The organism is Pseudomonas reidholzensis (assembly GCF_900536025.1).
Lineage (GTDB): Bacteria > Pseudomonadota > Gammaproteobacteria > Pseudomonadales > Pseudomonadaceae > Aquipseudomonas > Aquipseudomonas reidholzensis.
Map to the genome: position 1 here is coordinate 56471 of NZ_UNOZ01000019.1, position 56104 is coordinate 112574.

Annotated in this window: 55 protein-coding genes (2 of these 55 cut by a window edge); 30 read left to right on the top strand and 25 right to left on the bottom strand. The window is 62.0% G+C overall.

The features are described 5' to 3' along the window. Window positions 1–958 carry the 5' portion of an AraC family transcriptional regulator gene (locus tag CCOS865_RS14020; RefSeq protein WP_119141773.1) on the bottom strand. Its footprint begins 68 nt before the window's first position, so only the first 958 of its 1026 coding nucleotides appear in the window; the start codon lies at window positions 956–958; the stop codon falls past the left edge of the window. A gap of 110 nt (window positions 959–1068) precedes the next feature. Next, on the bottom strand, window positions 1069–2487 hold the full coding sequence (locus CCOS865_RS14025; RefSeq protein WP_119141775.1) for an amino acid permease: 1419 nt from the start codon (window positions 2485–2487) through the stop codon (window positions 1069–1071). A gap of 200 nt (window positions 2488–2687) precedes the next feature. Here CCOS865_RS14025 and CCOS865_RS14030 point away from each other — a divergent pair, with 200 nt between their 5' ends. After that, window positions 2688–3149: an Lrp/AsnC family transcriptional regulator gene (locus tag CCOS865_RS14030; RefSeq protein ID WP_119141777.1), complete on the top strand. Its 462-nt coding sequence runs from the start codon at window positions 2688–2690 to the stop codon at window positions 3147–3149. Between the two features lie 115 nt (window positions 3150–3264). Here CCOS865_RS14030 and CCOS865_RS14035 read toward each other — a convergent pair whose 3' ends face one another. From CCOS865_RS14035 to CCOS865_RS14055, 5 genes are all read right to left on the bottom strand, one after another. Beyond that, window positions 3265–3972 carry an RraA family protein gene (locus tag CCOS865_RS14035; protein ID WP_119141778.1) on the bottom strand — a complete coding sequence of 236 codons (708 nt, stop codon included), beginning with the start codon at window positions 3970–3972 and terminating at the stop codon, window positions 3265–3267. Window positions 3973–3989: 17 nt separating this feature from the next. Further along, on the bottom strand, window positions 3990–4826 hold the full coding sequence (locus CCOS865_RS14040; RefSeq protein WP_119141780.1) for an acetoacetate decarboxylase family protein: 837 nt from the start codon (window positions 4824–4826) through the stop codon (window positions 3990–3992). Between the two features lie 20 nt (window positions 4827–4846). Next, complete coding sequence (locus CCOS865_RS14045) at window positions 4847–5944, bottom strand: branched-chain amino acid aminotransferase (RefSeq protein ID WP_244216111.1); 1098 nt, start codon at window positions 5942–5944, stop codon at window positions 4847–4849. Window positions 5945–6214: 270 nt separating this feature from the next. Continuing rightward, window positions 6215–7048 (bottom strand): 3-methyl-2-oxobutanoate hydroxymethyltransferase, encoded by an 834-nt coding sequence (panB, locus tag CCOS865_RS14050; protein ID WP_119141784.1) that lies wholly within the window; start codon window positions 7046–7048, stop codon window positions 6215–6217. A 63-nt stretch (window positions 7049–7111) separates the two neighbouring features. Beyond that, a complete protein-coding gene (locus CCOS865_RS14055) occupies window positions 7112–7729 on the bottom strand; it encodes a LysE family translocator (protein ID WP_119141786.1) in 618 nt (205 codons plus the stop codon). Window positions 7730–7917: 188 nt separating this feature from the next. Between CCOS865_RS14055 and CCOS865_RS14060 the strand changes: the two genes are divergently transcribed. Continuing rightward, window positions 7918–8370 carry an Lrp/AsnC family transcriptional regulator gene (locus tag CCOS865_RS14060; RefSeq protein ID WP_119141788.1) on the top strand — a complete coding sequence of 151 codons (453 nt, stop codon included), beginning with the start codon at window positions 7918–7920 and terminating at the stop codon, window positions 8368–8370. A 45-nt stretch (window positions 8371–8415) separates the two neighbouring features. Here the strand turns inward: CCOS865_RS14060 and actP are convergent, their stop codons facing one another. The 9 genes from actP to CCOS865_RS14105 form a co-directional block, all read right to left on the bottom strand. Next, window positions 8416–10080 carry a cation/acetate symporter ActP gene (gene actP / locus CCOS865_RS14065; RefSeq protein WP_119141790.1) on the bottom strand — a complete coding sequence of 555 codons (1665 nt, stop codon included), beginning with the start codon at window positions 10078–10080 and terminating at the stop codon, window positions 8416–8418. Further along, complete coding sequence (locus tag CCOS865_RS14070; RefSeq protein WP_119141792.1) at window positions 10077–10388, bottom strand: DUF485 domain-containing protein; 312 nt, start codon at window positions 10386–10388, stop codon at window positions 10077–10079. The genes actP and CCOS865_RS14070 overlap by 4 nt, the downstream gene beginning before the upstream one ends. Before the next feature lie 228 nt (window positions 10389–10616). Next, on the bottom strand, window positions 10617–11426 hold the full coding sequence (locus tag CCOS865_RS14075; RefSeq protein WP_119141794.1) for an AraC family transcriptional regulator: 810 nt from the start codon (window positions 11424–11426) through the stop codon (window positions 10617–10619). 129 nt (window positions 11427–11555) lie between these two features. After that, window positions 11556–12734, bottom strand: a complete 1179-nt coding sequence (locus CCOS865_RS14080; RefSeq protein WP_415842598.1) for an acetyl-CoA C-acyltransferase family protein — start codon at window positions 12732–12734, stop codon at window positions 11556–11558. 50 nt (window positions 12735–12784) lie between these two features. Then, a complete protein-coding gene (locus CCOS865_RS14085) occupies window positions 12785–13936 on the bottom strand; it encodes an acyl-CoA dehydrogenase family protein (protein ID WP_119141798.1) in 1152 nt (383 codons plus the stop codon). A gap of 17 nt (window positions 13937–13953) precedes the next feature. Beyond that, window positions 13954–15039: an enoyl-CoA hydratase/isomerase family protein gene (locus CCOS865_RS14090; RefSeq protein ID WP_119141800.1), complete on the bottom strand. Its 1086-nt coding sequence runs from the start codon at window positions 15037–15039 to the stop codon at window positions 13954–13956. Then, the gene (gene mmsB / locus CCOS865_RS14095; protein WP_119141802.1) at window positions 15036–15932 is read right to left on the bottom strand and encodes a 3-hydroxyisobutyrate dehydrogenase; all 897 of its coding nucleotides are present in this window, start codon (window positions 15930–15932) and stop codon (window positions 15036–15038) included. The genes CCOS865_RS14090 and mmsB overlap by 4 nt, the downstream gene beginning before the upstream one ends. Before the next feature lie 25 nt (window positions 15933–15957). Next, window positions 15958–16731 carry an enoyl-CoA hydratase gene (locus CCOS865_RS14100; RefSeq protein WP_119141804.1) on the bottom strand — a complete coding sequence of 258 codons (774 nt, stop codon included), beginning with the start codon at window positions 16729–16731 and terminating at the stop codon, window positions 15958–15960. Between the two features lie 55 nt (window positions 16732–16786). Next, window positions 16787–18295, bottom strand: a complete 1509-nt coding sequence (locus CCOS865_RS14105; RefSeq protein WP_119141806.1) for a CoA-acylating methylmalonate-semialdehyde dehydrogenase — start codon at window positions 18293–18295, stop codon at window positions 16787–16789. Between the two features lie 310 nt (window positions 18296–18605). On the opposite strand from CCOS865_RS14105, the gene CCOS865_RS14110 reads away from it, so the two are divergent. The 6 genes from CCOS865_RS14110 (at window position 18606) to CCOS865_RS14135 (ending at window position 26297) form a co-directional block, all read left to right on the top strand. Continuing rightward, window positions 18606–19619 carry an AraC family transcriptional regulator gene (locus tag CCOS865_RS14110; RefSeq protein WP_244216112.1) on the top strand — a complete coding sequence of 338 codons (1014 nt, stop codon included), beginning with the start codon at window positions 18606–18608 and terminating at the stop codon, window positions 19617–19619. 108 nt (window positions 19620–19727) lie between these two features. Beyond that, complete coding sequence (locus CCOS865_RS14115) at window positions 19728–19922, top strand: hypothetical protein (RefSeq protein WP_119141809.1); 195 nt, start codon at window positions 19728–19730, stop codon at window positions 19920–19922. 316 nt (window positions 19923–20238) lie between these two features. After that, complete coding sequence (locus tag CCOS865_RS14120; protein WP_119142055.1) at window positions 20239–21765, top strand: FAD-dependent oxidoreductase; 1527 nt, start codon at window positions 20239–20241, stop codon at window positions 21763–21765. Window positions 21766–21779: 14 nt separating this feature from the next. Then, complete coding sequence (locus tag CCOS865_RS14125; RefSeq protein WP_119141811.1) at window positions 21780–22172, top strand: c-type cytochrome; 393 nt, start codon at window positions 21780–21782, stop codon at window positions 22170–22172. A gap of 72 nt (window positions 22173–22244) precedes the next feature. Further along, window positions 22245–22721 (top strand): RidA family protein, encoded by a 477-nt coding sequence (locus CCOS865_RS14130; protein ID WP_415842600.1) that lies wholly within the window; start codon window positions 22245–22247, stop codon window positions 22719–22721. Between the two features lie 90 nt (window positions 22722–22811). Continuing rightward, entirely contained in the window at window positions 22812–26297 is a 3486-nt protein-coding gene (locus CCOS865_RS14135; protein WP_119141814.1) for an indolepyruvate ferredoxin oxidoreductase family protein, read from the top strand. A gap of 65 nt (window positions 26298–26362) precedes the next feature. Here the strand turns inward: CCOS865_RS14135 and CCOS865_RS14140 are convergent, their stop codons facing one another. After that, a complete protein-coding gene (locus tag CCOS865_RS14140) occupies window positions 26363–27379 on the bottom strand; it encodes a GlxA family transcriptional regulator (RefSeq protein ID WP_119141816.1) in 1017 nt (338 codons plus the stop codon). Between the two features lie 95 nt (window positions 27380–27474). Between CCOS865_RS14140 and CCOS865_RS14145 the strand changes: the two genes are divergently transcribed. The 12 genes from CCOS865_RS14145 to CCOS865_RS14200 all read left to right on the top strand — a co-directional run bounded on the left by CCOS865_RS14145 (window position 27475) and on the right by CCOS865_RS14200 (window position 39523). Continuing rightward, window positions 27475–28191 carry an NAD(P)H-dependent oxidoreductase gene (locus CCOS865_RS14145; protein WP_119141818.1) on the top strand — a complete coding sequence of 239 codons (717 nt, stop codon included), beginning with the start codon at window positions 27475–27477 and terminating at the stop codon, window positions 28189–28191. Between the two features lie 48 nt (window positions 28192–28239). Further along, entirely contained in the window at window positions 28240–28923 is a 684-nt protein-coding gene (locus CCOS865_RS14150; protein ID WP_119141820.1) for a glutathione S-transferase N-terminal domain-containing protein, read from the top strand. Between the two features lie 3 nt (window positions 28924–28926). Then, a complete protein-coding gene (locus CCOS865_RS14155; protein WP_119141822.1) occupies window positions 28927–29556 on the top strand; it encodes a DsbA family protein in 630 nt (209 codons plus the stop codon). Continuing rightward, the gene (locus tag CCOS865_RS14160; protein ID WP_119141824.1) at window positions 29553–30377 is read left to right on the top strand and encodes an enoyl-CoA hydratase/isomerase family protein; all 825 of its coding nucleotides are present in this window, start codon (window positions 29553–29555) and stop codon (window positions 30375–30377) included. The genes CCOS865_RS14155 and CCOS865_RS14160 overlap by 4 nt, the downstream gene beginning before the upstream one ends. Window positions 30378–30395: 18 nt before the next feature. After that, the gene (locus tag CCOS865_RS14165; RefSeq protein ID WP_119141826.1) at window positions 30396–31163 is read left to right on the top strand and encodes a 3-hydroxyacyl-CoA dehydrogenase; all 768 of its coding nucleotides are present in this window, start codon (window positions 30396–30398) and stop codon (window positions 31161–31163) included. A 149-nt stretch (window positions 31164–31312) separates the two neighbouring features. Beyond that, a complete protein-coding gene (locus CCOS865_RS14170) occupies window positions 31313–32578 on the top strand; it encodes an OprD family porin (RefSeq protein WP_119141828.1) in 1266 nt (421 codons plus the stop codon). Window positions 32579–32831: 253 nt separating this feature from the next. Next, the gene (locus tag CCOS865_RS14175; RefSeq protein ID WP_119141830.1) at window positions 32832–34517 is read left to right on the top strand and encodes an AMP-binding protein; all 1686 of its coding nucleotides are present in this window, start codon (window positions 32832–32834) and stop codon (window positions 34515–34517) included. A gap of 60 nt (window positions 34518–34577) precedes the next feature. After that, the gene (locus CCOS865_RS14180) at window positions 34578–35348 is read left to right on the top strand and encodes an enoyl-CoA hydratase/isomerase family protein (RefSeq protein ID WP_119141832.1); all 771 of its coding nucleotides are present in this window, start codon (window positions 34578–34580) and stop codon (window positions 35346–35348) included. A 60-nt stretch (window positions 35349–35408) separates the two neighbouring features. Next, window positions 35409–36242 (top strand): amidohydrolase family protein, encoded by an 834-nt coding sequence (locus CCOS865_RS14185; protein ID WP_119141834.1) that lies wholly within the window; start codon window positions 35409–35411, stop codon window positions 36240–36242. Window positions 36243–36489: 247 nt separating this feature from the next. Continuing rightward, window positions 36490–37329, top strand: a complete 840-nt coding sequence (locus CCOS865_RS14190) for an amidohydrolase family protein (protein ID WP_119142057.1) — start codon at window positions 36490–36492, stop codon at window positions 37327–37329. Between the two features lies 1 nt (window position 37330). After that, on the top strand, window positions 37331–38134 hold the full coding sequence (locus CCOS865_RS14195; protein WP_119141836.1) for an enoyl-CoA hydratase-related protein: 804 nt from the start codon (window positions 37331–37333) through the stop codon (window positions 38132–38134). 84 nt (window positions 38135–38218) lie between these two features. Then, complete coding sequence (locus tag CCOS865_RS14200) at window positions 38219–39523, top strand: MFS transporter (RefSeq protein WP_119141838.1); 1305 nt, start codon at window positions 38219–38221, stop codon at window positions 39521–39523. Here the strand turns inward: CCOS865_RS14200 and CCOS865_RS14205 are convergent. Continuing rightward, a complete protein-coding gene (locus tag CCOS865_RS14205) occupies window positions 39468–40097 on the bottom strand; it encodes a TetR/AcrR family transcriptional regulator (RefSeq protein WP_119141840.1) in 630 nt (209 codons plus the stop codon). The genes CCOS865_RS14200 and CCOS865_RS14205 overlap by 56 nt on opposite strands. Window positions 40098–40230: 133 nt before the next feature. Between CCOS865_RS14205 and CCOS865_RS14210 the strand changes: the two genes are divergently transcribed. The 7 genes from CCOS865_RS14210 to CCOS865_RS14240 all read left to right on the top strand — a co-directional run bounded on the left by CCOS865_RS14210 (window position 40231) and on the right by CCOS865_RS14240 (window position 47508). Then, window positions 40231–40995, top strand: coding sequence for an SDR family NAD(P)-dependent oxidoreductase (locus tag CCOS865_RS14210; RefSeq protein ID WP_119141842.1), 765 nt, complete (start codon window positions 40231–40233; stop codon window positions 40993–40995). An 89-nt stretch (window positions 40996–41084) separates the two neighbouring features. After that, complete coding sequence (locus CCOS865_RS14215) at window positions 41085–42734, top strand: (2,3-dihydroxybenzoyl)adenylate synthase (protein WP_119141844.1); 1650 nt, start codon at window positions 41085–41087, stop codon at window positions 42732–42734. 1 nt (window position 42735) lies between these two features. Beyond that, window positions 42736–43506, top strand: coding sequence for a crotonase/enoyl-CoA hydratase family protein (locus tag CCOS865_RS14220; protein WP_119141846.1), 771 nt, complete (start codon window positions 42736–42738; stop codon window positions 43504–43506). 42 nt (window positions 43507–43548) lie between these two features. Beyond that, on the top strand, window positions 43549–44742 hold the full coding sequence (locus CCOS865_RS14225) for an acetyl-CoA C-acyltransferase (protein ID WP_119141847.1): 1194 nt from the start codon (window positions 43549–43551) through the stop codon (window positions 44740–44742). 62 nt (window positions 44743–44804) lie between these two features. After that, a complete protein-coding gene (locus CCOS865_RS14230; protein WP_119141849.1) occupies window positions 44805–45743 on the top strand; it encodes a SphA family protein in 939 nt (312 codons plus the stop codon). Window positions 45744–46062: 319 nt separating this feature from the next. Further along, window positions 46063–46371 carry a hypothetical protein gene (locus CCOS865_RS14235; protein ID WP_119141851.1) on the top strand — a complete coding sequence of 103 codons (309 nt, stop codon included), beginning with the start codon at window positions 46063–46065 and terminating at the stop codon, window positions 46369–46371. Window positions 46372–46488: 117 nt separating this feature from the next. Further along, entirely contained in the window at window positions 46489–47508 is a 1020-nt protein-coding gene (locus CCOS865_RS14240; RefSeq protein ID WP_119141853.1) for a hypothetical protein, read from the top strand. A gap of 40 nt (window positions 47509–47548) precedes the next feature. On the opposite strand, the gene CCOS865_RS14245 is transcribed toward CCOS865_RS14240, so the two are convergent. Together CCOS865_RS14245 and CCOS865_RS14250 are read right to left on the bottom strand one after the other, a co-directional pair. Further along, a complete protein-coding gene (locus CCOS865_RS14245) occupies window positions 47549–48931 on the bottom strand; it encodes an MATE family efflux transporter (RefSeq protein ID WP_119141855.1) in 1383 nt (460 codons plus the stop codon). 237 nt (window positions 48932–49168) lie between these two features. Further along, window positions 49169–49966, bottom strand: coding sequence for a hypothetical protein (locus CCOS865_RS14250; protein WP_119141857.1), 798 nt, complete (start codon window positions 49964–49966; stop codon window positions 49169–49171). A 170-nt stretch (window positions 49967–50136) separates the two neighbouring features. On the opposite strand from CCOS865_RS14250, the gene CCOS865_RS14255 reads away from it, so the two are divergent. Continuing rightward, on the top strand, window positions 50137–50679 hold the full coding sequence (locus CCOS865_RS14255) for a cupin domain-containing protein (protein ID WP_119141859.1): 543 nt from the start codon (window positions 50137–50139) through the stop codon (window positions 50677–50679). A gap of 27 nt (window positions 50680–50706) precedes the next feature. Here the strand turns inward: CCOS865_RS14255 and CCOS865_RS14260 are convergent, their stop codons facing one another. Together CCOS865_RS14260 and CCOS865_RS14265 are read right to left on the bottom strand one after the other, a co-directional pair. Then, window positions 50707–51060 carry a hypothetical protein gene (locus tag CCOS865_RS14260; protein ID WP_119141861.1) on the bottom strand — a complete coding sequence of 118 codons (354 nt, stop codon included), beginning with the start codon at window positions 51058–51060 and terminating at the stop codon, window positions 50707–50709. Window positions 51061–51322: 262 nt separating this feature from the next. Next, window positions 51323–52084, bottom strand: a complete 762-nt coding sequence (locus CCOS865_RS14265) for an SDR family oxidoreductase (protein ID WP_119141863.1) — start codon at window positions 52082–52084, stop codon at window positions 51323–51325. A 118-nt stretch (window positions 52085–52202) separates the two neighbouring features. Between CCOS865_RS14265 and CCOS865_RS14270 the strand changes: the two genes are divergently transcribed. Beyond that, on the top strand, window positions 52203–53156 hold the full coding sequence (locus CCOS865_RS14270) for a LysR family transcriptional regulator (RefSeq protein ID WP_119141865.1): 954 nt from the start codon (window positions 52203–52205) through the stop codon (window positions 53154–53156). Here CCOS865_RS14270 and CCOS865_RS14275 read toward each other — a convergent pair. Together CCOS865_RS14275 and CCOS865_RS14280 are read right to left on the bottom strand one after the other, a co-directional pair. Then, window positions 53123–53485: a hypothetical protein gene (locus tag CCOS865_RS14275; RefSeq protein ID WP_119141867.1), complete on the bottom strand. Its 363-nt coding sequence runs from the start codon at window positions 53483–53485 to the stop codon at window positions 53123–53125. The two genes, CCOS865_RS14270 and CCOS865_RS14275, sit on opposite strands and share 34 nt — an antisense overlap. 180 nt (window positions 53486–53665) lie before the next feature. After that, on the bottom strand, window positions 53666–54148 hold the full coding sequence (locus tag CCOS865_RS14280; protein WP_119141868.1) for an Lrp/AsnC family transcriptional regulator: 483 nt from the start codon (window positions 54146–54148) through the stop codon (window positions 53666–53668). Between the two features lie 123 nt (window positions 54149–54271). On the opposite strand from CCOS865_RS14280, the gene CCOS865_RS14285 reads away from it, so the two are divergent. Then, window positions 54272–55306 carry a histone deacetylase family protein gene (locus CCOS865_RS14285; protein WP_119141870.1) on the top strand — a complete coding sequence of 345 codons (1035 nt, stop codon included), beginning with the start codon at window positions 54272–54274 and terminating at the stop codon, window positions 55304–55306. Window positions 55307–55367: 61 nt separating this feature from the next. On the opposite strand, the gene ctlX is transcribed toward CCOS865_RS14285, so the two are convergent. After that, window positions 55368–56104, bottom strand: partial view of a citrulline utilization hydrolase CtlX gene (gene ctlX, locus CCOS865_RS14290; RefSeq protein WP_415842599.1) — the 3' portion only. Its footprint extends 202 nt past the window's final position; the window shows 737 of its 939 coding nt (coding positions 203–939); the start codon falls outside the window, past its right edge; its stop codon occupies window positions 55368–55370.

The following is a 56104-nucleotide window of genomic DNA, read 5'->3' on the forward strand; positions in this document are numbered from 1 at the left end:
AGGCACGGTGAAACGCGCTGGTCTCCTGGAAGCCCGTCTGGGCCGCTACGTCGGTGACCGTCAGGCCGGGCTGGCTGAGCAGGTTGATGGCGATATCGCGACGCAGGTTGTCTTTGAGGCGCTGGTAGCTGAGGCCTTCGGCCTGCAGACGGCGTTGCAGGGTCGAGTACGACATGCGCAGCGCTGTTGCCAGCGTCTCGAGCTCTGGCCAGGCTTCCGGGCTTTGCCCGCGCAGGCGCTGGCGGATCCTGGCGCTGATGCTCTCGTCGTTGCGGTACTTGACGAGGATGCTCGCCGGCGACTCTTTCAGGAACGCCGCCAGGGCAAGGGGCGTCTGGGCCACTTTCAGCTGAAGCACATCACGTGTGAAAAACACCTGCGACAGCGGAGCGTCAAAGCGGATGTTTTCACAAAAGCGCATGCGGTAGTCGCTGTCATCGTCGGGCTGTGGCGCACGCAGGTCGAGCCGTTGAATCGGGATGCGCCGATTGCCCAGCCAGCACAGCAGGCCATGCACCAGGATCAGCCAGGTGCCGTAGCAGAACAGCCGGCGCTGCACGCCATGATCATGCAGGACGATGACCGCCGAATCAGCGTCGACCACCAGTTCACCGTAGACGTCATCCAGCGTGCTGCGAAGAAACGCCAGCATGCGCCGCAGGGCGTGCTCGAGGGTGTCGCAGCCGATCGTCAGCTGGCACATCAGCTTGAAGCTGCCGCGCCGCATCGGGTGGCTGTCGATGGCAAAGAACTCGTCGTCGAGGGCGTCCGACAGGGCGACCCACAAGCGCGAAAACCCCGCCGCCGACACCCGTGCCTGCGGTGACGCCAACAGCGCCGGGTCGATGCGCGCCTGGCGCAGTGCCGATGACACATCGACGCCCTTGTGCCGCGCACCCAGCAACGCCTCATGGACCAGCCCGATCGAAGTGGTGCCCTTGTCTGGTGGCAGTGCCATGCATGCTCCATCTTCTGCCTGGGCCCTACGGCACTGGCAACACCAGTGGATTGCGACGGGTGATGCAACAGCCGACCCGCTGGATCCAGATCGGCTGGTAGTCGACGGCCCTAGGCGATCTCATTCGCTTTTAATTTGCTGGAATGTCGACGGTAGGTAAATCCTAACAGGATAAACCAGATCGGCATGACCAGAAGTCCGTTGCGCGTGTCGGCCTCAAGCGACAAAAGTACGATCGCAAAGGCGAAAAATGCAAGCGTCGCTAAAACGAGGGGAGTACCACCTGACATCTTGTACCGCGAAGCTGCATGAAGGTGTGGGGCCCGCGTCCTGTAAGACAGGTAGGAAAGCAGGATCATGGCCCAAACAAAAATGAACAGAATCGCTGACATCGTCGAGACCAGGATGAATGCAGTCATGACGTCGGGCACAACAAACAGTGTTGCAAGCCCCAGGCTGATGCACAGCACCGTGAAGGCCAGGCTCCTCATAGGAGTTGAGCGTTTACTGAGCTGGGTAAAATAAACCGGGGCATTCTTGTCAGTGGCCAGGCCGTACAGGATTCTGCTCGTGCAGAACAAACCACTGTTGGCGGAGGACATGGCGGCCACCAGCACAATCAGGTTGATCACACCGGCCGCCATGGGTAAGCCCGCGAGGACAAAAAACTGAACAAACGGGCTGGAATCCGGGGTGATTTGCGACCACGACGATACGGCGACAATGCAACTCAAGGACAGCAGGTAGAAGACCATAATGCGAACCGGCACGGCGTTAATCGCTTTGGGCAGATTCTTCTCCGGGTCTTTGGTCTCAGCAGCCGTGGTACCGATCAGTTCAATGCCCGCAAATGAAAACACGGCAATCTGGAAACCAGCGAAAAATCCCATCAGCCCGTGCGGCATGAAGACTTCAGTGTCAGTGATGTTACTGAGTGCAGCGGTTACGCCGGTAGAGGATACGTAGGCGATCGAAATCAGGTAAACGCCTACGGCCAGCAGGGCGACAATCGCCAGAATTTTAGTGAGTGCAAACCAGAACTCCATCTCACCGAATATTTTTACCGAGACGGCGTTCATCAGAAACAGCAGCCCCAGCATGCCAAAGGCTGGAAGCCAGGGAGAAAGCCCAGGAAACCAGAACTTGGCATACCCGGCCACGACAATACATTCACCGACGACCACCACCACCCAGGCGAGCCAGTACGACCAGCCGACGTAGTAACCCGCCACCGGGCCAAGGTAATAAGAGCAAAAGTCGGCAAACGATTTATAGTTTAGATTCGAGAGCAGCAGTTCACCCATCGCCCTCATTGTAACGAAAACAAAGAAGCCGATAATGGCATACACCAAAATGATCGAGGTGCCTGCGGCGCTCAAGGTTTTACCGCTTCCCATGAACAGGCCTACACCAATGGCACCGCCGATCGATATGAGCTGAATGTGCCGGTTGCTGAGTGTTCTCTGGAGGTTTTTTTCTCCTCCAATGTGTGTATTTTTCCCGTCGGTAATGTCTGGTTCTTTTATCATTTTTGGACACCTTTAACCATGTGGTGGAACACCGTCCCTGGCTGAAAATCCATCGCGGGTGGCTGTTTGGCCAGTGGCTAAGGTACGTCGCAATGCGTGGTATGGGATTGCGTATCGGTTTCAAAATCGAACGCGTATGGTATGGATGTCCAAGAATCAGGGTATTGTTGGTATTGCAAACTACTACTTGTGGAGTGGCTATGAAGGCGCTTGACCAGATTGATCGCAGAATATTGCGAGTATTACAACGCGATGGACGCATCCAGAATGTTGAGTTGGCGGAAATGGTCGGGCTGTCAAATTCCCCGTGCTTGCGCCGTGTCAAACTTCTGGAGGATGCGGGGGTCATCGAAAAATACGTCGCGCTGCTGGATCCGCAAAAGTTGGGCGTGGGATTTACCGTATTTGTGCGAATCTGGCTGACCAGTCAAGATGCCGATACGGTGGACAACTTCACCGCGGCAATCCAGAATCTACCGGAAGTGGTGGAGTGTCATTTGATGGCGGGAGACTGCGATTTTATTCTGAGGGTAGTGGTTGCTGATCTTGCCAGCTACCGAAAGTTCCAAGGCGTGCATTTAGCACGCATCAAGGGCGTGCAGAGCGTGAAGACTGAAATTCCCATGCAAAAGATAAAATTGACGTCTGAGTTGCCCATTTGAGTTTACGTGTCTGTGAACGCAAGCGCTTCCTGTGATGGGGAAGCACTTGCGTGAACAACGCATCAGCGTGGGTGATTACACGTCAGGCTTGAGAAACCCGGTTACGGCGTTGGAATTACTCTTCGATCTCTGCGCCGAACTGTCGCAAGTGCTGGCGGAATGAAAGCTCAGGGTCCTGCTCCCTGGCAGACAAGAAGCTGTCAAATCCTGCTTGCTGCCTGAATGACTGACCCAGCAGCATACGCGACGCTTGATACCGCTCGGTATCACGTATCTTGGTCGCGACCTCCGCAACCTCCTGGGCGCGTTCGAACGGGATGAAGATCACGCCGTCGTCATCTGCCAGAACGAAATCAGCCGCTGTCACGGTGATATCGCCACACGACGCGCTCAGCAGTGCATCTTCATCCCTGCGTTTCAGTTGCTGGGGCCCGACGGGCAGGCTGCCCAGGCTGAAAACAGGCAATCGAATCGTTCGCAATTCTCGGGTATCCCGGTGTAGGCCCCAGATCACAATTCCGGCAATACCCGCCAGCTTTGCTTCGAGCGTGACCAGGTCGCCAATACAGGCTTCGTCCAGGCGGCCCTCATTGTCGACGATCAGCACATCACCTTTTTCACTCTCAGCGATGGCTTCAAGGAAAACGTCAACGCTGCCAGAGTGGCGGACAGGGCGAACGCGCCCGACAAAGTGGGTTTCGCTCCACAGCGAACGTAGCTCAGTCGGGGCAAGGCGCACTGGGAGGCCCAGGCGCATGATCGCGTCGGCGACATGCGGCGTCGTCAAGTCCAGGTACGTGCGTTTAAGCGTGAGGGTATTCATAGAGGCTCCGCAACGTTTTACTGGGCTGCGTCGAGATTTCGAAGATCACGAAGCAGATAATTGTTCTTGTTCGTCATGGCCAGCGAGTAGCGCCAGCCGCGTCCAACACGCTGGGGTTTAAGGTGGCTCAGCACCTCGGTGGCGGAGTCAAAGATTTCAAGGTGTCCATCGCCTTGCCACACCGGACTGGCGGTTACGTTTTCGCCTTGTAGGCGCACAAGCTCATAGACTGCGGGCTTGTCCTCTTCCCCCTCGAACATCGACGGGAAGTGGCGAAGGGCGACAATCGGCTTGCTGCCGAAGGTCACAGCCGAAGCGTCAGCCGGCCCAGTGATCTTGACGTGGCCGTCCGCCAGACGCCGATCTTTTACTGACACCGTCCCGGCAAATACGGAGCCGGCCTCGAGCAGGGGCGAAGCGATCGAACTGACACCCAGGGTCCGCGTGACCCACACAGAACCGATTTTTTTCGGGTAGCCAAGCGCCCAACCACGGGCCAACGAAGTATCTTGGTCGACGATGATGTAGGGGCAGTAGTGCATCGGCGTGCCCTCAAACAGAACGCTGGCGAGGATGATGCACTCTCTGTACTGAGCTCGGATCGGATCCAGCAACTCTTCGGCGCCGTTGGTGCAGGCTTGCCAATCCACGAATGAAACCGATACCACGCCACGCTCTTGCGGATTCAGGGTCAGGCCGGGCGGTAACAGTTTTTCCAGTGTCTCTGGATCAACCGTGCACTCGACAGTGATGAAGTCGGCGGCGTAGTGCCACGGCGGCGAGGGCGCGATACTGGATTTGCCATCGAACGAAAAAGGCCCCATGAAGGCTTCAGCGGATTTTATTTTAGTCATGATCAGTTCCTCAGGAGGGTTCAGTTAATCGGCTCTACCCAGCCGAACGGGTCGGGACGACGCCCGTTTTGCATCTGAGTCAGTTTTTCTTTCAGCATCAATGTGGTCGAGCCGGGTCGCCCATCGCCAATGACGAACTCATGCTGGCGTCCTTTAACGTTGCCGATGGGTGTAATCACCGCAGCTGTTCCACACGCAAAGGCCTCCACCCCCTCTCCGCTGAGTGCATCCTGCTGCCAGGCATCAATGGAATAAGGTTCTTCTCGAACGCTAATGCCTTCTCTTGTGGCGAGCTCGATCAGTGAGGCGCGGGTAATGCCTGGCAGAATGGTGCCGGTCAACGGCGGGGTCTGAATGGAACCGTCTTTGAAGACGAAGAAGATATTCATCGCGCCCAGCTCTTCAATCCAGGTCCGCTCGACGGCGTCAAGAAATACCACTTGATCGCAGTTATGCTGGGTCGCTTCCGCATGAGCGGCCAGGCTGGCGGCATAGTTGCCGCCGCATTTGGCGTCGCCGGTGCCCCCTACGGCAGCGCGAATGTAGGTGTCGGAGACCCACACGGAAACGCCATCGTCGCCCCCTTTGAAGTAGGAGCCGACCGGGTTCGCGATGACGCAGAACAAGTATTCAGTCGAGGGTTTTACACCCAGAACTGCCTCGGTTGCGATCATGAAAGGACGCAGGTAAAGCGCGCTCCCTTCTTCTGTTGGGATCCACTTGTCTTCCTGTTTGACCAGGCGACGAACGGCTTCTGTGAAGAACGCTTCCGGGAGCTCTGGCATCGCCAGGCGCCTTGCTGAATTGCGAAAGCGTTTGGCATTTTCATTCGGCCGGAATAGCGCCGCGCGCCCATCAGGCAGCCGGTAGGCTTTCATGCCCTCGAAAATCTCCTGGGCGTAATGCAAGACCAGTGTGGCGGGATCCAGGCTGAGCGCTGTTCGAGGTTCGATTTTTGCGTCATGCCAGCCGGCGTCCGGTGAATACTTGATGGTCGCCATGTAGTCGGTAAACACCCGACCAAAGCCAGGTGCTTGCAGCCTCTGCGAGCGCTGCGCGTCGTTGAGCGCTGCGGGGTTCTTTATATACTGGAAAGAAATAGCGGTTGTTGTGTTCACCTGAGTCTCCATCAACTGAGCCAATGATGCTTAGCACTGAGGAGATAAATTAATCGCTGTTCGCTGGTACAGGATTGCTTATGCTGATAGGCGAACGACGGACGTTGGTACGCAGTGCCACAAAGGCCTGAGTCTTGCGTCCAGGTGACCCCGAGTTGCTGAGTGGATGATCACCTAGCCGCGTGGTGCGGGCGGCCAGCACATCGGTGAATGCTTTTATTGCAGAAACCGCCAGGGTCCCTGACAGTGGCATGCCCCGTGCGCTTAGCGTTAGAAGGTGTGCTCCGGCCCTGGGAAGGTTCCCTCCGCGACGTCTGCCGCAAACGCCTGTGCCGCGTCGCCAAGCACCTTGCGCAGGTCGGCGTACTGTTTGACGAACCTTGGCAGCGGGCCGCTGCGCAGCCCCGCCATGTCCTGCCAGACCAGCACCTGGGCATCGCACGCGTTGCCGGCGCCGATCCCTACGGTGGGGATCGAGACCGCCTCGGTGATGCGCCCAGCCACTTCCCCCGGGACCATTTCGATCAACAAGGCGAAGGCGCCGGCGCCTTCGAAGGCCTTGGCCACCTCCACCAGGCGATCGCCGTCGTCGCCCTTGCCCTGGACCCGGTATCCGCCCAACTGGTGTTCGGCCTGGGGGGTGAAACCGATATGCGCCATGACCGGTATGCCCGCCGCGACGAGTTTTTCGACCTGTGCCAGCATCTCGATGCCGCCTTCCAGCTTCACCGCGTGCGCACCACCTTCCTTCATGAAGCGCACGGCAGTGTGGAAGCACTGCTCGGCAGACCCCTGGTATGACCCGAACGGCAAGTCGGCGATCACCAGTGCCCGTTCGGTGACGCGCGACACCGAACGCACCAAGGGCACCAGCTCATCGACCGTCACCGCCAGGGTCGAGTCGTAGCCATAGACGTTGTTGGCGGCGGAATCACCGACCAGCAGCACCGGAATCCCAGCGTCTTCGAAGACCGCGGCGCTGTACATGTCGTAGGCCGTGAGCATGGCCCACTTTTCGCCACGCACTTTCATGTCCCGCAGGTGGGGGATACGTACCCGTGCGGTAGGGCGCGTCACATAGGGGGCGTTTGATTGATCCGACATCGTTGTTCCTCTATCAAGCAATCCGAAAGCATCCCTGCGTCAATGACCAGGCTGGCGCCTGGTTCAGCTCAGCGCCTGCTCGATCAGCAGTACCAGCGCAATGATGATCATCGCCACCCCTGACACACGGCTGACCCATTGTGCCGCTGCAGGCCGGGTATGCAGGACCGCTCGCGAGCCATAGCCGACCAGCAGGTAGACCACGCCACAGCTGAAGGTGTGCACCAGGCCCAGGGCGATAATCTGCAGCGGCATCGGCCAGCTGGCCGCAGGCGAGGTGAATTGTGGCAGCAGCGCGAGAAACAGCAGGAACACCTTGGGGTTGAGCCCGCTGACGCACAGCCCTTTGAGCGCCCAGCGGGCGGCCGAGTCGGAATGCTGGTCCTCGCCGGCCTGAGGTATCGAAGGGTGAGCGAACATGTTGAAACCCAGCCACAGCAGATACGCCGCGCCCGCCACCGTCAGGACGGTCAGCGCGAAGGGCGTGCTGGCGACGATCCCGCCGACACCCGCGGCGACTACCAGCGTTGCGATCAGATGCCCCATCAGCAGCCCGACGACTGCCGGGATAACTACCCGGCCGTGCAAGCCAGCGGAGATGGCGTACGCCCAGTCCGCGCCCGGGGTTATGACGAACAGCAACGACACCGCCCAGAAGGCGGCAAACATACTCAAGGTCATTGGGTACTACCTTTTACGTCGAATGTATTGGCCTGTTGCAGCAGGCGATCAGCCACCGAAAAACGCCCGCCACGCAGTGCAATTGGGTGTAAGGGACAATGTTCAGTGCCAATAGAATAATGGATATGCTGCGGTGTATATTGTCTAATATTCTATGTTTGCCTATTGTCTAGGGGAGAATATTCCAGTTGGATCATATCGATAGAAAGATTCTTGCTGAGCTGCAACTGGACGGTCGATTGTCGGTCACCGAGTTGGCGGATCGCGTGGGGCTCAGTTTGTCGCCCTGCCATCGACGCGTGCGGGCACTGGAGCAGGCGGGGGTGATCTTGAGTTACCGGGCGCAGTTGGCGCCGCGGGCACTCAACCTGAATTTTTCCGCGATGGTGTTCGTGACGCTTCGCGAGGGCGACAGTAAAGCGGTCGAGGCTTTTGAAAACGCGCTCATCGATATCGCCCAGATCGTCGATGCGCAACGGCTGTTCGGCGAGCCCGACTACCTGCTGCACGTCATCACGGTCGACCTGCCGGCTTTTCAGAAGCTCTACGATGAACGCTTGTCGACACTGCCCAATGTGCAGCGGTTGACCTCGACCCTGGTGATGAAGCGTGTGGTGCATGACCGTGCGTTGCCGCTTTGAGGGCGGCCAGGTGGAGCGCCAAGCGGCGCTCCACCTGGCAGGGGCTCAATGCTGAACGGCTTTATCGGCGCCCCAACCGGTTTGCGCACGGATGCATTGCGGCTCGAAGGCCGCACGTTCGACGACGCTGCGATTGCTCCGGTCAAGGCATGAGACGGCCCAGGCCGTTACGAATGCCAGCGGCATCGAGAACAGGGCAGGGTAATCATAGGGGAACAACGCCTGCGGCTGGCCCAGCACTTTGACCCATACCCCAGGTGACAGCAGTACCAACACCAGCGCACTGATCAGCCCGATCAGGCCGCCGGAAATCGCGCCTCTGCTGGTCAGCCCTTTCCAGTACATCGCCAGCAGCAGAATGGGAAAGTTGGATGACGCTGCGATGCCAAAGGCCAGGGCGACTAGGAACGCCACGTTCTGCCCCTTGAAGGCAATCCCCAGGAGCACGGCGACGACGCCCAGGCCCACGGTCGCCCAGCGGCTGACGCGCATTTCGGTCTTCGGGCATGGCGTGCCCTTGCACAAGACATTGGCGTACAGGTCGTGGGAAATCGCCGACGCGCCCGCAAGCGCCAGGCCCGCTACCACCGCGAGGATGGTGGCAAAGGCCACGGCGGCGAGGAAACCGAACATGAGGTCGCCGCCCAGCGCTTGCGCCAGATGCATGATGGCCATGTTCACACCGCCCAGCAGCGGGCCGCCGATCACACCTTGTTCGAAGAACTGCGGCTGTTGCCCGACGATGCTGATTGCCGCCGTGCCCAGCACGCACACCAGAATGAAGAACAGGCCGATCAGCCCATAGGCGACCAGGACCGATTTACGCGCCGCCTTGGCGTCGGGCACGGTGAAGAAGCGCATCATGATGTGCGGCAGGCCGGCAATCCCGAATACCAGGCCCAACGACAGGGAAATCATCGACAGCGGATCACTGGCGATCTTCAGCGGCCCGAGAATCTTCACGCCGCTCTGGTGGCTGGCCACCGCGGTATCGAGCATCTTCGTCACGCTGAAGCCGAAGTGCTGAAGCGCCAGGATTGTCAGCAGGATGCCACCGCTGAGCAACAAGACTGCCTTGATGATCTGCACCCAGGTGGTCGCGACCATGCCGCCGAAGGTAACGTACACGACCATCAGCACGCCGACGCAGACCACCGCGATTTCGTAGTCCAGGCCGAACAGCAAGTTGATCAGTTGCCCCGCGCCGACCATCTGCACGATCAGGTAGAAACACACTACGACGAAGGAACTGAACGCGGAAAACAGCCGGGTGCCCACGGGGTCGAGGCGGTAGGCGATGATGTCTGCGAGGGTAAAACGGCCGAGATTGCGCAAACGCTCGGCAATCAGGAACATGATCAGCGGCCAGCCCAGGATGGCGCTGACGGAATAGATCATGCCGTCGAAACCGCTGGCAAAGACCATGCTGGAGACCCCCAGCAGCACGGCTGCCGACATGTAGTCGCCGGCAATCGCAAAGCCGTTCTGCATGCCGCTGATACCGCCCCCGGCCGAGTAGAAGTCCGCTGCCGAGCGGGTCTTGCCGGCGGCCCAGTAGGTGATCGCGATGGTCGACAGGACAAACGCCAGGAAGATAGTGATCGCCGTGTAGTTTGGCTGCTGGGCATGCCCGGTGACAGCGTCGGCCACGGCCATGGCGCTCCCGGAGCACAGGCCCAGCGCTGCGCCTGCTTGCAAGAGCCGTTTCATACATTCACCTCGGTCAGGAGCGCGTGAGTCATCGAGTCGAAGGCGCCGTTGGCGCGTACGACATACAGGGCGGTGAGTAGCCAAGAGCCGACGATCAGCAGCAGTGCTGACCAGATCCCGGTGGTCAGGCCGAATACCGGGGGTTCTATCAACAGCAGGTCAGGCCGCCAGGACACTGCACTGACAAACAGCGAGTAGCACCCCAGGACGATAAACGTCAGGCTGAACGCCAGACGATTTCTGCGCTGCACAAGTGTTTGGTAACCGGGATGTTTGCGAAGCATGTTGAGCGCATCGGAAGATGTCATTAAAAGCTCCTTATTACCTTTATATGTGGTTGGAGTTTTTTGTTATGGATACAGTTATTGCGTGGCGCGGGTGCAGCAGAACTCCCCGGGCCGACCAGGCGGCACGCAGAAGTTGGGGGATATATTGATACCGGATGGCGTTAGCTTAATGAGTCGAGGGGGACAACTGAATAACCCGACCCGCCGATTGATTTGCATATTCCGCCAGCGTGTTGAGCCGGCTTGGCATTACGCTTTGCGCAGGTTGCACCAGCGTGAGGGGGACAGTCCGAAGGCTTTCTTGAAGTGTCTGGACATATGGCTCTGATCAAAGAAACCGGCTTCGGGTGCAGCCTCCGCCAGTGCCTTGCCGGACAGCGCCAGTTGTTTGACCCGGTCCAGCCGGCGCAAGGTGAGGTAGCGGTGAGGGCTGGTGCCAAAGAAGGTCCGAAAGTCCTGTGACAGGTTCCAGCGGTCGCGGCCGGCGCAGGCGGCGAGGTCATCCAGCGTTATCGGTTGATCGAGGTTGTCGTCCATGTACTCGCGCGCGAGCCCCGCGCTGGCAAAGTGCGCGGCGGCCTTGTCGATGGGCGCTCCACTGAGTTCTGCCATGAGGGTCATGAAGACCTGCAGCGCATCATCTTCGGCAAGCGGATCAAATGGCTCATCGAGCGCGCTGAGTAACGAGTCGGTGGCCTTGGCTATCCGCGAATCAGCGGTGACGCTCGCTGCGAAGAATGGCAATGGCTTGCCGCGCATGATCTCCTGTGCAAGCGCAGGGGGGATGTAGATACCTCGGTAGCGCAGTCCCAAGTCCGAGCCGGCACAGCCATCATGCTGTTCATCGGGGTGAATGATCATGGTTTCGCCCGCCAGGCATACCTTCGACTCGCCCCGGTAGCGAAAACGGTGTACGCCCGAAACGGTCCTGCCAATCGCGTAGGTATCATGGCGGTGAGGATCAAACGCGTGCGAGCCGAAGAATGCCTCGAAGCGCTCCACGCGTGCGTTCGGGTTCGCCAGTTTCACCCAGTCCTGCTTCGCTTGGTTGTCGTGCATGATGAGCGCTCCAACGCGTGATCGACTGATAAGGGCACCGCGCGGCCTTATCCCTTTGCAAGTCTAAGGCTGCGATTCTGCGGATGGATAGTACGTTTGTGGTTCGCCAGCCGATAAACGGGCCTGGCCTTAAAGCCGTTCGATCACCATGGCGATGCCCTGACCACCGCCGATGCACAGGGTCACCAGGCCGTAGCGCCCACCCGTGCGGCGCAGCTCATGGATCGCCTTGATGGTGATGATCGCCCCTGTGGCACCCACCGGGTGGCCCAGCGAGATGCCAGAGCCGTTCGGGTTGACCTTGAGCGGGTCGAGCTCGAGTTGCTGGATCACCGCGCAGGCCTGGGCGGCAAACGCTTCGTTGGACTCGATGACGTCGATGTCGGCGATGGCCAGGCCCGCGTGCTTGAGGGCAAGCCGCGTTGCCGGTACCGGCCCCATGCCCATGTAGGCGGGGTCAACCCCTGCATGGCCGTAGGCGACCAAGCGTGCCAGCGGCTGCAAGCCATGCTGGCGCACCGCATCAGCGCCCGCAATGACCACGGCAGCGGCGCCATCGTTGAGGCTCGAGGCATTGCCAGCGGTAACCGAACCGCCGTCCTGAAACACCGCAGGCATGCTGGCCAGACGTTGCCGGTCGACCTGAGCACGAACATTTTCGTCAGTGTCAAACACGCTAGGGCCTTTGCGTGAGCGCAGCTCAATCGGGACGATCTGCTCACGAAAACGCCCTTCGGCGATCGCCAGCGCGGCCCGCTGCTGACTCAGCGCTGCCAGTTCATCCTGCATCTCACGCGAGATATTGAAGCGCGCGGCCACGTTCTCGGCGGTCACGCCCATGTGAAACTGCTGCCACGGGTCGAGCAGGATCCCGTTCATGTAGTCGATGACCTGGGCGTCGCCCAACCGCGCGCCCCAGCGCATCGCTGGCAGCAGGTACGGACCGCGACTCATCGACTCGGCGCCGCCGGCAACGGCCAGCGTATAGTCACCGAGCTGGATGCCCTGGGCCGCCGAGACAATCGCCTGCAGGCCGGAACCACACAGGCGGTTCACGTTGAACGCCGGTACTGCCTGGGGGAGGCCGGCATTGATGGCGGCAACGCGGGAGAGGTAGGCATCGCGTGGCTCCGTCGGTACCACGTTGCCCATCACCACATGGCCAATGGCGTCGGGCGCGACACCGGCGTGCGCCACCGCGCCGCGCATGACAGTGGTGGCAAGGTCGACCAAGGGGATGTCCTTCAGCGAACCGCCAAAACTGCCGATGGCGGTCCTCGCCGTGCCTACGAAAAACACGTCGTTCATGTGCAATTGTCCTTGTTGTCATGGGGCGCTGAATGGCCCGCAGCCGGGGGTTAGAAGGCGTAGTTGGCCAGTGCTCGGGCTATCACCAGGCGCTGGATTTCGCTTGAGCCTTCGTAGATCTGGGTGATGCGCGCGTCGCGGTAAAAACGCTCGACCGGGTAGTCCTCCAGATAGCCGTAGCCTCCGTGGACCTGGATGGCCTTGGAGCACACCCGCTCTGCCATTTCCGACGCAAACAGCTTGGCTTGGGACGCCTCGGACAGGCAGGGCAGGCCGGCGCTCTTCAGCCGCGCAGCGTGCAACACCAGCAGTCGGCTCGCGTTGATCTGGGTGTGCATGTCGGCCAGCATGTTGGCAATGCTTTGGTGCTCGGCGATCGGTTTGCCAAACTGGATACGTTCACGGGCGTAGACCAGTGCCGCTTCAAAGGCCGCCCGGGCGATGCCCAGCGCCTGGGCCGCTATGCCAATGCGACCGCCTTCCAGGTTCGACAGGGCGATGGCCAGGCCTTTACCGCGCTCGCCTAGCAGGTTGCTTTCAGGGATTCGACAGTCACGCAGGGTCACCGCGCAGGTGTCGGACGCGCGTATGCCCATCTTGTGTTCGCTACGATCTACCGCAAAGCCTGGGGTCTCGGTCGGCACCAGGAAGGCTGACAGGCCCTTCTTGCCAAGCGCTGGGTCGGTCACGGCGAAGACGATCGCCAGCTTGGCCCGCTGGCCATTGCTGACGAACTGCTTCGCACCATTGAGTACCCATTCGCCGTTGTCGAGATGGGCCCGGGTCTTCAAGTTATCGGCCTGAGAACCGGCCTGCGGCTCGGTCAGGCAGAAACAGCCGATGCTTTCGCCGCTGGCCAAGCTGCTCAGCCAGGTGTCCTTCTGGGCCTGGCTGCCGTAGTTCAGCACCGGGCCGCAGCCGACCGAGTTATGAATGCTCATCAAGGCGCCCACTGCGGCATCGCCCGCCGAAACCTCTTCGACCGCCAGTGCATAGGCGACATAGTCGATGTAGGTGCCGCCCCATTCCTCGGGGACGACCATGCCTAGCAGGCCCAACTGGCCCATCTGGGCGACCAGCGTGTCGTCGATCCAGCCGGCTTTTTCCATGGCTGCCGCGCGCGGGGCGATTTCGCCGCGGGCGAAGTCTCGCGCCATGTCACGGATCATCCGTTGTTCTTCGTTCAGTTCGAGGTCTTGCATAGAGGTCACCTTTTTACTCAGGCCGTACGCTGTTGGCTGACACCGTGCAGTGTTGCGTTGAACAGCGCCCGCACGTGTGCGGGTTCAAGCCCAGAAACGTGCGCAATGCGCCAGCGCGGCTGCTTGTCCTTGTCGATGATCAGGGCGCGGATGCCTTCAATCAGGTCGCCCTCGGCAAACCAGGCCGGGGCCAGCGCGAGCTCCTGCTGGAAACACGCGTGCAGCTCGAGCTGGCGACCTCTGCGCAACAGTTCGAGCGTGGTGGCCATGGCCAGCGGCGAACGGCTGTCGAGCAGCTCGGCGGTTTCCTCGGCCCAATCGGCATGCGCGGGGCCGGTTTCGCCGCGCAGCGAGCGGCAGATTGCGTGCAGTTCGCCCGCGGCAAAATGTCCATCGATGGCGGCGCGCTGGGCTTTCAGTTCGGAGCCGGGCAGCTTGCGCACGCCGAGCGTGGCCAGCAGGGCCTGCAGCTCCTCGAGCGGACTGTCGCTCCAGCTCATGTTGTTCAGGCAGTGATCGAGCTCGGCGACCTGCGAACTGCCGATGCACCAGTCCGCCAGGCCGGCATACAGCGCATCCGCGGCTCGCACCTGGATCCCGCTGAGGCCAAGGTAGGTGCCCAGCTCGCCGGGTAGTCGGGACAGGAAGTAGCTGCCGCCGACGTCCGGGAAGAAGCCGATCGCCACTTCCGGCATGCCCATGCGCGTGCGTTCGGTGATCACCCGCAGGGCAGCCCCTTGGACCAGGCCCATGCCACCGCCAAGGACCAGGCCGTCGACCAGGGCGAGGATGGGTTTGCTGTAGGTATGGATGTGCTCGTCGAGCGCATACTCTTCTTCCAGGAACAGCAGGTGCTGGTCGCTGCCCGAGGTATGACTGTCGTAGAGCATGCGAATGTCGCCCCCGGCGCAGAAGGCTTTTTCGCCTTCGGCGCGCAGCACTACAGCGACCACCTCGGCGTCTGCTTCCCAGGCGCGCAGTTGCTGCTGAAGCAGACGCACCATCTGCAGGTTGAGCGCGTTCAGGCCTTCGGGGCGGTTCAGGGTGAGGTGGCCGATGCGGTTGCGCACGTTGGCCAGCACCAGCGCTGGGCGGCTGCTCATAGGCTGGCCTTGCGGCGATACGTGTTGATGATCGCGGAGAAGTCCATGGCGCCGTTACCCTGGGTGCTGAAGCTCTGGTAGAGCTGCTGCGCCAGGCCGCCGAGCAGCACCGGCTGACCGATCTGCCGGGCCGCTTCAGTGGCCAGGCCCAGGTCCTTGAGCATCAGGTCGCTGCCGAACCCGCCGCTGTAGCCGCGCGCGGCGGGCGCCGTGGCGACTACGCCAGGGAACGGGTTGTAGACCTCCGAGCTCCAGCAGCGGCCACTGGAGGTGTTGATCACGCCGGCCAGCACGCTGGCATCCATGCCCAAGGCAACGCCCAAGGCCATGGCCTCCGAGACGCCGGCCATGGAAATCCCCAGCAGCATGTTGTTGGCGATCTTGGCCACCTGGCCGTTGCCGACAGCGCCGCAGTGGACGATGTTCTTGCCCATGGCTTCGAGCACCGGGCGGGCGTGCTCGAAGTCGCTCGGCGTGCCGCCCACCATGAACGTCAAGGTGCCGGCAGTGGCGCCACCGGTGCCGCCGGATACCGGTGCATCGAGCATCGGGTTGCCGTGGCTGGCGGCGGCTTTTGCCACTTCGCGGGCGGTCAGCGGGTCGATGGTCGAGCAGTCAAGCAGTACTACGCCGGGGCGCACATGGTTCAGCAGGCCTTCACTTGCCAGGTACACCGACTTCACGTGGGCGGCCGCCGGCAGCATCGTCACGATCATGTCCGGGTTGCCTTTGGCGATGGCCGCGGGGGAGGCGGCTGGCGTGGCGCCGGCGTCAACCAGCGTCGCCAGGGCAGCGGCCGAGAGGTCGAACACAGTCAATTGATGGCCGGCGTTGAGCAGGTTCAACGCCATTGGCGCACCCATGTTGCCCAGCCCGATAAATCCGATATTCATGGTCTGTCCTTTTGTTCAGAGGGCGTTACTGGTGGGTGAACTGCGCAGCGCGCTTTTCCACGAATGCGGCCATGCCTTCTTTCTGGTCGGCCGTGGCAAACAGCGAATGGAACACCCGGCGCTCGAAGCGCACCCCTTCACTGAGGCTCGATTCGAATGCGCGGTTGACGCTTTCCTTGAGCAGCATGGTGGCCGGCAGGGAGCGCTCGGCGATGGCATTGGCGACTTTCAAGGTTTCTTCGAGCAGCGTCTCCAGCGGCAGCACGCGCGCCACCACGCCGGCCCGTTCCGCCTCGTGGGCGTCCATCTGGCGGCCACTGAGGCACATTTCCATGGCCTTGGCCTTGCCCACCGCCCGCGCCAGGCGTTGGGTGCCGCCAATGCCGGGTATCACCCCGAGGGAGATCTCCGGCAGGCCGAAGCGGGCGTTGTCGGCGGCATAGATGAAGTCGCACATCAGGGCGACCTCACAACCACCACCCAGTGCATAGCCGGCGACGGCGGCAACAAGCGGTTTGCGTCGATTGGCGATGCGGTCGGCGGCAGAGAAGAAATCATCGAGGAACACCTGCGGATAGGTGAACTCGGCCATTTCCTTGATATCGGCACCGGCGGCGAACGCCTTGTTCGAGCCCGTGATGACCATGCAGCCGATCTGGGGATCGCTTTCCAGGCGATCCAGCGCCAGGTTCACTTCATCGATCACTTGGCTGTTGATGGCATTCAGCGCCTTGGGCCGGTTGAGTGTGATCAGTCCGACGCGCTCATGGATTTCCAGCAGGATGGTTTCAAATTGCATGACAACGGCTCCGAGTCAGGCGCTTACCCCGTGGTGAGCGCCTGCGCTGTTCAGGTCACTTCAGGGTGATCGTGGTGTTGACGCTGCCAACCACTTCGTCTTCGTCGAACCAGCGCTCGGTGACGGTCTTGGTCTGGGTATAGAACTGCACCACCTGCTTGCCGTAAGGCCCCAGGTCGCCGAGTTTTGAAGCGCGTGAGCCGCTGAAGGAGAACAGTGGCACCGGCACCGGAATCGGTACGTTGATGCCGACCTGACCGATGTCGATTTCTTCCTGGAAGTGCCGTGCGGCGGCGCCTGAGCGGGTGAACAACGCGGTGCCGTTGCCGTTCGGGTTGGCGTTGATCAGCGCGATGGCTTCGGCAAACGTGTCCGCGGTGATCACGCACAGGACCGGGCCGAAGATCTCTTCGCGGTAGATGCTCATGTCGGTGGTCACGCCGGAGAAGATAGTCGGGCCGATGAAGTTGCCTTGCGGGTACCCAGGCACCTCGGGGTTGCGGCCGTCGAGCTCCAGTGTCGCGCCCTGCTCGATGCCGCTGGCGATATAGCCACTGATGCGGTCCAGCGCTGCGCGGGATACCACGGGGCCGACGTCGGTGCCGGCTTCAACGCCGGCGTTGATACTCAGGCTTCGGGATTTTTCGATCAGCTCAGGTACCCAGCTTTGCGCCTCACCGACCAGGACCACTACCGGCAGCGCCATGCAACGTTGGCCAGCGGCACCGAAGGCGGCGCCGAGCAGGCTGTTGATAGTCTGTTGCTTGTTGGCGTCGGGCAGCACGATGGCGTGGTTCTTGGCGCCCATCATGCATTGCGCGCGCTTGCCGTTCTGGGTGGCACGGTTGTACACGTGGGTGCCGACCGCGGTGGAGCCGACGAATGAAACAGCCTTGATATCTGGGTGATCACAGATCAGGTTGACTGCCTCCACACCACCATGAATCACGTTCAGCACGCCGGCTGGCACCCCGGCCTGCAGCGCCAGCTCGGCCAGGCGCATGGTGACCATCGGATCCTGCTCGGAAGGTTTGAGGACAAACGTGTTGCCGGTGGCGATCGCCATCGGGAACATCCACAGCGGGATCATTGCCGGGAAGTTGAATGGGGTGATGCCCGCGCACACGCCAAGTGGTTGCAGCAGGGTAAAGGTGTCGACGCCGCCTGCTACGTTGTTGGCCAACTCGCCCAGTTGCAGGTTGCCGATGCTCGCGGCGTGTTCGACCACTTCGAGCCCGCGGAACACATCGCCCTCTGCATCAGGCAGGGTCTTGCCCTGTTCGGCGGTGAGGATGGCGGCCAGATCCTTGATGTTCTCGCGGATCAGCTGCTGGTACTTGAGGAAGATGCGTGCGCGGGCACCGATTGGCGTTTTACGCCAGGTCTTGAACGCCTGCTTGGCACTGGCCACGGCCGCGTTCATTTCTTCGGCGGTGGCGAACGGAACCCGCGCGAGCACTTCCTGAGTCGCTGGGTTGACCACATCACGCCATTGAGTCGTGCGTGACTCCACCAGTTTGCCGTCGATCAGCAGCTTGATGTTCGGAACGGAGCTAACGGTCATGTTCTTGTCCTCGTATACCGTTTAGGAAAATTGTTTTTGTTTTCAGTTGTTTGTGAAAATTCATGGCGGTGCCAGCGGGCCCGACGTCGGCGCTGCCAGCCTCTCGGGTTTGTGCCCGCGAGAAGTTGCATTTGTGGCCACGTCCTAGCGTGCTGGCTGAGCGGAGCAGGGCTAGTGCTTGCGCCGGTGGCCTTGGTTGACCTAGCTTAGCGATCGCGGGCATGGCTTTTAAATCACTCGATCCGCCGAATGATTTGCATATCGCGCCAGTCAAGATAGATGCGAGGGGGTATTGCCAGTGGATCACTCAGTGGACAACACCTTGCCGATGACCTTTGTCCAGGGGTTGTTGCAAGGGGCGCAGAACATCTGCAGCGCGGCCGATATTCATCGGTTCGTCAGCGCGGCGGGTATTGCCGAGCACTTGCTCGATGCCCCTGGCGCGCGGGTGACGTACGACCAGTTCGTGCGCCTGTACCAGGAGGTTGCGCTGGGCAGCGACGACGAGATGATGGGCCAGTGCTCGCGGCGGATCCGCAGCGGTACGCTCAAGTACCTGTGCGCCAGCCTGCTCGACGCCAAGTCGCTGACCATCGCGATGTACCGCTTCACGCGCTTCTGGAACCTGTTGCTCGACGACTATCGGTTCGACTGCGCCGAACAGTCGGGGCTGGTGGTGATCGCTTTGATACCCCGCGACGGCAGCGCCGACATGCAGCGCTTTGGCCATGAGCTGATGATGAAACTGGCCCATGGCATTGCGTCGTGGTTGATTGGCCAGGAGATCCCTCTGCACGCGGTGACGTTCTCCTTTGCTCGCCCGCAGTACGCTTCGGAGTACATGCACATGTTTCCGGCACCGGTGAGCTTCGAGCAGCCGCATACCGCGTTGAGCTTCGACGCGCACTGGGGGGCGATGAAGTTCAGTCGGAGCAAGGCCGAGTTGTTGCCGTTTCTCCAGGCGGCGCCGCGTTATTGGCTGTTTACCACCCTCAAGGAGCGCCTGGTGGCGCAACAGGTCCGTCAGCACGTGCTGCTCAACCCCAAGCAGGACTGCTGTATTCAGGATGCCGCCAATGCCTTGTTGCTCTCGACCCGAACGCTCACCCGCCGGCTCAAGGAGGAGGGCACCAGTTACCAGTTGGTCAAGGATGCCCTGCGCCGCGACATCGCTGTCCAGCAACTGATCCACACCGACCTGTCGATTGCGCACATTGCCCAGGGGTTGGGTTTTGATTCGACGGCGGTGTTCCATCGGGCCTTTCGTGGCTGGACCGGCAGTACCCCGGGCGCCTATCGCCGGCGAGAGATCAATGGCTGCTGAGGCGCCTGCGCGACGCCAATCGGTTTTACCTACAAACGTACAAGCCGAGTGACACGGGTGACACGTAGAGTCGTTGTATTGCCCGTATTCGTTAATAAGGAAACCGACGTGTTTGAATTCGTCAGCAACTTCATTCGGCCAGACTATGAAAAGAGTGATCGCTGTTTTCTAGTGCTGGCACTTATCGTCGGTTGCGGCTTCGGCACTGTACTCGGCCACAAGATCTCCCTGAGTGTCGGGTTGCCCTTCAGCGTCGTTGCCTCGTTGGCGCTGTACTACCTCTGGCGCCGTCCTGGACGGTGAGCTAGCTGTATTGCCGAACATGAAAATACTCGCCTCCATGAACTAGGAAGGGTCGAAGCGTGCTCGACCCTGCGGCGTTAAAACAACAATAACGTGCTGTTTTTTGTAAGGGGTGCTTCCCCGTACAACGTCCTGCCACCTGTAACTCGACCGTTCCCTTGGTTACCCGAGCGGCTGCCTGCCGTCTCGAGAAAAGGTCACGGCCGAGACCGTTGGATTCATCCTGAGAGGAACTCTACACATGCAAGCGCACGCAATGCCCCTTAGCCGTCGCCAGGTGCTGCACTGGATTGGCGCCACTGCCGGTGCGGCGGCGATGTATCAGGCCATGGGTGCCCTGGCCTTTGCCGGGGAGACCCAGCATGACCGAAATTTTGCCCTGAGCGGCGCCCCGAAGGGGGCACGTATCCTGATCCTCGGCGCCGGCTTGGCCGGCATGACCGCCGCCTACGAACTGCGCAAGGCCGGGTACCAGGTCAAGCTGCTGGAATACAACGCCAAACCGGGTGGCCGCTGCTGGACCCTGCGCGGCGGTGACCGCTTTGTCGAACTGGGCGGGGCAACGCAGGACTGCAAGTTCGATCCGGGGCTGTACCTGAACCCGGGACCCTGGCGGATTCCCTACCACCACCATGCGGTGCTCGATTATTGCCACCGCTTCGGGGTCGCTCTGGAGCCGTTCATTCAAGTCAACTACAACGCCATGGTTCACTCGACCCAGGCGTTCGGCGGCAAGCCTGTGCGCTATCGCGCGGTGCAGGCTGATTTCCAGGGGCATATCGCCGAGCTGCTGAGCAAAGCGATCAACCAGAATGCGCTCGACCAGGCGCTCACCGCCGAAGACCGCCAGCGCCTGCTCGAGGCGATGCGCAGCTGGGGCGCGCTGGACGCCAGCGGGAGTTACAAAAAGTCACTGGAGACCAGCTTGCGCCGCGGCTTCGCGGTCGATGCCGGTGGCGGCCTGATGAGTCAGCCGGCGCCCTCTGACCTGCTCGACCGCAAGGCTTTGCTCGACTCCAACCTCTGGCAGAGCATTGCCGTTGGGCAGGACTACGAGTTCCAGACCAGCCTGTTCCAGCCGGTCGGCGGCATGGACAAGATTGCCCAGGCGTTCGAGCGGCAGGTGGGTGACCTGATCCAGTACAACGCCAAGGTCACCGCGATCGAACAGAGCGACAACGGCGTGACGGTCACCTACCAGTCCAGTACTGGTGGGGCGTCGGCGCAAGAAACCGCGGACTGGTGTGTCTGCACACTGCCGTTGTCGATCCTCGGGCAGCTCCCGGTGCAGGTCAGTGCGCCAATGATGAGCGCTATCCGTGCGGTGCCCTACGAAGCCGCGGTCAAGGTCGGCTTGCAATTCAAGCGGCGTTTCTGGGAGCAGGACGAGCGCATCTACGGTGGCATCAGCTACACCGACACGCCCATCGGCAAGATCAGCTACCCCAGCACCGACTACGGCAAGCCCGGTAAAGGGGTGTTGCTGGGTGGTTATCTGTTCGGCCCCAACGCCTACGAATTCACCGCGATGGCGCCAGAGGCACGGGTGCGCAAGGCCGTCGAGTACGGCGCCCTGGTGCACCCGCAGTACCACGATGAGTTCGACAACGGCATCGCCGTCGGCTGGCACCGTGTGCCATGGACCAACGGCTGCTACGGCCTGTGGACGGAAACCCTGCGTGAGCAGCACTACCAGACCCTGTGCCAGATCGACGGACGCATCGTCCTGGCCGGCGAGCACGCTTCACGTATCCCCGCGTGGATGGAGGGGGCGATCCTGTCGTCGCTCGACGCCATCAAGCGGCTGCACACCCATATCGTCGCCAGCCACCAGGCGGCCTGAATCCGGAGCTCATCATGCACAAGCACTCATGGCTGGCACTGCTCATCGGCGCTCTCGGCAATGCTGGCGCCTGGGCCGCCGATGGCGATCTGTCGACGTCCGGCAAATTCGATGAACGCACCGGCGAAGCCTTGTTTCACCAGGTCTGCCAAGGCTGCCACATGCCTCAGGCACAAGGCGCCAGCGGTGCCGGTGCGTATCCAGCGCTGGCCGCCAACGCAAAACTGGCCGCCAAGGTCTACCCGGTGTTCATGGTCAGCTCGGGGCAAGGCGGCATGCCTGGCTTCAAGGACTCGATGTCCGACCAGCAGATCGCCGATGTCGTGAACTACGTCAGGAGCCACTTTGGCAACGCCTTTGCTGACAGCGTCACGCTCGAGGATGTTCGCTCGGTGACGCAGCGCTAGCGCCGTGGATTGGCCGCAAGGCCCTCATTGGAGAAAGGAATGGTCATGCTGAAAAACATCGTACGCCCGCTGATGCTCTCGTCCATGGCGCTGCTGGCAGTGCCCGCAGTGCAGGCGGCCGAAGTCATCCGCCACAAGATCCCCAACTCGGACTTTCCCATCTCGCTGGCGATTGAAATCCCCGCTGGCGCCACCCTGGTCAACCTCAGTGGCGCGGTGCCGCCGGCCATCGATGCCAAGGCCGATGCACGAAGCCTTGCCGCGTATGGCGATACCGAAACCCAGACGGTCAGTGTGCTGAAAAGCATACAGGGCACGCTCGAGCACCTGGGGTTGAGCCTGGCGGATGTGGTGAAGATGCAGGTCTACCTGGTCGGCTCGGCTGAAGCGGGCGGCAAGATGGATTACGCCGGTTTCATGCGGGGCTACACGCAGTTCTTCGGCACCGCCCAGCAGCCCAACTTGCCGACCCGTTCGGTGTTCCAGGTCGCGGGCCTGGCCAACCCCGGTTACCGGGTCGAGATCGAAGTGTCTGCCGTTCGCCGCTGACCGATGTGTCGCAGCCGGGGGCGACCCGGTTGCGCATCCGCCTACAAATACAAGAATAAGTTTCCCCTTAGCCAGGGGCGGAGTTGAATCATGACGCTGAAAAAAGTCCAGCTGGACGACAAGTACCTGCTCGACGAAGGACGCATTTTCATTACCGGGACGCAGGCGCTGGTACGCCTTTCGATGAGCCAGCATCTGCGCGATCAACAAGCGGGCCACAACACTGCGGGGTTCATTTCCGGCTATCGCGGTTCGCCGCTGGGCGGGTTGGATGATCAGCTCGGCAAGGCCAAGCAGTACCTGTCGGCACACAATGTGTTGTTCCAGCCCGGCATCAATGAAGACCTCGCGGCGACCACCCTCTGGGGAGCGCAACAGGCCCACCTGAGCGGTGAAGGCAAGTTCGACGGGGTGTTCGGCATGTGGTACGGCAAAGGCCCGGGTGTTGACCGTACCGGCGATGCCTTCCGCCATGCCAACCTGGCGGGCACGGCCGCGCTGGGCGGGGTGCTGGTACTGATGGGCGATGACCACACCTGTGAATCGTCCAGTACCTGCCACCAGAGCGAGTTCGCCATGGTCGATGCGATGATCCCGGTGCTCAGCCCGGCGGGGGTCCAGGAGATCCTCGACTTCGGCCTGATCGGCTGGGGCCTGTCGCGTTACAGCGGCTGCTGGGTGGGCATCAAGTGCGTGAAGGACACTGTCGAAGCTACTGCCACCATCGACGTCGATATCAATCGCGTGCAGATCGTCCAGCCCGTCGACTTCGTCCTGCCCGCAGAGGGTCTTAATATCCGCCAGCCCGATACGCCCCATGCGCAGGAAGCGCGCCTGCATCGGTTCAAACTCGGTGCCGCACGGGCGTTTGCTCGGGTCAATGGGCTGGACAAGTGTGTGGTCGATTCGCCTCAGGCCCGGCTGGGTGTGATGACCCACGGCAAGAGCTATCTGGATGTCCTGCAGGCCTTGCAAGACCTGCAGCTGAGCGAGGCCGACGCAGCCGCACTGGGGCTGCGCCTGTACAAGGTCGGCATGGTCTGGCCGCTCGAACCGGCGGGTGCTGCGCAGTTCTGCGAGGGGCTCGACAAGGTGCTGGTGGTCGAGGAAAAACGCAGCCTGCTGGAACTGCAGCTCAAGGAGCAGTTGTATGGCCGGTCAAGTGCACCGGTCATCGTCGGCAAACTCGATGAGCACGCCCAGGTGTTGTTCCAATCGGAGATGGCGCTGGACTCCAACCAGGTGGCCATCGCGTTGGGCGAGCGCCTGCTCGAGCTCCAGGACAATGCGCCGCTGCGTGCGCGTGTCGAGCGCCTGCGAGCCTATCAGCCGAGCAAAGGCAATGCCGATCTGCTCTCGCGCAGCTATTACTTCTGCAGCGGCTGCCCGCACAGTTCATCCACCGTGGTGCCCGAGGGCAGCAAAGCGTATGCCGGCATTGGCTGCCATTGGATGTCGCAGTCGATGGACCGCTCGACCCAGGGTTATACCCACATGGGTGGCGAGGGGATGGTCTGGGTCGGCGAGGCGCCTTTTTCCAAGCGCACGCACATGTTCCAGAACATCGGTGACGGCACCTATTTCCATTCAGGCTTTCTGGGTATCCGCGCGGCAGTTGCCGCGGGCACCAACATCACCTTCAAGATCCTCTTCAACGATGCCGTGGCCATGACCGGCGGGCAAAAACACGACGGTACCTTGAACGTGCCGGCGATTGCCCATCAAGTCCATGCCGAGGGGGTCAAGCGCATCGTCGTGGTCACCGACGAACCGCTCAAATACCCCAGTGATACACGTTGGCCCGAAGGTTTGACGATCCATCACCGCGATGTGCTGGACAAGGTCCAGCGTGAACTGCGCGAAGTCACTGGCACCTCGATCCTGATCTATGACCAGACCTGTGCAGCCGAAAAGCGCCGCCGCCGCAAGCGTGGGACCTTCCCAGACCCCGCCAAGCGGGTGGTCATCAATGACCTGGTCTGCGAGGGCTGTGGCGATTGTGGTGTGCAGTCCAACTGTGTCTCGGTACAACCGCTGGAAACCGAGTTCGGTCGCAAGCGGGCCATCGACCAGTCTTCTTGCAACAAGGACTTCTCGTGTGTCAAAGGCTTCTGCCCCAGCTTCGTCACGGTATTGGGCGGTACGCTCAGGAAGCCTGGCCAGGTTGTCCAGGAGCACGTGCCGCTGTTGCCAGAACCGACCCGACCCAGCATCGACACCCAGGTCTACAGCATCCTGGTGGCCGGCATGGGCGGCACGGGCGTGGTGACCATTGGCGCCATTCTGGGCATGGCCGCGCACTTGGAAGGCCGTGGTTGCGGTTTGCTCGACATGGCAGGGCTGGCGCAGAAGGGCGGTTCGGTGTGGAGCCACCTGCGCTTCGGGCCTGACCCGCAGTCGATCAAGACCATCCGCATCGCTGCCGGTGGCGCCGACCTGGTGCTCGGTTGCGACCTGATCGTGGCGGGCAACGCGAAAACCCTCGCGGCCACGCGTCATGGCAATACCCACGTGCTCGCCAACACCCAGGAGACCATGCCCGGGGCCTTTACCCGCAACGCCGACATGCAATACCCGACGCAAGGGCTGCGCAGCAACATCATCGAAGCGGTCGGTCAGGACCATGCCGAATTCGTCGACGCCGGGAGGATTGCCACGGCGCTGCTCGGCGACAGCATCGCCAGCAACATGTTCATGCTCGGCTTTGCCTATCAGCGCGGGCTGATCCCGTTGACGGCGGTGTCCATCGAAGCCGCCATCGAGCTCAACGGTACGGCCAGGAAAATGAACACCGATGCCTTCCGCTGGGGGCGCCAGGCGGCGCTCGATCCACAGGCGGTGGAGCAGCGTCTGGCGGCCAGGTCAAATGCGCAGCTGGCCGGGGTGTCGCCTGCACCGGTCATTACCCTCGATGAGCAGATCAGTACGCGTCAGGCCTACCTGTCGGCGTACCAGAACGACGCCTATGCACAGCGCTACGTCAGCCTGGTGCAACGGGTTCGAAACCTGGAGCAGTCGCTGTCGGGGCAGCACGATGACCTGACCCGCGCGGTGGCCAAGTACTACTTCAAGTTGCTGGCGATCAAGGATGAGTACGAAGTCGCTCGCCTGCACACCGAAAGTGGTTTCCTGCAGCGGATCTCCGAGCAGTTCGAAGGTGATTACAAGCTGGTCTTCAATCTTGCGCCGCCGATGCTCTCCAAGCGTGACGGCGATACCGGCCTGGCGAAGAAGTCGGAGTTCGGCGCTTGGGTCCTTCCCGCCTTCCGGGTCTTGGCCAAGCTGCGCTTTCTGCGCGGCAGCCTGTTCGATCCGTTTGGCTACACCCATGAGCGGCGCCAGGAGCGTGCGCTGATCGAACGCTATGAAACGGTGGTCGAGGAAGTCCTTGGCACCCTGACCCAGCAGGGGGGGGATTCGCACCATCAAACGGCCGTGAAGCTCGCCTCGTTGCCCGAGCAGATTCGTGGCTATGGCCATGTCAAAGCGCGCGCGATGGAGGCCGCCTTCGCTCAGGAGGCGGTCTTGCTGGATATCTTGCGTGGGCGTGTGATTGCGCTGAAGAAGGTCGCCTGACGGCGGTGTGATCACCCAGGGGATCGGCTGTCAGCGGCCGGTCGCCCTGCGTGCACACAGTATCTCTAACCTCGCGGCATGCTCGCGAAGCGATTTCGATACGCCGCCGGTGTAGCCCCCACATGCTGGCGGAACAGGCGTGTGAAGGAACTGGCGTTCTGGTAGCCGACCTGGTTGGCAATCTCCTCGATGCTCAGGTCACCGCTTTCGAGCAGCTTCATGGAAATTTCGATGCGCAGGTTCTGCAGGTAGGCCAGCGGCGTCGTCCCCAGCACATCGTTGAAATGGCGAATCAGCGTGCGCACGCTGACCGACAGCGCGGCGGCCAGTTGCGGCATGCTGACGTCTTCAGCGAAGTGCTTGAGCAACCAGTGTTGCGCCTTGGCCACCATGGTATCGCTGTGCACCGACCCCATCTGCAACGGCAGGTAGGGCAACTGGGTGGTCTGGCTGGTGTCGATGAGCATGGTCTTGGCGGTCAGCGTGGCGGTGTTGGCCCCGCAGAAGTGCTCGACCATGCGCACCGCCTGGAGCAGGTAGGAGGCCGACGCGCCCGCGCACCAGAGCCGATCCTGCTCGGTCACCATCGAGCGCAATTGCAGGTCGACATTGGGGTTGCGCTCGCGGAACAGTTTTTCCAGCCACCAGGTGGTAGTGGCCTGGCGACCATCCAGCAAACGGGTTTCTGCCAGCAGGAAGGTGCCGGTGCAGTTGGCCGCCACTACCGCGCCCTTGCGCCACTGCGCCTCCAGCCATTCACGCTGAGGCCGTGCGTTGTCCAGGCTACGCAGAAACGCATCGTGCCCTGAGTAGTAAAGCCCCGGTATGAAGATGATGTCGTACGGCTCGCTGGACAGTGCCACGGTGCTGTTCACCGTCAGCCCATTGCAGGCCGTGACGGGCTTGCCTTGATGGGAGACGAACTCCCAGCTGAACGGGCGCGACATGGCGCCACCGGTCTTGTGTTGCTGGCGGCTCAAGTGCGCATTGGTGACATGCAGGACATCGCCAAAGCCGGCCAGACTGGACGCGTAACAGCCGTCGATGGCGAGAATCGCGGCGCGAAGGGGCAGTGTTTTCATGTTGGCAAAAAACGCATAAAAATAGTCAATATTGCCAATGTAGCAGCGCCTTGGCACTCCGTACAGTGGAGCCATCACTGACCCAGGGAGCTGTTATGAACGTACTGATTGTCCACGCGCACCATGAGCCGCAATCCTTCAACACGGCCATGCTGAACCTGGCCGTCGAGGTTCTCGAAGGGCAGGGGCACGCTGTAGTGGTGTCTGACCTGTATGCGATGAACTTCAACCCGGTCGCCACTGCCGATGACTTCCATCAGCGGGCCAACAGCGAGCACTTGATCTACGCCCTCGAACAACGCAACGGCTACAACACCGGCACGCTGGCAGCTGACATCACCCAGGAGCTGGAAAAGCTCAAGTGGGCTGACCTGATCATCCTCAACTTCCCCATCTACTGGTTCAGCATGCCCGCGATCCTCAAGGGCTGGATCGACCGCGTGTTCATTTCCGGCTTCTGCTATGGCGGCGTGCGCATCTACGACCGGGGTGGCCTCAAGGGCAAGAAGGCCATGCTCGCGTTCTCCCTGGGTGGGCAGGACCACATGTTTGGCCCAGAGGCCATCCACGGCGAGCTGGATACCTTGCTGCGGCCCATCCAGCGCGGCGTGCTGGGCTACGTCGGGCTTTCGGTATTGCCACCGTTTGTCGCCTTCCATGTGCCTTACATCAGCGTCGAAGCGCGCCGTGACTACCTCGAGCAATACCGCCAGCACCTGTTGACGCTGGATGATCGTCCGTCGCTGACGTTCCCCTCGCTGGATGACTACGACGACATGTTGCACCCCAAGACGACGCTGGCGACGGCGTGACGCGCGCCTTGCAGCACACGACGAACGCGCCTGATCTGGAGGTTTTTGGTGATTGAACTCTACAGTTGGCCAGCCCCGAACGGGCAGAAGATACACCTGTTGCTCGAAGAGCTCGGGGTCTCCTACCGCACCCTGCCGATCGACATCACGCGCGGCGCTCAGCACCAGCCCCGGTATCGCGCGATCAACCCGAACGGCAAGATCCCGGCGATCATCGACCATGCCCCGCTTGGCGGCGGGGCACCGATCACGCTGTTCGAGAGCGGCGCGATCATGGTCTATCTGGCAGAAAAAACCGGCATGTTCCTGCCCGGCGACCTGCGCGGTCGGACGGAAACACTGCAGTGGCTGTTCTGGCAGGTGGGCGGGCTGGGTCCGATGATGGGCCAGGCGCAGCATTTTTTCCGCTACGCCGCAGCACCGGTGCCCTACGCGATCGAGCGCTATCAGACGGAAACGCGGCGACTGCTGAAGCTGCTCGACGAGCGTCTGGCAGGCCGCAAATACATCTGCGGCGACTACGGCATCGTCGACATGGCGTGCTTCCCGTGGATCCGCGTGCACAAGATGACCGGTGTCACCCTGGACGACTATCCGCAGCTCAAAGCCTGGTACGCACGGGTGCGTGGCCGGCCGGCAGTGGGCCGGGCGTTGGACCTGTTGCGCGATCAGTGGGTGGATGTCGCCAGCTCCGCGCAAGCCAAACACAACCTGTTCCAGGTGCAGGAGTAGCCCATGAGCCTTGCTGATGGCGTGGTCATAGACGCCTTTATCGACCTGCGCAGCCCGTATTCCTACCTGGCCATCGAGCCGGCGCGTGAGCTGGCCCGGCGCAGCGGCGTGCGGATCGACTGGTGGCCGTACATCACGGACTTCCGCTCGGCCTATGGCGGGGAGGTTGAACAACGGCCACCGCGTGAAGTGGCCAAGCTCAAGTACCTGTACATGGATTGTCGCCGCCTGGCCGAACGGCAAGGGCGTACGATCCGGGCCACGCAAAAACTCTGGGACGCCGAACTGGCAAGCCAGGCCCTGCTGTTTGCCAAGACGCAGAACACCCTGTGGGATTTTTGCCTGCCGTTGCTCGAACGCTTCTGGAACCAGGACTTCGACCTCGAAAGCCCTCAGGCCATCGAGGCGCTACTGGCCCAGGTCGGCCTGGCCCCTGCGCTGTGGCAGGCGTACCGAGCCAAGCACGCAGAGGCCGCACTGAGCGCCAGCCTGGCGCGTGCCGAGCGTCTGGGGGTGTTCGGCGCGCCCACCTTCATTTATCGCGGCGAGCTGTTCTGGGGCGGTGATCGGCTTGAGCTGCTCGCTCAGCGCTTGGGCCGCGACACGCCCACAGCGTGCAAGGAGATGCCATGAATAACCGGCTGCTCAACCCGGCGCAGGCTGCCGGTATCCATGTGCAATACCAGCAGGGTATCGCCTTTATAAACCTCGACCGTCCTGCCACCCGAAACAGCTTCGACCTGTCCATGGGGGTGGCGCTGCGCGACTGTGTGCGCAGCCTGGTCGCCCGGCCGCCACGCGTGGTCGTGCTGCGCAGCACCGGTGAGCATTTCATGGTGGGAGGCGATGTCCGTCACTTCCAGACCTTGCTTGACGAATCGAAGGCGGCCTGCGCCGAGGAGCTTGAGTTACTGATCGACGCGGTCAATGAAGCGGTTATCGGCCTGACCGAGCTGCCGTGCCCGGTACTCGGCCTGATCAATGGCTCGGTCGCCGGCTTCGGCCTGTCGCTGGCGCTGGCGTGCGACATCCTGGTCGCCGCCGAAGACGCGCAGTTGCTGTTGGCCTATGGCGCGATTGGCGCGACTCCTGACGGCGGCGCTAGCTGGCATCTGCCGCGTCATCTGGGCTTGCACCGCGCGTTGGCCATGGCCCTGTTGCACACAAAACTGGATGCGCATCAGGCGCACGCGCTCGGCCTGGTGGTTCAGGTGGTGCCACCGGCTGGCCTGCCGGCCGCTGGGCTGGCGATTGCCACGCGTTTGGCGAACGGTGCGGCCGCCGCCCAGGCAGGCGTCAAACGCCTGCTGCGCGAAGGTTTGCAGACGGATCTGACGGGCACGCTGGAGGCAGAGAAAGCCCAGTTTGTCGCGCTGTCTTCAACCGACGATTTCGCCGAGGGCGTCAATGCCTTCTGTCAGCGGCGGTCCGCCAACTTCACTGCAACGCATTAACACGGATGGAGGTTTTTAATGAAGATCGAAGGGTGTGTATTTCTGATTACCGGTGGTGCCTCCGGCCTCGGCGCAGCTACCGCGCGGCACTTGCTCAAGGCCGGTGCAAGCGTGGTCCTGGCGGACCTCAACGCCGCCAGCGGCGAAGCGTTGGCAGACCAATTGGGGCCCAAGGCGGCGTTCATCCGCACGGATGTGGTGGATGAAGGCTCGATGCAGGCGGCCGTGGACCTGGCGGTGGTTCGCTTTGGTGCAGTGCATGGGCTGATCTGCTGTGCCGGCATTGCCCCAGGCGAAAAAGTCCTCGGCAAAGCGGGGCCGCACGCCCTCGACAGCTTTACCCGCGGGGTGATGATCAACCTGGTCGGGACCTTCAACGCCATTCGCCTGGCTGTCGAAGCGATCAACCTCAATGCCCCCAACGTCGACGGTGAGCGGGGCGTGGTGGTGACGACCGCATCGGTGGCGGCGTTCGATGGCCAGATCGGCCAGGCAGCGTATGCCGCATCCAAAGCCGGCGTGGTTGGCATGACCCTGCCGATTGCCCGCGAGTTGGCACGCTTCGGCATCCGGGTCATGAGCATCGCCCCGGGCATTTTCGAAACGCCCATGCTGCTTGGCCTGCCGCAGGATGTTCAGGACTCGCTGGGCAAGACCGTACCGTTCCCACCCCGGCTGGGGCGCGGCTGCGAGTTTTCTCAACTGGTCCAGTCGATTGTCGAGAACCCGATGCTCAACGGTGAAGTCATCCGGCTCGACGGCGCGCTGCGGATGACCGCCAAGTAAACGATCAGCAAGCGTCGCCGTCGTGCAGTGAACAGTGAACGACTCGGTAGTGTGCCACCTGCTCGGCAGAGCGGGCGGCGCGGGTGTGTGTGCAAGTCCGTCGTAAAACAACAATAACCGCGACAACAATAATAATAGGAAGACTGCGAATGCCGATTAACGCGAAAGTGTCTGTTCATCTACTTTGCCTGGCACCTGTGCTGGGCTTGGCCACCGGCGCCCAGGCGGCGTTCCTTGACGACAGCAAGGGCAGCCTGGACTTACGAAACTTCTACATGAACCGTGACTTTCGCCAAGGCAACGCGACCCAGGCGAAAGCGGAGGAGTGGGGCCAGGGTTTCCAGTTGCGCTTCGAATCCGGCTTCACGCCGGGGGCGCTGGGGTTTGGCCTGGATGCCACCGGCCTGCTCGGGCTCAAGCTTGACTCCAGCCCGGACCGGGTTGGCACCGGCTTGCTCAAGAGCGACAAGGAGGCGCCGCGCCGTGCGCAGGATGAATACGGCGAACTCGCCGTGACGGCGAAGGTGCGGCTGGCCAAGAGCACCCTGAAGGTGGGCACGCTGCAGCCCATCTTACCGCCCTTGATGCGCAATGATTCTCGCCTGCTGCCGCAGACCTACCGCGGCGCCTGGTTGACCAGCAACGATGTGGACAACCTGACCCTCGACGTTGCCAAGCTCGACCGGGTGAACCAGCGGGACTCTTCAGACAATGAAGAACTCACCGTCTATAACGCTGGCAAGCGCAACATCGTCCTCGGCAGAGCGACCACCAGCGATGACTTCCTCTTCGCCGGTGGCAAGTATCAATGGTCGCCCGAGCTTTCGGGCAGCTATTACTACGGCGCGCTGGACGGGATCTACCAGCAGCACCTGGTCAACCTGGTGCACCTGTTGCCGCTGGGCCCAGGCCAGAGCTTCAAGTCGGACATCCGCTTCGCGCGCTCAGTCGACGATGGCGGCAGCAATGTCGACAACGATGCGATTGGCGCGCTGTTCACCTACCGAACCGGTGCCCATGCGTTCAGCGCCGGCTACCAGTACCTGGCGGGTGATACCGGCTTTGCCTTCGTCAACGGTGCGGATAACGCTTTGCTCAATCAGGTGCAGATCAACGACTTCGGCAACAAGGACGAGCAGTCGTGGCAGATTCGCTATGACTACGACTTCGTTGCCTGGGGCATCCCCGGGCTGACCCTGATGACCCGCTACCTTTCGGGTGACAACGTTGACCGCGGCCCTGGCCTGGACGACGGCAAGACCTGGGAGCGCAACACGGACCTCGGCTATGTGATCCAGAGCGGGCCCCTGAAGAACCTCGCAATCAAGTGGCGCAACGCGACTACGCGAAGCAATTTTCTGGGTGATCTGGATGAGAACCGGCTGTTCTTCACCTACACCCTGCCGCTCTGGTAAGTCGCATCGACTCTAGCCGGCGTTTGGTGGCCACTGGGCACTGCGGCAGGGTGGGGGGATTGGCGAAAGCGGCACAGTTATCGTCAAAATTGCCAATATCCCCTCCGCCCACTTGCTCGTAGAGTGGAGGGGTCGATCAAACGCCGTTATCGATACTTGGAGTCAATGTTGACGGACGAGCGCAGGCAACAACGCTCGGCTTCGTAGCGACCCTGCGATGCCAAAACTGTGAACCAAGGTTGAGACAATAATAATGAATACCGACAACGCGAGTTACGCGCGGGGTGCCACTGACACCCCCTTGATCGAATCTACCGTAGGTGCGTGGTTCGACCACATTGCGGCGCAGTACCCCGACAATGAAGCGGTGGTGTCCTGCCATCAGGGGGTGCGCTTGAGTTACCGGCAACTGCAGGGCCAGTGCGATGTGTTGGCCAGTGCCTTGCTCGCGCTTGGGCTGCAGCCGCATGACCGACTCGGCCTGTGCCTCAACAACAGTGCCGAGTGGCTGATGATCCAGATCGCTGCCGCCAAGATCGGTGTGGTGCTGGTCAATCTGAACCCGGCGTATCGCTCGGCCGAGCTTGAGTACGCCTTGCACAAATCGGGGTGTAAAGCCCTGATCAGCATGGCCCGCTTCAAGACCACCGACTATCTGGACTTGCTCAGGGCGGTGTTGCCCGAGCTCGACCGGTCGACCCCCGGTGCGCTGCAGGCCAAGCGCCTACCCGAGCTGAAGACGGTGATCCAGGTCAGCCACGAAGACGTGCCTGGGTGCCTCAGCTTCGTCGACCTGATGGCCCGGGGCAGCACCTGCGATCCGGCGCTCAAGGCCGTGAGCGGGTCGCTTGCGGCCAACGATGTGATGAACATCCAGTTCACCAGTGGCACCACCGGTTTGCCCAAGGGCGCCGCACTGACCCATCGCGGGGTGTTGAACAATGGCTTCTTCCTGGGCAAGGCGATCACGCTGAGCGCACAGGACCGTCTGTGCATCCCGGTGCCGCTGTTCCATTGTTTCGGCATGGTGGTGGGTAACCTGGCCGCGCTTTCGCATGGCGCCACCATTGTCTACCCGAATGATTCTTTCGACCCGGTCGCGGTGCTGCAAGCTGTTCAGGAAGAACGTTGTACCGCCTTGCACGGCGTGCCGACGATGTTCATCACCGAGCTGGACGATCCGCGATTCCACGAGTTCGACCTGACCACGCTGCGTACCGGCATCATGGCCGGCACCGCCTGCCCGATCGAGGTGATGAAGCGCGTGGAGCGTGAGATGCACATGCGCGAGGTGACAATCGCCTACGGCATGACCGAAACCAGCCCGGCGAGTTATCAAAGCACGACCGATACGCCGCTTGAAAAGCGCGTGTCGACGATCGGCAGGGTTCATCCTCATCTGGAGTCCAAGATCATCGATCCGCTGACCGCAAGCATCGTCCCGTTGGGTACCGTGGGCGAACTGTGTATCCGTGGCTACTCGTTGATGCAAGGCTATTGGGACGAGCCGGAAAAGACCGCTGAAACGATCGATGGCGAGGGCTGGATCCACAGTGGCGACCTGGCGACGATGGACGCCGAGGGCTATGTGAGCATCACCGGACGGATCAAGGACATGGTCATACGCGGTGGCGAAAACATCTCCCCGCGCGAAATCGAGGAGTTCCTCTACCGCCATCCGGCCATCCAGGACGCTCAAGTGATTGGCGTGCCCGATCCGGTCTATGGCGAAGAGTTGTGCGTGTGGATCATTACCCGTGCGGGCAAAAGCCTCTGCGAAGAGGACGTCAGGCAGTTCTGCGAGGGCCAGATCGCCCGCTACAAGATCCCTCGGTACATCCGCTTTGTGACGTGCTACCCCATGACCCTCTCGGGGAAAGTACAGAAGTTCAAGATGCGCGAGATGATGAGCGAAGAGATCAACCTCATTGCGTGCTGACCCACCTTCCAACTGACAGTGATTGCCGCAGTGTCGGCAGGCGAGAACAGGAGTAGTCACATGGCTTGGCAAATTGACGTGATCGATGGTTGCGCCGTTGTGCGCATGAACAGCAACAAGGTCAACGTGCAGAACGCGACCTTCTTCAAGGACCTGCATGATGCGTTCGACCGACTGGAGGAAGAGTTCAGTGAACTGCCGGTCATCCTCACCGGGCAGGGCAACGTATTCTCGGCCGGTATCGACTTCAAATACAGTTTCGAGGTGTTTGGCAGCCTCGACCAGGAACGTATCCGCCAGTGGTACGCCGAGTACCGTGCCACCAACCTGCGGATCTTCCAGTACCCACGGCCGACCGTCGCGGCGATCAATGGCCACGCCATTGCGGGCGGGCTGATTACCGCGCTGGATTGTGATTTCCGGATTGCCGCGCGCAAGCCGGCCAAGTTCGGCCTCAACGAGGTGCCGATTGGTATTCCGATGCCCGCTGCCTACGTGGAGATCATCAAGTATGCGCTGGGCACCCAGGTGGGCGCGCTGACCACCCTCAAGGGCGAGTTGTATTCCTTGGAGGAGGCGCAAAAGCTCGGCTTCTTCCATGAGGTGGTCGAGGAGGCCGAACTGCTGTCACGGGCGATCGCCTACGCCCGCTGCATTACCCCGGATTGCAACGTTGCCTATGCGATGTCGAAAAAAGCCCTGCAGGACGCTGTCATTCAACAGATCGAACAGCGCACCACGCTGCTCGATGCCGAACTTCCAGCCGGCATGAGTGATGCAGGCAACCGCCGCGCGCAGGACCTGCGGCGTAAGGAAATCATGGGCGCCTGAGGCCTCATGGCGAGTCCCGCGACGCAGGTGTGGCGTCGCGGGTGGCAGCGAGGGAAGTAGATGACTGAAATTATCGATGCCTGGATGCAGATTCCTTCCAGGTCGTTTCTGCGCGACCCGCTGTTCGCGTCGCTCAGACGTTGGCCAACGGCCTGGCAAGGCCTGGCCGAGAAAGACCGCGACCTCGAGTGTGATGAAGTGCTGCAGGGTTTCAGCGAACAGGGGGTATCCAAGGTGTTTGCCAGCGCTTGGGTCGGACCACGCGGTGAGCTGATTTCCAATGAAAGTGTCGCACTGGCGGTACAGCGGCGACCTGAGCAGGTGTTCGGCATCGCATCGGTCGATATTCGCCAGCCGATGGCCGCGGTCAGGGTGTTGAGGCAATACGTGAAAAACCACGGTTTCAAGGGTTTGCGCATCTTGCCTTGGCTGTGGGGGCTACCGCCCGACGATCGCCGGTTCTACCCACTCTATGCGGAATGCATCGAACTGGATGTCACCCTTTGTGTGCAGGTCGGGCACGCGGGGCCCTTGATGCCCTCGGAGCCGGGCCGGCCTATTCCGTACCTGGATTATGTGGCCCATGAGTTTCCGGAATTGCGCATTGTCGCGGGGCATATCGGGTTCCCCTGGGTCTGCGAAATGATCTCGCTGATGATGAAGTACCCCAATGTCTATGTGGATACTTCAGCCTACAAAGCCAGCCGTTATCCCGATGAACTGGTCAAGTACCTGCGTGGGGCAGGGGGCGGCAAGGTCTTGTTCGGTACCAACTATCCGATGTTGACTGCGGCCGACTGCCTGCAGGACCTGGCCTCACTCGAGCTCGGCGACGAGGTAGCGCGGCTGTTTCTGGCAGGCAATGCGCGGCGAGCCTTCAAACTGCCCGATTGATGGCCGGCTGACAGCTGCACGCCAGACAATCCCTTCTGACGAACGACCCTTCGTGATCAACTGAAAGCGGCCTTGCAGCGCAGGCTGCTTTCACGTTCATGCGCACTGCGCTGACGGGTATTTGCCCCGTCAACGTCCTCACGCTTTGCCCCAGGATTCAATCACAGGTCGATCTTGACAGGGCTTCGCCTGCGCCCTATAAAGAACATGTTCATAAATGATCAACAACAAAAAAGGCTATGATCATATGCGTCGCATCGACCTTCATTGCTACCCCAACACCCAACGTTGGATCGACTGCCAAGGCCCGTACGTAGACGCGTTGGCCAAGTACTGGCACCGCGAGTGGAAAGCCAAGACCGAGGAAGAGGTGGTGGACGAGTTCCAGAGCGCGGGCATCGAAGCCGTGCTGGTGGCGCTGGACCTGCGCGCCACGATCAACACCGTCCCGTGCGACAACGACTATGTCGCGGCAATGCGCGATCGCCACGACTGCATCATCCAGGCCTGGGGCGCGGTCGAGCCGGCCATGGGCCAGGTCGCCATCGACGAAGCCAAGCACGCGATCCGCGACCTGAACATGCTCGGCTTCCACTTCCACCCGATCATGCAGCACTTCAGTGTCGACGATCAGCGCTACTACCCGCTGTGGGAGGAGATCAACGCGCTGAAGGTGCCGGTGATGATCGATGTCGGCATGACCGGCATGGGCGCGGGCATGCCCGGCGGCATGGGCGCCAAGACCCGCCATGCGCACCCGTCCTCGATCGACAACCTGGCGGCAGACTTCCCTGACCTGACGATCATCATGGCGCACCCGGGTTACCCCTGGATCGACGAGACCACGGTGTGCGCGCTGCACAAAGGCAACGTGTTCTGGGAGATGTCGGGCTGGGCACCCAAGTACCTGCCCGAAGCACTCAAGCGCGACATCCGCGGGCGTCTCAAGCACAAGGTGATGTTTGGCAGCGACTACCCGAGCATCCCCCACGAGCGGCTGTTCAAGGAGTGGAATGAGCTGGGCTACTCCGACGAAGTGCTCGAGCTGTTCTTCCACAAGAACGCCGAACGCGTGCTGGGGCTCTGACATGGACGGCGCGCTGCAGCCTGTGCTGACCGAGCGGCGAGGGCATGTCCTCTATATACGCATCAACCGCCCCGAGGTGCGCAATGCCCTCGACCCACTGACCTACCACCAACTGAGCCTGGCCTGCGATGAACTCGAAGCCGACCCCGACTTGTGGCTGGGGGTGCTGACCGGGGAGGGCGAACAGGCCTTCAGCGCCGGCCGCGACCTCAAGCAACTGGCGGCGATGGCGGTAGCCCCGCAGGCGGACGTGGAGGCCGAAGCGGCGTTATGGCAACGCACCACGCGCCTCACCGACCGCTTCACCTTCTCCAAGCCGCTGATCGCCCGGCTCAACGGTTCGGCCTACGGCGGCGGGCTGGAGCTGGCCCTGGCGTGCGACATCATCGTCGCGGCCGAGCACGCCCAGCTGAGCTTGCCCGAGCCTCGGCGCGGGCTGATCGCTACCGCGGGCGGGGTGCACCGGCTGCCGCGGCAGATCGGCCTGAAGACCGCCATGGGCTATCTGCTGACGGGGCGTGCCATGAGCGCGGAGCGCGGTTACCAACTGGGCCTGATCAACGAGGTCGTGCCGGCGCATTTGCTGGACGAGGCCGTCGAGCAGTGGGTGGCGGACATCCTCCGTTGCGCGCCGCTGGCGGTGCGTGCGACCAAGGCCTGCGCCATGCAAGGCCTCGACCTGCCGTTGGCCGAGGCGGTCAGCCAACGCTACGAGGCCGAGGAGCGCCGCAAGGTCAGCGCCGACAGCCTCGAAGGCCCGCGCGCGTTCGCCGAAAAACGACAGCCGCACTGGCGCGGCTGCTGAATCACTGCACCGGTTTTCACCCGATACGGTACCCTCATACGGCGGTACCGCTACCTGAATAACAATAATCACAGGTAACAGGCAATGAATACGTCGCGCATGTTTTATGGCTGGTGGGTCGTGATTGCGTCGATCATCGGCATGATCGTCAGCCAGGGCCCGGTACTGGTCTTTACCTTCGGCATCTTCATGAAGCCCCTGAGCGCCGAGTTCGGCTGGAGCCGCTCGCAGGTGTCGCTGGGGCTGACCATTGCGATTCTCTCGGCCGCCTTGTGCACGCCCTGGATCGGTCGCCTGATCGACCGCAAGGGCGCACGCCAGGTGGCGATTCCGGCCTTGCTGCTGTTTGGCGTCGGGGTCATGGCGCTGGGCTTTCTGCCCGGCAACCTGGTGCTGTTCTACCTGGCGTTCTGTGTGATCGGCCTGCTGTCCACCGGCGGCACGCCGACGGCGTACGCGATGGCGGTCAGTTGCTGGTTCGTGCGCCGGCGGGGCTTGGCGCTGGGCTTGAGCATGGCCGGGATCGGCGTCGGCGCGGCGTTGATGCCGATGCTCGCCCAGCATGCCGTGGCGGCGCTGGGCTGGCGCCTGGCGTATGCGGTGATGGGCGTGGTGATCGTGCTGGGCGCCGTTGGCGTGGCCTGGCGGCTGGTCAACAAACCCGCTGACCTTGGCCTGTTCCCGGACAACCAGCCGACCGCCGATGGCTTGCCGCACGCACCGGACAAACTCGGCCTGAGCGTCGGCGAGGCGGTGCGCAGCCGTGCGTTCTGGCTGATCGGCAGTGCGTTCTTCCTCGCGGCCCTGGCCATCAATGGCTGCTCGGTGCACTTCGTGCCGCTGCTCACCGACCGTGGCGTGCCCGCTGCCGAAGCGGCAGGGATTGCCTCGATCATCGGCATTGCCCTGATCGTCGGCCGGGTCGGCGCGGGTTACCTGCTCGACTACCTGTTCGCGCCCTTCGTCACGGTGTTCTTCTTCATTGGCCCGGTGATCGGCATTCTCTTGCTGTACAGCGGCGCCACCGGCACCACGGCGATGTTCTGCGCCGCGCTGATTGGCCTGGGGGTCGGCGCCGAGGTCGACCTGATCGCCTACCTGATCGCCCGCTACTTCGGCTTGCGCGCCTTCGGTGAAATCTACGGCTACCTGTTCGGCCTGTTCTGCCTGGGCACCGCCTTCGGGCCGCTGCTGATGGGCGTGGGCCAGACCCTGCAGGGCAGCTACGACAGCGTGCTGCTGCTGTTCGCCGGGTGCATGGTGGTGGCCTGCGTGCTGATGCTCTGCGTGGGGCGTTATCCAAACCTGCAGACGCTGGGCCAGGCGTCTGCGGTCAGCCCGCCTGCAGGCCGTGCATTATCAGGCTCAGGCGCTTCATCAGCTCATTGAGGCCGTCTTCCGGCGCCTGTGAGTCGTCGGCCAGCCACATGCGGATCTCCGCTGCCAGCAGGTAGAACATGGTCTTGGCGATCATGCCGTCATCCTCCCGGCAGCGCACCTCACCCTGGGCCCGGGCGTGGCCGAGCAGGGTGGCGATGGAGTCGATGGTGCGGGCCCGGGTGGCCTGGAAGCGTTCGCTCTGCATCCCCGTCGTATAGAAGGTGATCTCGCGGGTCAGGTCGCGCGAGATCACTTTGTCTTGCCCGTAGAACTCGAAGAAATGCCGCAAGGCGTTGCGCAGGTTGTCCAGCAGCGGCGCGTCGGCGCGGCAGTCGGCGAAGGCGCGGGTGGTCAGCGCGTCGAGGTCATCGTTGAACACCAGGAACAGCAGGTCGCGCTTGTCGGTGGCGTAGAGAAACAGGGTCGACAGGCCGACATCTGCTTCCTGGGCAATCTGCCGCGTGGTGGTCGGCTCGAAGCCGTTTTCGGTGAAGAGTTTTTTCGATGCGGCACGGATCCGCAAGAATTTGTCGAGTTTGTTGCGTTCACGCAAACCCAACGGCGCAGGCGCTTTCTCGGTCATGTCAGGCCTTTGATTGTTCTGGTTTTGTCGAAGTTCGAAGGCTTCATGTTAAGTGATGGACCAGGCGTTGACAAACATTATGATCACGTCTAAAAATGAACATGTTCACTTAAAAACAACAACGAGGTAGAACATGTCCACAGCTCAAAAGGTCGCACTGGTCACCGGCTCCGCCTCCGGCATCGGCGCGACGGTCGCCGTGGCACTGGCCACCGCCGGTTACGACGTGATCGTCAACTACAGCCGTAGCGAAGCCTCGGCCCGCGCCACCGTCGAGGCCTGCGAGGCCGCCGGTGCGCGGACCATGCTGCTGCAATGCGACGTGTCGGACGAAACCAGCGTCAAGGCCATGGTCGCCGCCATCAGCGAGCGCTACAGCCACCTCGACGTAGTCTGCAGCAACGCTGGCGTATCGATCGACACCCCGCCGAAGCAGTTCGACCTGATCGACGTGGAAGACTGGGACCGGGTGTTCGCGGTCAACGTGCGCGGGCTGTTCCTGATTGCCAAGCACACCAAGGCACTGCTGTTCGAAGCGCCGCGCCCGTGCATGGTCAACACCGCCTCGATCGTCGGCATGCGCCCCGGCGCGCAGCCGTTGCCGTACTCCGCGTCCAAGGCGGCGGTGATCAGCATGACCCAGACCCTGGCCAACGCCCTGGGTCCCAAGGTGCGGGTCAACGCCATCGCACCGGGCTGGATGGAGGGCGAGTGGATGGAATGGATGCTCGGCGACAACTACGACAAGCTGATGACCCGCCGCGCCCGCGCCACGCCGCTGCAGCGCTGCGTGACCATGCCGGACGTGGCCGAAGTGGTGCTGACCCTGATCGAGCACATGCACTTCGTCACCGGCGAAACCATCGTCATCGACGGCGGTTTCGCCAAGACCACCTGAGCCACGGCTGAGCCCGCTTTGCGGGCCGGCGCTGGGCGTCGGCCCGACCTGATCCTTCCAACAATAACGACAACATCGAGGACATTTCCATGATGGGATTCGTGCCGTTTCCAGAAAACTTCACCGCCCACTACCGCGCCAAGGGTTACTGGCAAGACCAGACCCTGGCCAACACCTTCAGCGCCGTGTGCCGGCAGTACGCCGAGCGCATTGCCGTGTGCGATGCCCACCGCGAAGTCAGCTACGCCGAGCTCGACCAGATCGCCACGCGCCTGGGCCTGAACCTGCTGGACGCCGGGCTGGTGCCGGGCGACATCGTCGTGCTGCAGCTGGGCAATGTGCTGGAGTTCGTGTTCGTCTACCTGGCCCTGCAGAAGATCGGGGTGCGCCCGATCATGGCGCTGCATACCCATCGCTACCGCGAGCTGAGCCAGTTCGTCGAGCTGTCGGGCGCCACCGCGACGATTACCGCCGACCGCTCCAAGGACTGCGACTTCATCGACATCGTCAACCGCGTGCAGGCCAACACCGGCAGTATCCGCCGCAAGTTCGTACTCGGCGCCCCGGCCCAAGGCTTCGTCTCGCTGGCTGACCTGCTGGAGCGCGAATCTGCGCGTGACCCCAGTGAAATCGACGCGATCCAGGCGGCCATCGACCCCTGCAGCCCGGCGTTGTTCCTGCTGTCGGGCGGCACCACCGGCATCCCCAAGATGATCCCGCGTTCGCACAACGACTACGCCTGCAATTCGCGGCTGGCGGCGCGCTACACCGGTATCGACGAGCACTCGGTGCTGCTCGATATCTTGCCGATCGCCCACAACCTGCCGCTGGCCTGCCCGGGTCTGCAAGGCTTCATGCTCTGCGGGGCCAAGGTGGTGCTGCACGCCAGCACCCGCGCCGAAGAGGTGTTCGCCCTGATCGAGCGGTTCAAGGTCACGCATATCCATGTGGTGCCGGCGCTGCTGATCATGTGGATGAACGACCCCCAGGTCGGCGCCTTCAACCTGGACAGCGTGCGGGTGATCCAGTCGGGTGGCCAGTGCCTGCAACCGGAAACCCGCGCACTCACCGAGCAGGTGCTGCGCAACTGCACCGTGCAGGAAAACTTCGGCATGGCCGAGGGCCTGCTGATGTTCGTGCGCCTCGACGACCCGCTGGACGTGCGCCGCGAGTCGGTGGGGCGGCCGGTGTGCGAGGACGACGAGATCATGCTCCTGGGGGAAGACGACCAGCCGGTGCCGCTGGGCATGCCCGGTGAGTTGTGCTGCCGCGGGCCGTACACCTTGCGCGGCTACTTCAATGCGCCCGAGCACAACGCCCGGGCCTTCACCCCCGAGGGCTTCTACCGCTCCGGCGACATGATGCGCAAGCTGCCGTCGGGCAACTACGTGGTCGAAGGGCGCAAGAAAGACCTGATCAACCGCGGCGGTGAAAAGATCTCCGCTGAAGAAATCGAAAACCTGGTGCTGGCGCACCCTGCGGTGACCAATGTCGCCTGCGTGGCCATGCCCGACCCGGTGCTGGGCGAGAAGATGTGTGCCTTCGTCATCCTCAAACCAGCGGCGCAACTGAGCCTGGAAGAGCTGGTCGGCTACCTGCAGCACCAGGAAATCGCCCGCTTCAAGCTTCCCGAGCGCCTGGAACTGGTGGACAGCTTCCCGTTGTCGACCTTTGGCAAGGTGTCGAAGAAGGACCTGGTCGAGCGGGTCAGTGCCAAGCTCAAGGAAGAGGCCGCCTGAGATGAGTGACTTTATCCAGTACGCCTTCGATGAGGGCATCGTCACCCTGACCCTGAACGCCCCCGAACAACACAACGCGCTGAGCGAGCAGGCGCACTTCGATGCCTTCGCCGCGGTGTGTGCGCGCATCAACCGCGACCCGAGCGTGTCGGTGGTGATCCTCACCGGCGCCGGCAAGTCGTTCTGTGCCGGGGGCAACGTCAAGGACATGAAAGCCCGCACCGGGCTGTTCGCCGGCAGCCCGTATGAGCTGCGCGACGGCTATCGGCACGGTATCCAGCAGATTCCGCTGGCGGTCTACCACCTCGAAGTGCCGACCATCGCCGCCGTCAATGGCGCTGCGATTGGCGCCGGCTGCGACCTGGCGCTGATGTGCGACATCCGCATCGCCTCGCAACAGGCGCGCTTCGCCGAAAGCTTCGTGCGCCTGGGCATCGTGCCCGGTGACGGCGGCGCCTGGCTGCTGCCGCGCGCACTGAACAACCTGTCACGCGCCTATGAGCTGTCGTTCACCGGCGAAACCGTGTCGGCGCAACAGGCGCTCGAGTACGGCCTGGTGTCGCGGGTGGTCGAGCCGCAGGACTTGTTGGCGACCGCCCAGGACCTCGCCCGGCGCATTGCGGCCAACCCCGGGCATGCCCTGCGCTTGACCAAGAAGCTGCTGCGCGAGGGCCAGCATACGCGTCTTGAGCCGCTGCTTGAGCTGTCTGCGGCCTACCAGGCGCTGTCCCATCACACCGAAGCCCACCAGGCCATCGTCCAGGCGCTTTGATCGCAGCCGGGCGCTGCTTGCAGCGTTCGGCCGGAGGTTTTCATGCACGACGCAGTCATCGTTGCTTACGCGCGGTCCGCCATTGGCAAGGCGTACCGCGGCGCGTTCAACCACACGCCGATGCCCAGCCTGGCGGCGCCGATCATCCAGGCGGGGCTCGCCCGGGCCGACCTGGCGGGCGCCGAGGTCGACGAGCTGGTGTTCGGCTGCGGCCGTCCCGAGGGCACCCAGGGCAAGAACGTCGCCCGGCTCAGCGCCTTGCGTGCCGGCCTGCCCGACAGTGTCGCCGCGCAGACGGTCAGCCGCCATTGCGCGTCGGGGCTGCAGGCCATCGCCAGCGCTGCGCAGCGCATTCAACTGGGCGAGTGTGGGGTGATGCTGGCGGTGGGCGGCGAGTCCATCAGCCTGGTGCAGAACGCCCAGACCAACGAGCACTATGGCCAGGACCCATGGCTGTTGCAGCAGCGCCCGGATGCCTACATCAGCATGCTTGAAACAGCGGAACGGGTGGCCTTGCGCTACGGCGTCAGCCGCGCCGACCAGGACGACTACGCCCTGACCAGCCAGCAGCGCGTGGCCCAGGCACAGCGTGATGGCCTGTTCGATGCCGAGATCGTGCCGCTGGAAGTGGTCTCGCGGGCCTTGGACAAGGCCTGCTACGAGTACTACGACAAGGCCGTGCGGCTGGACCGTGACGAATGCAACCGGCCCGGCACCCAGGCCACGCAACTGGCCGCGCTGGCGCCGGTGCTCGAAGGCGCGCAGCACACGGTCACCGCCGGCAACGCCTCGCAGCTCAGCGACGGCGTCGCGGCGTGCGTGCTGATGAGCGCCGAGCAGGCCCGCGCGCGTGGGCTCAAGCCGCTGGGCGTGTTCAAGGGCTTTGCCAGCGCCGGCTGTGCCCCGGATGAAATGGGCATCGGCCCGGTCCTGGCGGTGCCTCAGCTGTTAGCTCGGTACGGCCTGGGCATCGGCGATATCGACTTGTGGGAACTCAACGAAGCCTTCGCTTCGCAGGTGCTGTATTGCCAGCGCCAGTTGGGGATTTCGCTGCAGCGCCTCAACGTCAATGGCGGTGCCATCGCCCTGGGCCATCCGTACGGCATGTCCGGCGCGCGCATGGCCGGGCACGTGCTGCTCGAAGGGCGTCGGCGCGGCGCACGGTTCGTCGTGGTCACCATGTGCGTAGGGGGCGGGCAGGGCGCCGCGGCGTTGTTCGAGGTGTGCCATGACTGACGGCTGAAGCGCTGGGCCGCTGGATCGCTGTGTCTCTACAACAACAAAAAGAGGGACGTTCAATGAAGGCTGTTCACGTTCGTGTACTGCAAGCCGCCGCTGTGCTGATCTGCCTGCAAGGCACTGCCAGCGCTACCGAGGGCAATGGCAACTCGTACCCGCTGGGTGTCGAGACCAACATGTCCGGGATGATGATGCCCGAGGGCCTCACCGCCCTGTTGTACTACACCCATTACGAAGCCACCCACGTCAAGGGCAACGACGGCCGCGACAACCCCAATATCGCCCGCTATCGCCTCAAGTCCGACACTGTCTCACTGCGCCTGAGCTACGTGTGGCCCGGGGTCAAATGGCTGGGGGCGAACGTCGAGACCCGCGCCGCCCTCGCGGTGCCGACCCTCGACCTGACCCTCGACGTTGCCCGGCCTGCGCCGCTGGCACCCTTGGACAAAGGCGGCACCTCGACCAACCTCGGCGACCTCAGTTTTGCCCCGGTGCTGCTCGGCTGGCATGGCCGCACCCTGCACCAGACCGCCGGCATCGAGACCTTCCTGCCCACGGGGGATTACGACAAGGACGAGCCGGTGAACACCGGTCGCAACTATTACCAGATCGCGCCGTTCTACGCGCTGACCTGGCTGCCCTCGGAGCAGTGGGAGGCCAGCGCCAAGCTGCGCTATGGCATGAACACCCGCAACGAGAAGACCGATTACCGTTCGGGCGATGAGCTGACCCTGGAGTTCAGTGGGGGTTACCGTTTCAACCAGGCGCTGAGTGCGGGGATCAACGGCTATGTGTACCGCCAGACCACGGATGACCGGCTCAATGGCGACGCGGTGAACGGCAATGGCAACCGCGGCTCGGTGAATGCCGCCGGGCCTTATGTCATGTACCGGTTCAGCAAGGACTTCGCCGTGGTGGCCAAGCTGCAGGAAGAGTTTGGCGCGAAGAACAAGGCTGAAGGGACGCGGTTGTGGTTGCAGGCGCGTTTGCCGTTTTGAGTTCGAGCGCTTCAAGGTGGGCTGCGATCACCTCCGGCTTTGGGTAGCTGGAGGCACAGCCTCTCGGGCCTTGATTCGCATTCTTCGAAGGCGGAGTGCACGGCCTCCACAACACAGTGCGCGAGGCGGGGAAACGCTATTACGTACTGTAATTTGATAACAAATAGGGCATTCCGGTGTAAAACGCTAACGAAGATGTCGTAATGATGGCCAGCTGTCCGATTACCCCCGCATTGTCCCCATCCTGGCGTTGCATCCGCTGCGCCGAGAGCTATGGTGGAATGACAATGTACTAAGACTAAAGTCGTAGGGGGCGGGCATGCGGATTCGCGGTGAGGTGTTTTGGCGTTGGGCTGATCCGGCGCTTGATCATCGGACTCACGACGAGACCCTGGATGACGGCACGCGCATCGATGTGCAGGTCAGGTTGTCGCGAACAGGACAGACGCAAATGTTCGTCGGCGTCTACGCGCCAGGCGGCATGCTGCTGCATGAGCAGGCCTTTGATTCAAGGCCAGGCGAATCGATGAGCCGGGCATTGGCGTGGGGAGTGGGGCTGGCCAGGCGCAAGGCCACGGAAGGCATGCAACCACGGGATCGGCTGACTGCAGTAGCGTTGAAAGGCTAGGCAGCATCGTGACTAGTGGGTTGCTTGAGTGACTGGGACCTCAGCTTGTAAGCCTTGGGAGGGCACCGCAGTCTGGATTATCCTGCGCGGTCTGTAGCGAGGCTCACAAGGACGTCCATGATCCCTATCGACCCGCTGGCCATGATGGTCGGTTACCTGATCTACCTGTTTTCCCAAGTATTCCTCTGGCTACTGATTGCAGGCCTGCTGGCCTTGCTGTTTACCCGTTGCAGGCGCTATATGCTGGCGCGGCGTTGGCGGTTCGCCCTGCTGGCCGTTGGCCTGGCGATAGGGAGTGTGCCGTTTGCCAAGATAGAATTCGCTCAGCGGGCTGACCAACGCGCGCATCAACCGCGTCTGGAGCATGAAGAAGTGCTGGGCGACCTGGTGCTGCCGGCGGGCACGCAGGTTCGTCTGGACAGGCTCGAGCCCATGAACGACCTCAGTGGCAATCCCGTGCCCTATGGCTTGCAGAGCCTGAAACATGCCGATTTCGACCGCACGCTCGGCGACATCATGGGCATGCGCGTGCGCAGCCTCGCGCTGTGGCAAGGGCATGGGTCGGCGACGGTGGAGTCGCTGACGGCGAGCGAGGTTCAAGGCTGGAGCTGTTTGCCGGGAGAGATCGAATTCCGCTTTCCGTTCGGGGCGCATTTCAATTTCTCCGAGTGGCGGCTGGAGCGTTGTACGCTGGCATCGGGCGTTGAGGTCGGGGGTGTCGCCTGGCCGCCAGGGAGCCAGGTGCGGGCTATTGAGCTTGGGCGTTGGCGGGTGACTGGCGACGGGACGCCCATGCGCTTCGAGACAGTGGACTTGAGCAATCTAGACCTGACGCTGAGTGACAAGGACCGCACGGTGTTCAGCTGGGAAGGCCAGCTGCACCAGCCACTTGAACGGGGTCCTATGCAGTACCTCGCCGGGACCCTGGTGTCTGGCTATCGTGACAACCTGCTGTTCACACCCACTGAGGCTGCACCAGCGCATGACCTGCGTACCGGGCAGCCTGTCGAACCGGGCTTTTCGGTTGAGCAGAGCCGGGCAGGGGAGGTGCTGGGCATGCATAGCGCTCGCGATGTCAGGTGCTATTACTGGAAAAGATGGTGGCCTGGGGATGAGCACCCTGCGGTGTGTGAATAGTGGTTTGCCACAGAACGTCTTCTTTGCTCTCGACCTATCCTCAAAGCCGCGGGCTCAGCAAATGAGCCTCAAGATGCCGAAGGCGATAATGCAGACGAACGCCCATCAGCACAGTAATCGCGCAGAATCCAATGGCGAGCCCTGTCCAGATTCCGGCTATGCCGAAACCTAGAATAAATCCGAAAACGTATCCACATCCTAGCCCCACGATCCAGTACCCGAAGAACGCGATCAGCACCGGGATGTACTCATCGCGCGTTGCCCGAATGGCATGATAGAGAACAGTTTGGGTTGCATCAAAAAGCAGCGACAAGCTAGCGGCGACAACGAAGGTGGCGAGCACGGCACGCACGTCATCTTCAGAGGGGCTGTTATCGCCCGATAGAAATAGGGCAGAAATCAAGCCTGGCGAGAGCACTAGGGCGCTTGACATTATCGCTGCAATCACAATGCTGAATACAAGGGCTATTCCGCAAACCCGGTAAGCCATGACATAGTTGTTGATCCCTATGCTATTTGCGACGCGAATCATAGTGCCTTCGCCAAAGCCAAGCACGATAAGGATGCACAGTTCCAATACCGCATACACCATGTTGTGAGCTGCCAATGCCTCCACGGACAGCGACCCTACCAGCACCGCAACAACGGCAAACATGCCGTTCTCAAGTAGTGTAATCACACCTTGGCCGCCACCCACGTGCAAGAGGTGTTTTAGTATCTTATGCTCCACCTTCAAGAAGTTGGCCTTCAGGGCGCTATACATAGTTGGCATTTGTCTGCGCAGATAGATTGACAACGCGACAAACATCGCCAAGTTTACGAGTGCAGTCGCGTAGCCCGCACCTGCAACGCCATAGCCTGGTAACGGACCCATCCCAAAAACAAGCATCATACTGAGCGCCACGTTAGTCGGCACCGCTATGATTGCTATCAGGGTGATTGGGGTCAATATTTCGATCCCTGTAAAAATGCTTCTTAGCCACGCGAAAAGAAGTGCTGGCGCAAGCGCCCAAACGACAGCGTGGGTGTAGGCTTCGATGTGGGGGAGCAGTTCACGTTGTAATCCGGTAAGCGTCAGGAAATCTGACATAAACCCTATTGCCGGTGCGAGGATTACGATCATCAGGATGCACACCCAAAGACCGTGCGCTCCGTAAAGGCCGGTCTCATCCTCTTGCACGGCAAATGCGCATTTTTCAGCAATGAGAACGCCGATTACCGAGATAACAGATATCCCAACCACTACGAATGTCCAAAAGAACGTGATCGCCAGTCCCACCGCTGCAAACTCCAGTGCGCCGAGTCTGCCAACGATAATGAGATCGGTCAGGACGAGAAGGTGGCCTACGGCTTCAATCATCCCAATGGGAATGGCAATGTTAAGTAGTTTTCTGGTCTGATCGAACGGTCGTGTGTGCAGCATTTCATGTCCGCCAACTGTTCTGTCAAAAAACTACTCTGCAGGTGTGTTCCATGCAAACGACGACTGTTGCAGCATATTGGTTTCGGTACGCGCGCGGGGGCGGCCTAGAACCTGCGCGCGATTATAGGCCGGGTAGGAGTGGGCGGTTATTAAACATATTGCTAAATGCCACTACCCATAGTGCAGTTCCTGATTTCTACGCCTGAACTCGGCCACGCTCACTCGGCACTTTCATGCTCAGCGGGCATCGCTGTCGGTGGCTTTGTACATGCCCGAGAGCCTCATCGGGTCCAGGCAGTCAGGCGTCAGGGCCTGCACCTTCTTGAAATAGCCGCGCGCTGCCTCACCGTCGACTTCGCCCTTGAACGCCAGCAAGTAGTAGCCGTCCGCACGAAACTGGTCAAAATCGAGCACCGTCGGTGTATAGGCATCCGCCAGGGTCGACAGCGGTCGTTCACCATTGATTACGGGTACCTTCAGTTCTTTGAAACACAGTGAGTTCAGTGCAGGCAGCGGGTAGTGGTCCGCGAACGCATCGGGTTGTTGCAGCGCCTTGAGCAGTTGGCGCTGCAGCCGTAGCAACTCAGGGTCGTCGAACTTGAAGCGCCGTGACGCGGTTTCACATTCACGCAGCAGCGTCACCGCCCCGGCCAGCAAACCTTGATCCGTGGCCGTCTGGTACAGCGCGCAGGCTTGCGCATGGCTGGCGGTCGCGTCTTTTGCGGCGAAGTGTTTACGGCTTTCCTGCAGGTTGCCCAGCAGGTAAGTGGCGACTGCATGCCCGCCGTCGCTGGCTTTGCGCAGTTCAGCCTCGTAGGCCTGGATGCTCTGCGTGAGGACTGCCATGGTATCGAGCAGAACCTGTTTATCGAGGTGCCCTTGTTGCTCCTGGTCGATCAACTGCTCCAGCCGTTGCTGGTTGGCGTCGGCCATACGCAGCGCATTGTCGAAGGCTGTTTCGGCCTCGGCGGTGACAGCGGCCTGTGCGGTACCGCATAGAGCAAGGCTGAGCAAAAGGGCTGAAAGGCTGCGCATCAATGGTGTTTCCTCCTTGAATAACCGCGTGGGCGTTTGCACGGTCTGGGTCGCCGGCATGATAACCCGCAAAGGGGCCACCCTCGCGGCCACTGCGTTGGTCGCCCGGCTGAAACCTCGCCTTCAAAGCCGGCTCACAAGGGAATGACAACCAGAAGAGGGTGTGACTCATGTCGCACACCGACGTGATCGACGGATCAGGCGCCCCCGCACAGACCCTGCGCTTCGAGGACGATGGCGCGACGCCCAACAGTGTATTGCCGGTGCTGTTGTATCGGCTGAAGCTGGACCGTTCGGTCGATAAGGCCGAGGCGTTCGAAGCGCTGTTCGCCGCGCATGGCTGGACTCCGCTGTGGCGTGACGGGATCTTCGACTATCACCACTTCCACCCCAATGCGCACGAGGCACTGGGCGTCGCCCGCGGGCAGGCACGCGTGACGCTGGGCGGTGAAGCGGGCCAGACGCTGACCGTAAAGGCTGGCGATGTGCTGGTGTTGCCGGCCGGCACCGGCCATCGCTGCGTGCACTGCAGCGACGATTTTCTGGTGGTCGGTGCCTATCCGCAGGGTCAGGAGGATTACGACATCCAGCGGCCTGATGCGCGTTTGCACAAGGCGGCGCTGGCGCGCATTGCCCGAGTGGCAAAGCCGCAACAGGATCCGGTCGCCGGCGAGCGAGGCGCGCTGCTCACTGAGTGGCGCCTGGACGGCTGATCCTGCCGGCCAGGCGTGCGCTGGATATTAGCGATGTTGGTTGTGCTGGGCCTGAACATGATGGCGCTGTTGTTCACGACGGCGCTCGGCGTCCTTGCGGGCCTGCTCTTTGCGCAGCTTGGCCCGGCGCAGGTCTTCCTTGTGCGAGTGCCAGCGGCCGTCGCGCCAGTAGCGGTCATTCTGGGCCAGCTGTGGGCCGGCTTGCCGGGCGTCCTGGCTGGCCAGGCTTGGCCAAGGGGAGTCGCTGGTGTGGGGCGTGACCCGCGCAGCCGAGCGCTCGGTCGATGCGGCTGCCTGGGACGGTTTCATCTGGGCTGCCGATGCGCTGCCCACTGCAACCAGGGCGAACAGACCAGCGAGGAGGAGGGCATGGGATTTCATCGTGAAGGACCTCGGTAAGTGGACACAGGGCTGTTCGGCTGAGAGGCACCACGCGGGTGCGTTTCTCAGCCAGCCTGTCCCAATAGACCCGAGGACGCTCGAAAGTTCGTCGGTTTATGGAAAAATCCTAATACAAATCAGTAATTTACAATTAACTGACATTGATCTGACTGTTCCTTGAACAACGGCGCATGGCGCGTTGCGCGAGCATCTCCAAACAGGCGCGCTCCAGCGACGCAATGTCGAGTGTGCCAACGGCCGATCAGGCGAAGCCTCCGTTGGCGCGCACCACTTGGGCGTTGACCCAGCCACCCTCAGCGCCAACCAGAAACGCCACCACGCGGGCGATATCGTCGGGCTCGCCAAGGCGCTCGAGGGGTGGCACCTTGCTGAGCTGGGCAATCTGCTGGTCGGTCTTGCCTTCGAGAAACAGCTCGGTAGCGACAGGCCCCGGCGCGACCGCATTGACGGTGATAGCGCGCCCGCGCAATTCGTTGGCGAGCACCCGCACCAGGCCCTCGACGCCGGCCTTGGCCGCGATGTACGGGCCGTACTCGGGGAAGGACTTGGCGATCACGCTGGTGGACAGCGCCACGATACGGCCGCCGGCGTGCACGTGCTGGGCTGCCTGCGCCATTACCAGGAAGGCCCCGCGCAGGTTGGTCTGAACCACACGGTCGAAGACCTCGATACTGTCAGGTGTGATCGCGGCCAGGTGCATCACCGCGGCGCTGTGCACAACGGCACTGACAGCGCCGAAGGCCTCCTGGGTCGTGGCGAACAGCCGCTGCACGTCTGCGGCGTCAGATACATCCGCCTGCACGCTGATCGCCTCGCCGCCCGCCGCCTGGATAGCCGCGACTACCTCCTGGGCCTTGGCCGCGTTACCCGAGTAGTGGACGGCGACCTTCAGGCCGTCTGCGGCCAGGCGCAGCGCAATGGCTCGGCCGATACCTCCGGAGGCGCCGGTGATGATGGCGGTTTGCACGGGCGCGGATGCGCTGCATGAGTCGTGAGCAGTCATGATGATTTCCTTGAAGTGGCAAAGTGGACCTCGGGGGCTAGGATGTCGGTTGACCGCCTATGGATAAAGCAGGTGAAATTGGCTAGTCAATTCAACAAACCACAACAATAGGAGGTTCATGGACCGCTTCGATGCATTGCAACTGTTCACCCGGATCGTAGAGCTCGGCAGCTTTACCCAAGCCGCGGGCGCGCTGAACATCCCGCGCGCCACCGCAACCCACGCGATCAAGGCGCTTGAGCAGCGGCTTGGGGCGCGCCTGCTCGATCGCACCACGCGCCAGGTCACGCCCACCCTCGACGGGCAGGCCTTCTATGCGCGGAGCAAGCGCGTCCTGGCCGAGCTGGAAGACGCCGAAACCTGCCTCAGCACCCAGGTCGCCAACCCCCACGGCACGCTGCGGCTAGACCTGCACGGGGTGCACGCGACCCTGATCATCCTGCCGCGGATTGGCGAGTTCAGGGCGCGTTACCCGCAGATCGAGGTGGTCATCAGCAGCGGTGACAGGCTGGTGGACCTGGTCAAGGAAGGCATCGATTGCGTGGTCCGTGCCGGTCAGCCCCGCGACTCGTCGCTGGTGGTCAGGCGGTTGGCAGACATGCCTGAGATCATCTGCGCCAGCCCGGACTACCTGGCGCGACATGGCACGCCCAGCCACCCGCGCGAATTGGCGCACCATCAAGCGGTCGGCTTTTTCGCCCGCGGCAATGACAGCCGCTATCCGTTCACCGTCATCGTTGACGGCAAGGTCATGGAGGTAGAAGCGAGCGGCTGGATTTCAGTGAGCGATGCTGAGTGCTACACCAGCGCCGCGCTCGCCGGGTGCGGGCTGATCCAGGTGCCGCGTTTTCGCCTGGAGGCGCATCTGCAGGCCGGGCGACTGGTCCAGGTGCTGCCTGAATGGACCTGCCCGGACCTGCCGGTCTGTGCGCTGTACCCGTTCCATCGGCAACTGTCGCCCCGGGTGCGGGTATTCATCGATTGGGCGCGCGAGTTGTACGAGGAAAAATTCGGCGGCCGGGAGCCACGGCGCGTCGCTCAGTTGGACGACGGCCGACCGACCCGCCAGTAGAGATAGGCGAGCCCCAGGGGTGCGATGAAGATGGCCAGGAACCAGCACATCAACATGGTCACGGCCTTGACCACCAGCATGAGCAGCGCGTTCACGAAGAACACGTTGTTGCCCATGATGAAGCCCACGACGCTTTCATACACGAAGCGCGCATAGGGGTAGAGCAGGGTGCTGATCAGCGCCAGGCAGATTTCGCCGTACGGCACACCGGTTGGGGCACTGAGTTTCGCGCTGATGAACAGTGCGCCGATGACCGCACCGAACACCAGATGGCGCACGTAGTAGCCTGTTTTCATACTGCCAAAGATCGCGGCTTTGAGCCTGTCCATAAGATCCCTCTTAGACGTGTGGGTTGATAACGCGCGCACGTTACCAAGATGTAACGCGTCAAACAATGTGGTTGTGGCCACCGCAACGTGCTCGCGCTGAGGTGAGCTAGACGCCGCTCGACAGCGCCGAGCCCTGCACAGCGCAGGGCTTTCTTTTGCGTGCCGTACAGCCGTGACGGTTCACTCGACCGGTATCCGCGTCTCGGCTTTGACTTCCCTCAACGCCAGGCTCGACTGGATCGACACGATTCCAGGCTGGCGTCTCAGCACGTCTTCGACGAATTGCCCATAACTGTCGAGGTCCTGCGCCAGCACCGTCAGCACGTAGTCCGCCTCGCCGGTGACCTTGTGGCAGGACAGCACCTCGGGCAGCGCAAGAATCACCCGCTCGAACTTCTCAGGCGCATCGGCCGAGTGGTTGTCGAAACGGATCTGGGCGAACGCCATGACATTGAAACCCAGCTTGCGACGGTCAAGATTGGCCTGGTAATCGCGGATCACCCCCAGGTCTTCAAGGCGCTTTCTGCGCCGCCAGCACGGTGTCACCGTCAGTGCCAGATGCTCCCCGAGTGCAGCACTGGAGAGGCTGCCATCGCGCTGCAACAGCGTCAGCAATTGCTTGTCTACCGCGTCCAGCTCAACCGTTTGGTCAGTCTTTCTCATAAAGTCGAGTTCCTTCGAATACCTTTGCTGTCCAGCGAGTGTTTCGTGAGTCTAAAGCAAAGAAATTTCCCGTGCTTGAAGCGAAAATCTTCCATCGACAACGTCCACGGAGGATTCATTCGCATGCTGACCGTCTTCAGTCACAATCACCGCCTGCACCATGGCTCGGAATTGAAGGATGGCGCCGTCAAGCCCTCGTTCGAAAACCCGCAGAGGGCCGACACCGTGCTCGCCCGGATCACCCGCGAAAGGCTCGGTGAGGTCATTGCCGAGCAGCGCTTCGACCGCGCCTGTTACGTGGCGGCGCACAGTGAGCGCTACGTGAGTTTCCTGGAGAACGCCTGGACCGAATGGGCCGCGACCGGCAAGACCCATGATGCGTTGCCGCTGGTATGGCCGGTGCGTGACCTGGCCATCGACCAGGAACCCGGCTTCATCGACGGCAAGCTCGGCTTTTACGCCATGGACGCCGGCGCACCGATTACCGCGGGCACCTGGCAAGCCGTGCGCAGCAGTGCGGATGTGGCGCTGACCGGCATGGAGCAGATCATTGCCGGCGCGCGCGGCGCGTTCGCGCTGTGCCGCCCGCCTGGCCACCACGCCGCGCGGGAGTACATGGGCGGCTACTGCTACCTGAACAACGCGGCGATCGCTGCGCAACACTGCCTGGCCCGTGGCGCAAAGCGGGTGGCGATCCTCGATGTGGACTTCCATCACGGCAACGGTACGCAAAACATCTTCTACGATCGCGACGACGTCCTGTTTGTGTCGATCCACGGCGATCCGTTTACCGCCTACCCGTATTTTTCCGGATTCGCCAACGAGCAAGGTGTTGGCCGGGGTCTGGGGTACAACGTCAACTACCCGCTGGCGAAGGGTACCGATTGGGCCAGCTACCAGGTTGCACTGGGCGAGGCACTGAAACGGGTCGAGGGTTACCAGCCAGATGCGCTGGTCATCTCCTTGGGGGTGGACACGTTCGAGCACGACCCGATCAGCCACTTCCGCCTGACCAGCACTGACTTCATCCGGCTGGGTGAGTCGATCGCCGGTGTGGGCGTGCCGACGCTGTTCGTCATGGAAGGTGGCTACATGGTCGACGAGATCGGCATCAACGCGGTCAACACCTTGCAGGGTTACGACGGTGTCACCCGCTAGCGCTGACGAAAACGCCCCGCCTGTATTGGGCGGGGCGTTTGCTTGTGCGTCGGCTGCGGGTTTATCGCCTCGGCGAGAGATGGATCCCGGCAATCATGCAACGCACCGAGCCACCCGCCATTTCGATGGTGGGTACATCGAGTGGCACCAACCGGGCGGAGCGTTCGATGCGCTGGCGTTGCGCCTCGTCAAGGCTGTTGAATGCCCGACGCGAGAGGGCAAGGATTCGTCCATCGTGACCCGACAGCTCAATGGCGTTGCCGGCGAACTGGTTGATCTGCTGGTTGCTCAGGTCGATCACATCGCGCCCCGACTCCATCAGCCGCACCCGCACGTCTTCGGCACGTGCCTTGTTGGTGAACGTGCCGAAGCCAACCAGGGCGAACTCGGTGGCGACGCACATCAGCACGTTGGTGTGGTAGATCGGCGTGCCTTGCTCATCGGCCGTGTCGAACACCATCGGCTCAAAGTTGAAGTGCGTGCTGAAGCGCTCCAGGGCGATTGGATCAGCGCGGTTGGAACGTGCGGTGTAGGCGACCCGGGACAGGTGGTCGAAGACCATCGCGCCCGTGCCTTCGAGAAACAGCTCATCCTGCTCCAGGCCCGAGTAGTCGATCACGTCCTGCACGCGGTACTCGTGCTTGAGCATCTCGATGACATCCGCACGGCGCTCGCGTCGGCGGTTTTGCGAGTACATCGAGTAAATCGCCACATGGCCACCGGGGTGGGTGGAGAACCAGTTGTTGGGGAACACCGAGTCGGGCGTGTTGTGCTCACCAAAGTCATCGAACAGGTGCA

What these genes read in the sequence shown, in the direction of transcription:
- CCOS865_RS14025 (WP_119141775.1), bottom strand. Translation starts at nt 2,487, where the DNA reads ATGATAAAAGAACCAGACATTACCGACGGGAAAAATACACACATTGGA.
- CCOS865_RS14030 (WP_119141777.1), top strand. Translation starts at nt 2,688, where the DNA reads ATGAAGGCGCTTGACCAGATTGATCGCAGAATATTGCGAGTATTACAA.
- CCOS865_RS14035 (WP_119141778.1), bottom strand. Translation starts at nt 3,972, where the DNA reads ATGAATACCCTCACGCTTAAACGCACGTACCTGGACTTGACGACGCCG.
- CCOS865_RS14040 (WP_119141780.1), bottom strand. Translation starts at nt 4,826, where the DNA reads ATGACTAAAATAAAATCCGCTGAAGCCTTCATGGGGCCTTTTTCGTTC.
- panB (WP_119141784.1), bottom strand. Translation starts at nt 7,048, where the DNA reads ATGTCGGATCAATCAAACGCCCCCTATGTGACGCGCCCTACCGCACGG.
- CCOS865_RS14055 (WP_119141786.1), bottom strand. Translation starts at nt 7,729, where the DNA reads ATGACCTTGAGTATGTTTGCCGCCTTCTGGGCGGTGTCGTTGCTGTTC.
- actP (WP_119141790.1), bottom strand. Translation starts at nt 10,080, where the DNA reads ATGAAACGGCTCTTGCAAGCAGGCGCAGCGCTGGGCCTGTGCTCCGGG.
- CCOS865_RS14070 (WP_119141792.1), bottom strand. Translation starts at nt 10,388, where the DNA reads ATGACATCTTCCGATGCGCTCAACATGCTTCGCAAACATCCCGGTTAC.
- CCOS865_RS14075 (WP_119141794.1), bottom strand. Translation starts at nt 11,426, where the DNA reads ATGCACGACAACCAAGCGAAGCAGGACTGGGTGAAACTGGCGAACCCG.
- CCOS865_RS14080 (WP_415842598.1), bottom strand. Translation starts at nt 12,734, where the DNA reads ATGAACGACGTGTTTTTCGTAGGCACGGCGAGGACCGCCATCGGCAGT.
- CCOS865_RS14085 (WP_119141798.1), bottom strand. Translation starts at nt 13,936, where the DNA reads ATGCAAGACCTCGAACTGAACGAAGAACAACGGATGATCCGTGACATG.
- CCOS865_RS14090 (WP_119141800.1), bottom strand. Translation starts at nt 15,039, where the DNA reads ATGAGCAGCCGCCCAGCGCTGGTGCTGGCCAACGTGCGCAACCGCATC.
- mmsB (WP_119141802.1), bottom strand. Translation starts at nt 15,932, where the DNA reads ATGAATATCGGATTTATCGGGCTGGGCAACATGGGTGCGCCAATGGCG.
- CCOS865_RS14100 (WP_119141804.1), bottom strand. Translation starts at nt 16,731, where the DNA reads ATGCAATTTGAAACCATCCTGCTGGAAATCCATGAGCGCGTCGGACTG.
- CCOS865_RS14105 (WP_119141806.1), bottom strand. Translation starts at nt 18,295, where the DNA reads ATGACCGTTAGCTCCGTTCCGAACATCAAGCTGCTGATCGACGGCAAA.
- CCOS865_RS14120 (WP_119142055.1), top strand. Translation starts at nt 20,239, where the DNA reads ATGTATCAGGCCATGGGTGCCCTGGCCTTTGCCGGGGAGACCCAGCAT.
- CCOS865_RS14125 (WP_119141811.1), top strand. Translation starts at nt 21,780, where the DNA reads ATGCACAAGCACTCATGGCTGGCACTGCTCATCGGCGCTCTCGGCAAT.
- CCOS865_RS14130 (WP_415842600.1), top strand. Translation starts at nt 22,245, where the DNA reads ATGCTCTCGTCCATGGCGCTGCTGGCAGTGCCCGCAGTGCAGGCGGCC.
- CCOS865_RS14135 (WP_119141814.1), top strand. Translation starts at nt 22,812, where the DNA reads ATGACGCTGAAAAAAGTCCAGCTGGACGACAAGTACCTGCTCGACGAA.
- CCOS865_RS14140 (WP_119141816.1), bottom strand. Translation starts at nt 27,379, where the DNA reads ATGAAAACACTGCCCCTTCGCGCCGCGATTCTCGCCATCGACGGCTGT.
- CCOS865_RS14145 (WP_119141818.1), top strand. Translation starts at nt 27,475, where the DNA reads ATGAACGTACTGATTGTCCACGCGCACCATGAGCCGCAATCCTTCAAC.
- CCOS865_RS14155 (WP_119141822.1), top strand. Translation starts at nt 28,927, where the DNA reads ATGAGCCTTGCTGATGGCGTGGTCATAGACGCCTTTATCGACCTGCGC.
- CCOS865_RS14160 (WP_119141824.1), top strand. Translation starts at nt 29,553, where the DNA reads ATGAATAACCGGCTGCTCAACCCGGCGCAGGCTGCCGGTATCCATGTG.
- CCOS865_RS14165 (WP_119141826.1), top strand. Translation starts at nt 30,396, where the DNA reads ATGAAGATCGAAGGGTGTGTATTTCTGATTACCGGTGGTGCCTCCGGC.
- CCOS865_RS14170 (WP_119141828.1), top strand. Translation starts at nt 31,313, where the DNA reads ATGCCGATTAACGCGAAAGTGTCTGTTCATCTACTTTGCCTGGCACCT.
- CCOS865_RS14175 (WP_119141830.1), top strand. Translation starts at nt 32,832, where the DNA reads ATGAATACCGACAACGCGAGTTACGCGCGGGGTGCCACTGACACCCCC.
- CCOS865_RS14180 (WP_119141832.1), top strand. Translation starts at nt 34,578, where the DNA reads ATGGCTTGGCAAATTGACGTGATCGATGGTTGCGCCGTTGTGCGCATG.
- CCOS865_RS14185 (WP_119141834.1), top strand. Translation starts at nt 35,409, where the DNA reads ATGACTGAAATTATCGATGCCTGGATGCAGATTCCTTCCAGGTCGTTT.
- CCOS865_RS14190 (WP_119142057.1), top strand. Translation starts at nt 36,490, where the DNA reads ATGCGTCGCATCGACCTTCATTGCTACCCCAACACCCAACGTTGGATC.
- CCOS865_RS14195 (WP_119141836.1), top strand. Translation starts at nt 37,331, where the DNA reads ATGGACGGCGCGCTGCAGCCTGTGCTGACCGAGCGGCGAGGGCATGTC.
- CCOS865_RS14200 (WP_119141838.1), top strand. Translation starts at nt 38,219, where the DNA reads ATGAATACGTCGCGCATGTTTTATGGCTGGTGGGTCGTGATTGCGTCG.
- CCOS865_RS14205 (WP_119141840.1), bottom strand. Translation starts at nt 40,097, where the DNA reads ATGACCGAGAAAGCGCCTGCGCCGTTGGGTTTGCGTGAACGCAACAAA.
- CCOS865_RS14210 (WP_119141842.1), top strand. Translation starts at nt 40,231, where the DNA reads ATGTCCACAGCTCAAAAGGTCGCACTGGTCACCGGCTCCGCCTCCGGC.
- CCOS865_RS14215 (WP_119141844.1), top strand. Translation starts at nt 41,085, where the DNA reads ATGATGGGATTCGTGCCGTTTCCAGAAAACTTCACCGCCCACTACCGC.
- CCOS865_RS14220 (WP_119141846.1), top strand. Translation starts at nt 42,736, where the DNA reads ATGAGTGACTTTATCCAGTACGCCTTCGATGAGGGCATCGTCACCCTG.
- CCOS865_RS14225 (WP_119141847.1), top strand. Translation starts at nt 43,549, where the DNA reads ATGCACGACGCAGTCATCGTTGCTTACGCGCGGTCCGCCATTGGCAAG.
- CCOS865_RS14230 (WP_119141849.1), top strand. Translation starts at nt 44,805, where the DNA reads ATGAAGGCTGTTCACGTTCGTGTACTGCAAGCCGCCGCTGTGCTGATC.
- CCOS865_RS14235 (WP_119141851.1), top strand. Translation starts at nt 46,063, where the DNA reads ATGCGGATTCGCGGTGAGGTGTTTTGGCGTTGGGCTGATCCGGCGCTT.
- CCOS865_RS14240 (WP_119141853.1), top strand. Translation starts at nt 46,489, where the DNA reads ATGATCCCTATCGACCCGCTGGCCATGATGGTCGGTTACCTGATCTAC.
- CCOS865_RS14245 (WP_119141855.1), bottom strand. Translation starts at nt 48,931, where the DNA reads ATGCTGCACACACGACCGTTCGATCAGACCAGAAAACTACTTAACATT.
- CCOS865_RS14250 (WP_119141857.1), bottom strand. Translation starts at nt 49,966, where the DNA reads ATGCGCAGCCTTTCAGCCCTTTTGCTCAGCCTTGCTCTATGCGGTACC.
- CCOS865_RS14255 (WP_119141859.1), top strand. Translation starts at nt 50,137, where the DNA reads ATGTCGCACACCGACGTGATCGACGGATCAGGCGCCCCCGCACAGACC.
- CCOS865_RS14260 (WP_119141861.1), bottom strand. Translation starts at nt 51,060, where the DNA reads ATGAAATCCCATGCCCTCCTCCTCGCTGGTCTGTTCGCCCTGGTTGCA.
- CCOS865_RS14265 (WP_119141863.1), bottom strand. Translation starts at nt 52,084, where the DNA reads ATGACTGCTCACGACTCATGCAGCGCATCCGCGCCCGTGCAAACCGCC.
- CCOS865_RS14270 (WP_119141865.1), top strand. Translation starts at nt 52,203, where the DNA reads ATGGACCGCTTCGATGCATTGCAACTGTTCACCCGGATCGTAGAGCTC.
- CCOS865_RS14275 (WP_119141867.1), bottom strand. Translation starts at nt 53,485, where the DNA reads ATGGACAGGCTCAAAGCCGCGATCTTTGGCAGTATGAAAACAGGCTAC.
- CCOS865_RS14280 (WP_119141868.1), bottom strand. Translation starts at nt 54,148, where the DNA reads ATGAGAAAGACTGACCAAACGGTTGAGCTGGACGCGGTAGACAAGCAA.
- CCOS865_RS14285 (WP_119141870.1), top strand. Translation starts at nt 54,272, where the DNA reads ATGCTGACCGTCTTCAGTCACAATCACCGCCTGCACCATGGCTCGGAA.